The sequence below is a fragment of the Lacrimispora sphenoides genome, assembly GCF_900105215.1.
Classification (GTDB): Bacteria; Bacillota; Clostridia; order Lachnospirales; family Lachnospiraceae; genus Lacrimispora; species Lacrimispora sphenoides_A.
Genome location: NZ_FOIP01000001.1, coordinates 2,410,697 through 2,468,367 on the forward strand (window position 1 = coordinate 2,410,697; position 57,671 = coordinate 2,468,367).

Here is a 57,671-nt window from a genome sequence, read left to right on the forward strand (position 1 = left end):
CCCAAGTGTAACTGTAATCGAAGTGGCTGGAAGCGAACTGTATTTTACAGATGAAAATTATGAGTACGGTAAATTGCCTTCACATTTAAATGATCTGACAAATAGGGAAATTGCTGCTAAAATAGAAGCAAAAATCATAGGAGGAATTAGTTAATGGAACTTTCAGGCTTACAACAGGTATACAGTAAATTAGGAGATGATGTGTCTAGAGAAATCTATATGCACCGAATTATGCTTTCAATTTCCGGGGGAGGGGAGCAAGGGGATACAAAGCTTGCCCGAACAAATGAAGCATTAATGCAATTTAGTTGTCTGTTAAAGAAGCATTCTGGTAAAATTGTGGTTATGGGATTGGGGTACAGAGGGAAGCAGTTGGTTCATTTTTACCGGGGTATTCAATGGAAATGTATTATTGATAATAATCCTAAAGAGGATATCTATGAAGGTATTCCAGTGCTGAAGACAACGGAATTCCTGAAAGATTATGCTGGAGAGATAATAGTTATTGCTTCTAGAGTTTACGAATTAGAGATGTATGAGCAACTTAGAGAGCATGGAATAAAAGAGGATAATATTATCAATTATGGGAACATTTTAGAGAAATTAATGCACGATCAGTATTTTGATTTACCAGAGCTGCCAATATCTGATGAGGAAGTGTTTGTGGATTTGGGATGTTTTGATGCAATGACGTCTATTGAGCTGAAAAAAAGAATTGGAAATAAATTGAAATCTGTTATAGCTTTCGAACCAGATGAAATGAGAATAAAGGAATGTAAGGAAAACCTCGAAGCGGCACATATTGATTACAAGTTAATAGAAAAAGGTGGTTGGAGTAAAGAAACGTCACTTCACTTTATGAACGTTAATGGGCTTTTGACAATAGGTGACATTGGAGAAGAAGTGAAAGTAACCTCTGTAGATCATGTTCTTGATGGTGAAAAAGCCTCCTTTATCAAAATGGACATTGAAGGAGCTGAATACGAGGCATTAAGGGGGTGCCGAAACACAATACAAAAATACAAACCTAAGTTGGCCATTTGTATTTATCATAAACTCACTGATATATTTGAAATTCCCGCTTTAATTCTAGAGTATTGTCCTGAATACAAATTTTATTTAAGGCATTATTCACCGTTTCATGTGGAAACTGTTTTGTACGGAATTCCGAAGATGTAAGGGGAATAAAATGTTTGAAAGACAAAATTTTTGATAAGAATTTCCCAACAAAGATTTTCAATAAATATGGAGGCATGAAAATAAAGCAATAGTTATTGTAGAAGTCAGTCAGAGGGAATAAAACAGATTTGTATTATTACATAATATAAAAATATATCGGTTTAGCCTTGACTTTGAATAATAAAAAGGACCAACTAAAATGGTTCTTAAAATTTAACTTGGCTTTATAAAAAATGAATGAGTGTAGAGCGTATAATACAGTAAAAGGGAGATTAATATGAAATTAAAGAATATACTTGATTCACTTTTTTGTAATAAGCAGCATTCAGATTTAGAAATAAAGTGGATAATATTTGGAGCAGGAAGTCGAGGGCAACGTTTACTTTATATGCTTAAAAAAAATGGTATAGCAGTTGAGTATTTCTGTGATAATGATATTAGAAAGCAAGGAAGTATTATATGCGGTATTTCAGTTGTGGGTATTGAGCAACTTATTAGGAATAAAGAAAACTATCATATATTAGTCTCTCCTTATAACGGTTGGGAGATTGTAACAATGTTAAAGGAAAAAGGATTCCGCTACGTTATGACACCTGATGTATTTGAATTGGTTGTATGTTGGGAAAACATGAGATATTCTGCAAATAAAGTAAGTTTCCCTCCCCTTGGACATTTTTATTCGCTATATCCAGACTTTGAAGAGATAAGGAGTAAAGAAGAGTTATTATTCTCCCTAGAAAGGGATATAAAGGACATAGATTTTAATGAAGAGGCCCAAATAGAAACATTACATAAAATGAGTCTTCTATATGATACTATACCTCAATGGGAAGATATCACTGTATCTGCAGGTACAAGTATGTTGCGATATAGATATAATAACCCGAGTCTAAGTCCGGGAGATACTATTGGTTTGCACTGTATGCTACGCATCTTAACCCCCAAAAGAGTCCTTGAGGTTGGATCAGGATATTCTTCTGCTGTTATGCTTGATACGAACGAATATTATTTAAATAATCAAGTTAAATTAAAATTTATTGAACCCTATCCGAGTTTGTTAAAATCTTTATTAAAGACAAACGATAAGATTGAATTGCTACCTATGAGATTACAGGATGTTCCACTTAATGTATTTGAAGAATTGGAAGAGGGAGATATTTTATTTATTGATTCAACTCATGTGTCTAAAGTTGGGTCAGACGTTAATTATTTATTTTTTGATATATTGCCTAAGCTCAAAAAGGGTGTTTATATACACTTACATGATATTTTTTATCCGTTTGAATATCCTAAGGAATGGATTTTTAGTGGAAGGATATGGAATGAACTATATGTTTTGAGAGCATTTTTACAAAATAACAATGATTATAAAATTTTGTTCTTTCAGAATATGATGGAAAAAAGACATATGGATAAGTTTTTGGAAAGGTGGCCGCTAGATACCCCTGTTTATGGAGGAAGTATTTGGTTACAAAAGAAAGTATAAGTGAAAAACTTAGCACTAAAAACAAAAGTGGCTTTCTATAATATTAAAGGTTATAGCCGATTACTTATGAACGATTAAAAACGAATAAAAGAAATTTCATACAGTGATAAAAAATAGTAAGAAAGTGCTTGTAAGAGGTAAGAAAATAATGGTTACAAATGTAATTATCTTTGGGACAGGCTTATTTTATTCAAGGCGGAAGGACACATTGCCAGAACAAACGAATATAATTGCCTTTATAGATAACAATATTGCGATACAAGGAAAGTATGTGGATGAAGTATTAGTCCATGATCCACAAGTAGTATCGCAGTTAAATTATGATGTAATTATACTGGCAAGTATTACTCCTGTAGAAATGAAAGACCAATTATTATTATTGGGTGTACAAAAAGAAAAAATTATGTTCTGGGAACAGTATGTGAGTAGTAAATCACATGGTTTTATTAAAAAATATGAAATTGACATAGAACGAAAAGAAAAAAAAGTTTTATTGATAGTTCCAATTATTAATTATGCAGGTGGTTTTTTGACGGCTTTATATGCGGCTTTAGCTTTGCGGAGTAAAGGATATTATGTTGTTATAGTTTCTCCGACGGCTAATCATCAGACTATTTCAGAAGTTAATAGTTATGGAATAAATGTATGGTTGTGTCCATCTTTGCCGTATATTGAAGGAATAGAACTGGAGTGGATTCAAGAGTTTGATTATGTGTTAGCAAATTCACTTCAGAATATGCTGTGTGTAAATAGAATTAATAAGATAAAAAAAACGGTAACTTGGTGGTTACATGAGCATAGCAGGCAATATAAAGATATCATTGAACAATATGGAAACGAAATTGATATTTCTTCATTTAAAAATGTAAATATTTTTGCAGTTAGTAACTTGGCAAGGAATAATTTTTTGAGATATTATCCAAATCAAAAGGTTAGAACTCTTACTTTTGGCCTGCCAGATTTTTATAATGGAGTTAATTCATTTCATGAGAAAATCATAATTGCAATTATAGGTAATATTTCGCAATTAAAAAATCAAAAAGAATTGATAAATGCAGTAAAAAAACTTTCTCCATATGAAAAAGATAAAATTGAGTGCTGGATAATTGGAAGAGATGGTGGAAAAAGATATAGAGAAGAAATAAACGAAATGATTAAAGATATTCAACAAGTTAAGTTATGTGGAGAGTTATCTAGGAAAGAAATAGAAAGGGTGTTTCAACAAATTGATATAGTAGTATGCTCATCTTTGGAAGAAACCATGTCAATTACTATAGTAGAAGGAATGATGAACAATAAAATATGCATTACAAATACCAATACTGGAATTGCGGAATTTATTCAGAATTATGAAAATGGATTTATTTATGAAGCGGAAAATGTTGATGATTTATTATTAAAATTGAAATATGTTATACAGAATTTTGATTCACTTGATTTTATGAGAAAGAAAGCAAGAAAAACGTATGAGGAATATTTTTCAATGGAGTCATTTGCGGATAACTTACAAGAAATATTTGAAAAAAGATTATATGGCTAATATGTATCAATAGTTAAAAATGTCACTCAAAAATCTCAAATTCTAAATGCCTTTTTATTGCTCTAATCATTGTATTTATCTTAATTTAAGGGAGTAATAGCAAACATGCCGATGTTTAGTATTATAATGCCAGTTTATAATAATGAAAGGTATTTTCCATTAGCTGCGCGAAGTGTTTTATCACAGGAATATAAAGATTTAGAATTAATAATTATAGATGATGGCTCCACAGATAAAACACCTATAATTGCAGACTTAATTGCAAAAGAGGATAGGCGTGTACGTGTAGTTCACCAAAAAAACCAATGGATTTATGCAAGCCTTAATAATGGAATTCAAATTGCAAAGGGGGATTATGTTTATATAGTTAATTCGGATGACAGATTAAGGCCTGGTAGTTTAAAAAATATGGCGGAAAAAGTAGAATACTTTCATCCGGATGTGATATGGACAAAGGTATTGACTCATATGTGCGATGATACTCAAAGGATCATCGCGTATGATTGTAATAATGTTGATAAGAAAATTGAGAAGGATATGCTTTTTGAGAATGCCGATGAATTTAGAGATAATTGGATTTTTTTAAATAAAAGTGGTTTAACAAATAACCAAGTTAATCTATATAAAAGGAACATAGTTAAAAAGTATAAGTTTAAAAATGATATTTATGGGGCAGATAAGCTATTTAATATAAGTATTGCTTCAGAGATAAGATCATCTTTTGTATTGAAAGAAGCGGTATATGATCATTTTAATTATAAATGTGATGAAATGAATGCTTCTATTGGAAAGTATTATGGATATGAGCATGAAATGTTTAATCTTTTTTATAATGAAAATAGAAAGCTTTTAAGCGATTGGAATCGTCTGGATAATGAGGCGTTGTATTATTTAGCGTCTACCAGGCTCCGTGAATTAAGTATCGAGTTCCGTTCATTTAATAATAAAAGCTGTACATTGAGTTTAGAAGAAAAAATAGAAAAAATTTTTAATTCATATTTGGAAAAGAATATCTATGAAATTGCAGTAGAATCAGAGAAATTAGAAGAATTAGAAGCAAGAGTTTTGTCTGGAATGAGAGAGTTATTTATAAGGGAAGAGTTAAGTCCTCAAAGCGATTTTTACTTTACATACGAGTTAATTGAATCATTACTAATATATGAAAAAGACAAAGATGATTATGCTAAGATAAAAAATGCAATTTATCATCCTTTTAATAAATATCATATTGGACAATGTTTTTATAAAAAGTTAATAGGAGATATGGAAGATGTTTGAGGATAAAATATTATTGATAACTGGTGGCACTGGCTCTTTTGGAAATGCTGTTTTAAAGCGTTTTTTACAGACTGATATCAAGGAAGTTAGAATTTTTTCAAGGGATGAGAAAAAGCAGGACGATATGAGGCACACTTATCAATCCGAGAAGATAAAATACTACATTGGAGATGTCAGGGATAAAGAGAGCCTGAAAAATGCAATGTATGGAGCAGACTATATATTTCATGCTGCCGCATTAAAACAGGTACCTTCGTGCGAGTTTTTCCCCTTAGAAGCAGTCAAAACGAATATATTGGGTACGGACAATATGCTGACTGCCGCAATAGAATCAGGAGTAAATAAAGTCGTCTGTTTGTCCACGGATAAGGCAGCTTACCCAATTAATGCCATGGGAATTTCGAAAGCAATGATGGAAAAGGTAATTGTATCAAAGGCGAGGACGATATCGGAAGATAAATCAACCATGTGCTGTACCCGGTACGGAAATGTGATGTGTTCCAGAGGAAGTGTTATTCCATTGTTCATTGAGCAAATCAAGCAAATGAAGCCCCTGACGGTTACAAATCCTGATATGACAAGATTTCTGATGAGTCTTGATGAGGCTGTTGACTTAGTTCTTTTTGCTTTTGAACATGGGCATACAGGGGATTTATTTATTAAGAAGGCCGATGCATCTACAATAGGGGATTTGGCTCAGGCCATAAAAGAATTGTTTGTTTCAAAGTCAGAGATAAAGGTCATTGGAACACGCCATGGAGAGAAAATCTATGAAACGCTAATGACCGAAGAAGAGCATATGAAGGCAATTGATTTAGGAGAGTATTTTAGGATTCCTATGGATGGAAGAGATTTGAATTATGAAAAATACTTTACAGAGGGAGATCATCGGATAAGTTTATCTCAGGCATATACATCGCATAATACAAAGATTTTGAATATTGAACAAATCAAGGAAAAATTATTAATGATGGATTATGTCCGGAATGAGCTGGCGGAATGGAGATCGTTATGAAAGGCTCTGATATGCAGATACTCGTAACAGGTTCAGATGGTTTTATTGGGAAGAATTTAATTGTTGAATTACAAAACCAGGGATTCAAAAAGCTGCTTTTGTGCAACAGGGAAACTACGCTAGAGAGGCTAAAGAACTATACGAATAAGTGCGATGTGGTGATTCACCTTGCGGGCATTAACCGGCCAAAAGAGGAAGCAGAATATCAAAATGGGAATGTGGAATTCACGAAATTATTGGTGGATTTTTTGAAGGATAATCCAAAGTCTCCAATGGTTATATTTTCTTCTTCTGTGCAGGCTGGGGAGGAAAATGCATATGGGAAAAGCAAGAGGCAGGCTGAGCAGATTTTAAAACAATATGCTCATGAAAGAAATACTTCCGTATTTATATACAGATTGCCTAATGTTTTCGGAAAATGGTGCAAGCCTGACTATAACAGTGTAGTTTCTACATTTTGTCATCATATCGCTCACAATGAACATATAAAAATCGACCGAGAAGAGGCCAGTATTACCTTGGTTTATATAGATGATATTCTTCGTTCAATCATTGAACAGTTGGTATCCCCCAGGGCCTCCGGCATTGTTTATCAAGAGTTACCGGAACTGTACCATCTGACGGTGGGAGAATTGGCAGATATTATAAAAAAGTTTAAGGATTTTAGAAACAATCTTGAGATACCTGACCTATCAAATTTATTAGAAAAAAAATTATATGCTACTTATTTAAGCTATCTGCCCGAAAATGAGTTTAAATATCCCTTAAAAATGAACAAGGATCAAAGAGGTTCATTTACAGAGTTTCTTCGGAGCAAAGAAAAAGGGCAAATATCTATTAATGTAACAAAACCAGGAATTACAAAGGGAAATCACTGGCATCATACAAAAGTGGAAAAGTTTCTTGTGGTAAAAGGAAAGGCGTTAATACGATTGCGACATATGGTAACGGGTAAAATGATTGAATGTTCTGTATCAGATGCTGATTTTGAAGTTGTGGATATTCCTGTCGGCTATACCCATAATATTACTAATGTAGGACAAGAGGATTTAGTAACAGTCATGTGGACTAATGAAATGTTTGATAGTGAGAATCCCGATACTTATTATGAGGAAGTGTAACATGAAGCGACTAAAAGTAATGACAATTTTAGGAACAAGGCCTGAAATAATAAGGCTTTCCGAAGTTATAAAAAAATGCGATTTATATTTTGAACATATATTGGTTCACACTGGACAAAATTATGATTATACGTTAAACCAAGTATTTTTTGAAGAATTAGGATTACGTAAACCTGATTACTATTTAAATGCCGCTGGAAAGAATCTAGGTGAAACAATTGGAAACATCATATCGAAAAGTTATGATTTAATGATTGAGCATAGTCCGGATGCACTTCTTATATTAGGTGATACTAATTCTGCTCTGTCTTCAATCTCCGCTAAGAGGTTAAAAATTCCCATTTTTCATATGGAGGCAGGCAACCGCTGTTTTGATGAAAATCTACCTGAAGAAACAAACCGTAGGATTGTTGATCATATTTCAGATGTAAATATGTGTTATTCGGAGCACGCAAGAAGGTATCTAAATTCGGAAGGAACAGCAAAAGAACGAACCTTTGTGATCGGTTCACCTATGACCGAAGTGCTTGTAAAAAATTGGGATAATATTCTGAACAATAATATTTTGCAGAAATTGGGATTAAAAGAGGACGGGTATATATTATTATCGGCACACAGGGAGGAAAACATAGATTCAACAGAACATTTTTACTCCTTAATGAATGCAATAAATGAGATGGCTGAATACTATGCTCTCCCTGTTATATATAGTATGCATCCTAGAAGCAGGAAATTTATCCAGGAACGATCTTTCCAGTTTAGCAAATTCGTGACCCCCATGGAGCCATTTGGTTTCTTTTCTTATAATTGCCTTCAGATGAACGCAAAATGCGTTGTATCTGATAGTGGTACGCTTCCAGAGGAAAGTTCTTTTTTTAGTGCGAAAGGATATCCGTTTGCTTCAGTATGTATCCGCACTTCAACGGAGCGGCCGGAGGCTATAGAGACAGGAAATTTTATCTTGGGTAGTATTACTGCCGAATCCATTATACAATCTGTGGATATGGCAATTCAAATGAAGCAGCATAATCAAAAGCCTTCACTTGTTTGTGATTATGCAGATGAAAATGTAAGTACAAAGGTAGTCAGGCTTATACAGAGTTATGTTTCTGTTATTAATGAGATGGTCTGGAGGAAGTAGAAGAAAGAGGAATAATGCCAGATGTTGAAAATTTTAATTTGGGGAACTGGAGTATATGCACAGAAATATGTGTTGGGATACCATAAACAGATGCAGTATTTCTCCGAAATACAATGCTTTATTGATAATGATGAGAAAAAGCAAGAAAGCTCTTTTTATGGTTATAGGGTGATTTCGTATAACCAGTCAATTCAATATGAATATGACTATATTGTTATCATGAACTCTTATGAAAAAGAGATAAGGCAACAAATATTAAAGAATACTGGAAGTGATGAGAAGGTTCTTTCACATAATGATTACTTTCGATTATTTATTGAAACAGGATATTGGAATAATACAAGGGTACTATTTATGGGCGACAGAATGAATTATGATTTGGTTAAATATAGAGCCCTGCATACCTTTTTAGAAATCAACTATTCAGAGGATATTGATGGCATTGAGAAATACAATTTTGATGTGATTTTTATTTGCCCACCTAGGCTATTAAGCAAAGAAGCTACTGAAAGCTATGAGCGTAGCATAAGGAAAAAGATTTACTATGCTGCTCATATAAGGCGAGAAGCAGTATTTGGAGTAGAGGAGTGGATGAATTATTTTTTATGTGACAGAAGAATAAAAGGAGAAAATATTAATAGTGATAGTGCATTTTTAATTATTGGGGCTTTAGATCCGACACTAGGATTTGGAAATATAATAAAGATTGTATTGTCATCAATTACTTATGCCAAGAAGCATGATATGATTCCAGTGGTAGATATGCAAAACACGGAAAGCCAATATTTGAAAGAAGAGCTGTTGGGTAAGCATAATGCGTGGGAGGACTTTTTTGAATCTGTAAGTGAATATAAGTTAGAAGATGCTTATTGTAGTAAAAACATAATATTAACTGGCATTTATGGACATATGGAGTGCGATATGAATTATAAGGATATAGCACTGAAGGCTCATGTGAAAAATCATATTGATAATATATATACAAGTTTATTTCCCAAATCCAGTAAGGTGCTGGGAGTTATTTATCGTGGAACGGATTATAACGTGGCTGCTGGTCACACATTGCCAATGGCAATCGATGCTTATATAAAATATATAGAGAGATATTTGAAAAAGATAGGATATGAATATATTTTTCTTGCAACGGAAGTAGAAGAGGCGGCGGTAGAATTTAAAAATTATTTTGCGGATAAAGTTTTCTTTACTAATCAGAAAAGATATTCAAAGAATGAAAGACGATGGTTATATTCAGTACAATTTGAAAGAGAAAATGATACATATTTAAGAGGAATAGAATATTTAACTGTTTTAGAACTTCTTTCAAGTTGCGATTCTCTTATAGGCAGCAATACAGGAGGATTACGTGCAGCTATTGTAATGAATGATAATAATTATGAACATGTTGAAATTATTCCTCCAACCACTTAAAATGTTTTGGTTCTATGGAAGGAATCTTGTATGGCGAGGAAAAGGAGTAAGAAATTATGGAAGACATTAAAATCGCAGTCTGCATTCCTACCTATAATCGCAGCCAAATAATGAAGGAATTTTTAGAAAGATGTTCAGTGGATTATGCGAATTTTGGCATTGATATTTACATTTATGACTCAAGCACTAATGATGAAACTGAAAATATGGTTATGTTATGGAAGGAACGATTGAATGGTTTGTTCTATATTCGTGTCCCATCATGTTTACACGCTAATATTAAAGTTTTTAAAATTTTTCAACAACAGGGTTTGAAAATTGCATATGATTTTATCTGGATTTGTGGAGATTCATTGAGATTTAGTGAAAAAGCACTTACCTCTGTTTTACATAATGTATCACTTGAATACGATATGATCGAAGTCAATGCAAACGATGTAGGGAAACTTGGAACAAGGGTGTATGACAATCATAATGATTATTTCAGAGATTGTGCATGGCATCTTACCCTTTTTGGAGCAGTTATTCTTAATGTTAAGACTATGTTAAGTGAAGTGGATTGGAACGATTATGAGTTGAATTATAGTTCAAAGGAGCTTATTAATTTTTCGCATGTGAGCTTTTACTTTAATAAATTAGCTACAAAGGAATGCTTTAAAGCACTACATTTAAGTTTGAATCCTTCTTTTTATTCAATATCACCGCTTAAAGAAAAGTCTGGCTGGCATGAAGAAATGTTTTATGTAATGTGTCATGGGTGGGTTCAGACGATAAAAGCCCTTCCGAGTTGCTATAAAGATAAAAAAGAAGCTATGGTTAACCATGGAAAATATACTATATTCAAAACTTTAAATTTATTAAAATTAAGGGAAGATGGATATTTTAATATGGGTATATATAAGCAGTATCGATGCGTTTGGAAAGAAGTTTGTGATATACCTATTATAAAGCTGAATATGATCGCCTTAATGCCTGTTTTCATGAGTAGACATGTGATAAATGCTTTGAGATATTTTAGGACTTTCAAAGAAAGAAAATATTTGAAAAGATTCTTAAGAAGGTATCCTAAAATCATTATATTTGGAGCAGGTAAGAAAGCTTTAAGGTATGGAAAACATTTTAATGAGGAAAACATACCATACATTGGTTATTGTATAACGGAGTCAAGTGGCAATGACATTAAGCTTTTGGGACATCCTGTTTATAGGCTGGCAGATATAGAAAAATCTCTAAATAATGTTGGTATTGTGTTGGCATTAAATCCTGTTAATGCGGAAGAAGTCATTGAAATACTTCAAGCAAGAGGACTGAAAGATAATGTGTTTTATAATGATAACTTATACAGTGTATGAATAAACGTATGTTTCAGTTAATGATTTAAAAGACATGTATGAGATATCACACTACGGTTATGCCTTTGTTAGATTTTTAAAATCCATGGGAAGGTATAGTAACTATTATTGGTTTAAACCAACAAAATATGGAAGAAATCCAACTTGTTGTATAAAACAGAGCTAATGGAAAAATACATTTTAAGAATATATTTTACCGATTATACTGGAAGACTGGAAAAGTTAGATAGTACAATGTGAGTATGCATAGGGTGAATATATTTTAAAATATCTAGTAAATAGGTATAGAAATGCAAAAGGGGAGTAGAGAATTATGCGTACATTTATTAAAAAGCAGCTCATGGACCTGCTGGATTCTATGGAGCAATTACAAAGTTCGATATCTAAAATGACGAACAGAGAACAAGCAATTCAGATGCTTGCAGATTGTCAAGATGCCGCTGTTGCGATAGGTGAAGCTTTGGAAAGGGATTCATCAGATCATGAGCTAATTGTCTCTCTTCTTGAAGAATACTGTGAGGAAGCCTTTTATGTATCAGAATTGCAGGAAGAAACCATTTGCAATAAGAAAACATTGATATTAGATAATCTCACAGATAAGATCAAGGTCTTTCTGGCGGAAATTCCTTCCACTTACCATGTAGTTTTTATGCCTTATAAGGCTTCTATGTGGGATAGCATGGAGAGCATCTGGCAAGTTTGTAGAGAGGATGATCGATGCGAATGTTATGTGATGCCTATACCATATTTCGAGTTTGATTCACAAACTAACAGATGGATATATCACTATGATGGGGATCAATTTTCAGAGGAAATTCCAATTGTCCATTACCAAGACTATTCCTTGGAGCAGATCTGTCCTGATGTAGCCTATGTTCATAATCCATATGATGACTGTAATTTGGTCACAAGGGTAGATTCAAAGTTTTATTCTGGGGAATTGAAACGGTATGTCAGAAAACTAGTATATGTACCTTATTATATTACTAGTGGACTTGTTCCTAAAGAGCATTTGGCATTTCCTGTCTACCGACATATGGACTACATGGTAGTGCAGTCAGAATATGGCAAACATTCTTGTTCGGGAATGTATTATTATGATAAAATCTTACCTTTTGGATCTCCTAAGCTGGACCGAGTGATTAGGCTCTGTAGGGAAGCTATACTTATTCCAGATGCGTGGAAGCCTCTGTTGAATGGAAAAAAGATATTGATGCTGAATACTAGTATTGGTTGCTTTTTGCATGAAGGACGCATTTATCTGCAAAAAATCAAGAGGATTTTTGAAGTAATAAGCGGCCAGAGTAAGGTGGCGCTTATATGGAGACCACATCCTCTACTGGCTGCAACGATCAGATCTATGAGGCCTCACTTGCTGGATGAGTATAATAGTGTAAAAGGGTATTTTATCGAAAATAAGATTGGCGTACTGGATGAAACATCGGATATCTCAAGGGCAGTCGCCGTATCCGATGCCTACATAGGCGAGGAAGGTACATCGGTAATCTATTTATTTGGAGTGGCAGGGAAACCGATTTTTATATTGAATAATCACATAACAGATGCTTCTACGGATACAGAGAAAAGAAAAGTCCATATTACGGATATGGTAAGGCAGGAAGATAAGATTTGGCTTACGACTAACTGTTATAACGCCCTTTTCTATATGGAAACCGATATAAAGCCGGTGCACTATGTAGGGCGTGTGAAAAAACAGCCTAAATGGTATGGTGCATATCCTTTTCTTGCAAAATCGGGAAATCGCCTTTTTCTTTCACCCAATGTTGCCGGGCGTCCTGCAGTATATGATATAGATTCTCAAGAGATAAAGTTAATTGGGGAAGTGGATATGGAGGAGAGTGCATTCAGAGGTCGAATTATACCCTATGGCAATCGGATATTTTATCTGCCTTACGTAGATGATCATATCGCAGAGCTTAACATAGAAACGGGTGAATGGAACTATTATACGAAATGTATACAAGAACTTTGGGAGGATGTGGGACAAGAAGAAGCTGTTAAGCAGGGAGTGATTTGGGGCTATGCAATAAGTGGCAAAGATATGTGGCTTACCGCTACCTATACTAATCGCATCTTGCGTTTTAATATGGAGGATGGAACGTATACACTTTGTTCTATAGAAAGCGGAAAAGGTGGTTACTCAGGAATTGTAGCGGAGGAACGTTACTTATGGCTAACTGAAGTGAATTGCGGCAATATTGTTAGATGGGACAGGCGTTCAGGGAAAATCAAGACGTTCCCCATGCCGGAGGGCTTCCGGTCTTGGTCACGCACTTCACCGAACAGGAATCTGGCTCACATATCACTGATAGATATGGAGAAATGGCTGGTGACTGTACCTGGGTTTTCAAACTGCATGGTGAAACTGGACAAGAAAACAGGAAAGTCAACTCTGTTGATAGAAGATTTCTGGAAGAAGGCGGAGGAAAAGGCTAATGGCTATAATCCTGAGTTTTTCTTATCTTGCGAATTTGGTACAAAGGTAGATCGTGATGTAATCATAGTCCAGAGAAATTATGATGATGCCACAGCATTGATTCATGTGGAGGATGAAACATATGAGATGCACTATCCTACCCTTGATGAAAAGGACTTCGCAAATCTGATAGAAGGTGAGGATGGTTTTGAAAAGATGGATAAAAAGTATGGATTTTTCCGAAGAGAAAGCAAGGTATTCTCATTTGATGGATTTGTTGAGGATTTAATTAATAATAGATTAGAGGAAATCAGAGGAAGGCAGATGGAGGAGTTATCCACTTTGGCCGCCAATCTTGATGGAACCTGTGGAGCCAAAGTACATGAATATATGATGAATGTCCTGGAAAATAAAGAATAATCAGTAAATTTTATGGAGGCAGCTATGGAGGTAGATAAAATAATTTGGGATATGCCCAAAGGATTGCTAAACTGGTATGATTTTCGTATGGAAGGAGAGGTTCTTTGTATTGAGGATAGGGAGAGTAGTATCAAAGAGCTTTTGCTAGAAAAATGTAAGAAGGTCATCTGCGTAGATAGGACTGCCGCTTTAAATAAAGAATTTTTAACCCAATATAGGGAAGCTTTTGATTATATTGTCGCAATTGGTATGGCAGAGCGTCTTACCAATCCGGTTCAGGCTTTTTCCGCATGGAGAGGTTTGCTGAAAAGTAAAGGAAGGCTGTTACTTGGCATGGATAACCGTTTGGGATTACGCTATTTTTGTGGTGATAGAGACCCCTTTACTAATAGGAGCTTTGATGGAATTGAGAATTACCGAACCCTGTTTAAAGGTGATAGTAATAATCTTACAGGACGAAATTATTCCAAGGAAGAAATATGCAGTATATTGGATTCATCTGGGTGGTCGAATAGGAAATTTTATTCGGTCTTGCCAAACTTAGATCTGCCTCAGCTGGTTTATTCAGAAGACTATCTTCCTGTGGAAGAATTAGATATCAGGCTTTTTCCCATGTATCGTTACCCTGATTCTGTATTCCTTGAAGAGGAGTATCTATATAAGAGTATCACTAAGAATGGAATGTTTCATATGATGGCTAATTCTTTTTTAATTGAATGCTCGAAAGACAATACATTTGAAAATGTGGATCATGTGACTGTTTCCATGGATCGGGGCAGGGAGAATGCCATGGCAACGATTATCAGGGATAATCATACGGTAGAAAAGCGGGCATTGTATGAGGAAGGAAAACATAAGCTACGAGAAATCAAAGAGAATGAAATGGATTTGAGGAATCATGGGCTGAATGTCTTGGTAGGAGAATGCCATCATAATTCCTATCATATGCCTTATGTAGAAAGTGAAACAGCAGTATCCTACCTACGCAGGTTGGCGAGAGAAAATTTGGAGTTGTTTAAAGAAGAAATAGAAAAGTTTCGAGAGTTCATCTTGCAGTCTTCAGAGCATGTAGAGACAGAAGATTCTAAGAAAGAGCTGGGGATTCTATTACGAAGAGGATATATGGATCTGCTTCCCCTTAATTGTTTTTATAATAACGGGAAATATGTTTTTTATGATCAAGAATTCTATGAAGAAAATTATCCGGCCAATGTCATTATTCTCAGAATGATTGAAACAATTTATACTGGTGATTTGGAGATAGAGTCAATAATTCCGAGAAAATATTTTTTAAAGAAGTATGGCCTAGAAGAGAAAATGGCATTATGGTATCGTATGTCCTGGGAGTTCATGACAAAACTGAGAAATCAAAGAGAATTAAGAAGCTTTAATGAAAAATTCCAAAGAAATAAGGATGTTGTACATACCAACAGACAGAGAATTAATTATTCTGCCCCAGAGTATCAAAAGGTTTTTGTAGATATATTCCGAAATGCAGAAAAGAAGAAGCTGATTCTATTTGGTTCAGGAAATTTTACAAAGAGCTTTCTTGCACAATTTAAAAACCAGTATGAAATTTATGCTATCGTTGATAATGACCAATCCAAGTGGGGAAGCAGACTGGAAGGTATTGAGATACAGTCGCCTCATATTATTGAGGAAATACCAAAAGAGGAAAGCAGAATTATTATATGCATTAAGAATTATGTTGCCATTGTGCATCAGCTGCAGCAAATGGGGGTGTCGGATTATTGTATCTATGATACGAATTCAGAAATTCCTAGAAAACAGGAAGTGATGCCGGTTACTGTAAAAGATATGGATTCATTGCCCAAAAAGTATCATACCGGATATATTGCTGGAGTATTCGATTTATTTCATATAGGGCATCTGAATATGTTCAAAAGGGCAAAAGAGCAGTGTGAATATTTGATTGTAGGAGTAGTGACGGATGAAGGTGTCAGGAATTATAAAAAAGCGGATCCGTATATCCCATTTCATGAAAGAATAGAGTTAGTCCGCTCCTGTAAATATGTTGATAAAGCAGTTGAGATACCGATTCACTATAGCGGAACCAGAAATGCGTATAAAATGTATCACTTCGACTGCCAGTTCTCCGGAAGCGATTATATAGATAATCCGGACTGGTTAGGAGAGAAAACCTTTTTGGAAAAGCAGGGAGCTGACCTGGTATTTTTTCCATATACGGAAGAAACAAGCTCTACAAAAATAAAAAAATTGATAGAAAAATCATTGTTGTAAATTTAATTTCCTGATTTCGGATGAGCGTCCTGTCTGACATTTTTGAGACAAGATTCTCATTTCCGAAATCAGGATTTATTTTTTTTGTCATTATCTTAAGATTTAAAGAAAATTTCCTGACAACTTTCTTGACAAAATCTGTAAATAAATGTAGAATATAGTAAGAAAAATTACAGAAAAATTAAAAAAAAAGGAAAATCCTGTTGAATTTAACTGGAGAAGGTAATTTTCTTGTGGTGAAATACAATTCCCATGTTTCTTCAAGGGGAATGAAAGTGAGGAGCAATAGGATGGTTGGGATATTTGGAAATAACATTTCCATGGCGGAAAAAACTTTGGATTACCTGTGGTCCAAGCAATCGGTAACATTGGATAATATTGCCAATGGTGAAACCCCAGGTTATAAGGCCCGTTATGTTACTTTTGAGGATGAATTCCGTAAACGCTTAATGGCCAGCAGAGAGGGCACATCAAAGGATATAGGAAGAATCATAGGCAACTCCAGACATTTTATCCATGAAACAAAAGATGAATCAGCGAGAATGGACGGAAACAATGTCAACATGGATGTAGAGAATGTGGAACTGGCTAGGACAACTCTTCAGTATCAGTATCAGCTGAACGCGTTGAATAGTGAAGTAAGCAGGCTTCGCACGGTTATTAAAGGCTAAAACGGGAGGTAAATGAGATGGAGCAGATGTTTATAAGGCCTATGATCCCCATGGAGTCCATTGGGAATATAGGAAGCGAAAAGAAAGTGACAACCGGACAGGATGGAAGTTCGGTATTTCGGGATATATTTAAAGAAGCCATTCAGAACGTAAAAACCACGGATGCGGATTTAACGGTACAAGAATATTTACTGTCAACAGGTCAGATTGACGATGCGCATACCGTGCCGGCAGCGGCAGCAAAAGCCCAGTTATCTGTAGAACTCTTAACATCTCTTCGGAATAAGGCACTGGAAGCCTACAATGAGATAATAAGAATCGGCGTTTAAGTAGATAACAGGGCGGACAGGTACAATGGAGAAGATAAAGGAACTTTTAGAAAAGCTAAATGATAAAGTAAAAAAAGCCATAATCATCGGCGCTGTGGGCGTGACGGTTGTGGTGGGAGCGATTGTGATCGCGTTGTCCATGCGGGAAAAGCCTTACGAGGTGATGTTTCCAAGTGTTAGCAGCGATGAAGCCAAGCAGATCATTGGAAAATTACAGGAAGACGGAATCGATTATCAGTATCAAAACGGTGACATTCTGGTGCCTACACCCCAGTTAGACACAACCAGGGCAAAGTTAGTTTCAGAAGGGTATCCAAAAAGTGGTTTTACATATGATGTATTCAGAAGTAATGTAAACTTGATGACGACTGATTCAGACCGGCGTAGGTTTGAACTATATGATTTGGAAACCAGAATTGGTTCTACGATTAAGGTCTTTGATGGCGTGCAGGAGGCATATGTAACCATAGCTCTGGGAGAACCTTCCAGATATGCACTGTCTGATGATAAGACGCAGGAGTCCAGTGCCCAGGCTGTTGTGGTTATGAAAGATGGTGGATCGCCTACGCAAGAGCAGGCAAAGTCCATCCAGCTTCTTATATCCAGAAGTATCCCAGGAATGGTCATTGACAATGTCTCTGTATTTGATGGAAACGGACGAGAAGTTTCCACTAGTTCAGATGACGAGGATATCAACAACGGCAAGGCCGCAGAAGAGATTACCAGGGTAATCGAAGATCAGATTTCAGCAAAGGTCTTAAATGTCCTTGGCCCTGTATACGGAAACGGCAATGTCCGTGTATCCGTAAAAGGCACGGTCAATATGGAAAAGCTGATTCGGGAGAGCATTGTTTACAATACGCCCGAAAAGATAGATGAAAAAGATAAGACAGGTCTTACTTCCGAGGAATCCATATTCAAAGAATATTCTGGAAGTGGGCAGAATGCTTCCGGTGTGGCCGGTTCAGAGGCCAATGCGGACATCCCACAGTATAATGCGGGAGGTACGGCTGAAGAGAATGCATATGGCTCCAGCAGCCTGACCAGAAAATATCTTTTAAACCAGATAAAAGAACAGGGTCAAGTCAATCCAGGAGCTTTGGAGAACCTGACTGTTTCCGTAGTGGTAAATGGGACAGGATTTGGAAGTATGACGATTGACGACATACGGGATCTGGCTGGAAATGCGGCTGGAATCCCTCAGGCAGATCGTGCGGAAAAGATAACCGCCGTGGCGGCGCCCTTCTATACTGTGGAGGTACCCAAAGCGCCTGAAACTCCTGTGGAAGCAAGCACCGGGGGCATTTTGGTTAATCAGTGGATTCTGATTGCAGCACTGGCGGGAGTACTTCTTATCGCTCTGATTATCATTTTGGCGGTAAGACATAGACGGAAGAGAAACACTCTTATGGAATCCATGGAAATCAGCCAGGAAGATGTTCCGGAACTGCCGGATATGGTACAACTGCCAGAGGAGGAAGAAGAACAGGAGATTCTGGAGCCTGAAGAAGACAGGGGAGCAGAACTGCGCCAGTGTGTCCGCGATTTTGCTGAGCAGAACCCTGAGATATCAGCTCAGCTGCTGAAAACATGGTTGAATGGAGGCGGTAACAATGGTTAATCTAACCCCCGAACAAAAAGCGGCGACAGTGGTTGTTTCACTGGGAGTGGATAAGGCTTCTAAAGTATACAAGTACTTAAGTGAAGACGAGATTGAGAAATTAACCCTTGAAGTGGCAAAGCTAGGACATGTGGAAGCAGAGCAGACGGAAGCCATTTTAGATGAGTTTTACAAGACCTGTCTGACTCAAAAGGTAGTGACTGACGGTGGCCTGGAGTATGCAAGAACTGTTCTGGAAAAAGCCTTCGGTGAAAGTACGGCTAACAGCTTGCTTCAAAAGGTTACACAGTCTCTGAAATCCAGATCCTTTGGATTTATTCGGAAGAGCGATGTAAAGAACTTGCTTTCCGTCCTGCAGCATGAAAGAGCCCAGATCATTGCACTGGTACTTTCTTATACAAATGAGGAGATGGCGGCCCAGATTATTTCAGAGCTTGCCCCTGAAAAGCGCATGCAGGTCGTGGAGTCCATTGCCAGAATGGAGAGTGCATCTCCTGAAGGAATTAAAATTGTGGAAGAGGAGATCAAGAAACGGTTCTCCGGCATCCTTACTACCGACTACACCAGTGTGGGTGGTGTTGATTACATAGCAAACGTCATGAACCACATAGACCGGAGCAACGAAAAGCTCATCTTCGACGAACTGGGAAGAAAAGATGCAGAACTGGCGGATACCATCCGCAAGAAGATGTTCGTATTCGAGGATATCATTACCATGGACAACCGCTCGATCCAGCGCTTTATCAGAGAGTGCGATATGCGTGACATGGTTTATGCCCTTAAGAATGCAAACGAGCAGATTACAACAGTTATTTTCTCCAATATGTCAACTCGTATGAAGGAAAGCATCCAGTCCGATATGGAAGTTACAGTTAATGTACGCTTAAAAGATGTAGAAGAGGCTCAGCAGAGGATTGTCGGTATCATTAGGCGTCTGGAAGAAGAAGGCGAGCTGATCATCAATAAGGGCGGAAAGGATGATGTCATTGTCTAATATTATAAAGTCTGTGCAGATGGCCGAACGTGTTCTGGAATACGGATTTACCAGGGAATTTGAAGATATCAGGGTAAAAGAAAACGGTAATCAGGAAACGGAATGTGGGCAGGAGGAGTCTGCGGACCAAGAATATGACAGGTATCTTCAAACTAGTGAATTATACGAAGATGCTATAAGGAAGTCACAGGTGATTTTGGACCAGGCCAGGACGGATGCAGAAGATCTCTTAAACCAGGCCATGACGGACGGGGAAAAACTCCGCGCTCAGGCAATGGAAGAAGGCCGTCAGGCCGGATATGACGCGGGATATGAGGAAGGTTTCCGCAAAGCCTATGAAGCCCATAAAGAGGTTCTTGATGCGCGCGAGGAAGAATTTCTGGAAGCCATGAAAAACGCGATTGAAAGCGTTACGAAAGAAAAAGAAAAATTACTGGACAAATACATTGACGATTTAAAAAAGGTCACTCTGACGATTGCAGAAAAGGTGATTCAGACCAGTCTGCGCTCCAGCGGAGAGATTATTAAACGCATGATCGTGGCTGCCGCGGGAAAGCTTAAGAAAACCCAGTGGATGAAAATTTATGTATCCCAAAGGGATGCAGGAATGATGATACAGGGAGATGTGGGACTGTTAAGTGAATTGTCCCACATTTCCGGGAATATCAAGATCATTGCTATGGATCATGAGGAGGACGGAGCCTGTATCATTGAGCTTCCGGAGGAGATTATTGATGTCAGCGTGAATACGCAGCTGGAAAATATAAAGGGAATACTTAATAACGCCAGACTGTAACAGGAGGAGCCTGCATGTTTAAGGAATTGACGGATCTCATTACGAAGACTGAGACAATCGACCATATCGGGAAGATTGAAAACATTGTGGGGATGTCCATGGAAGCCTCCGGAGGAAGGGCCAGTATCGGAGACATAGCCTATATTTACAATGAAGACCGGCAGGAGCAGATACCGGTGGAAGTGGTGGGCTTTAAGGATGACAAAATACAGCTTATGGCCTATGAAAATATGAATGGAATTGCAGCGGGCAGCTTTGTTCGGAATACAAAACGCAGGTTGAAGGTACCGGTAGGAGATTTTTTAAGAGGTCGAATCATCGATGCAAAGGGAGAACCAATGGATGGAAAAGGACCTTTTGAATCTCCCCGGTACTATTACGTAGAAAATCCTTATATCAATCCCATGACCCGTCCGCCCATAACGGAAAAGCTGGAATTTGGTGTCAAAGCCATTGATGGCTTAAATACGATTGGAAAAGGCCAGCGTATCGGAATTTTTGCAGGTAGTGGAGTTGGAAAGAGTACTTTGCTGGGTATGATTGCCAGGAATGTAAAGGCTGATATTAACGTAGTGGCCCTGGTAGGGGAGCGTGGAAGAGAGGTCCGTGAATTTATAGAAAAAGACTTAGGGCCGGAAGGTATGAAACGTTCTGTGCTGGTGGTAGCTACATCAGACCAGCCAGCCATGCTTCGCATGAAGTGTCCATTGGTTGCCACTACCATAGCTGAATACTTTAAGAATCAAGGCAAGGATGTATTGCTTATGATGGACTCCTTAACCCGTTTTGCTATGGCACAGAGAGAGATAGGGCTTGCAATCGGAGAGCCTCCGGTGGCAAGAGGCTATACTCCCTCTATTTATGCGGAGTTTCCAAAGCTGTTGGAACGGAGCGGTAACTTTGGACAAGGTTCCATTACAGGAATCTACACGGTTTTGGTGGAGGGTGATGATACCAATGAGCCAATTGCCGATACAGTAAGGGGTATTGTGGATGGCCATATTGTGCTGAGCCGAAAGCTGGCCAATGCCAACCATTTCCCGGCTATTGACGTCAGTGCCAGTATTTCTCGTCTGATGACAAACATCGTTTCAGAGGAACACCGGAAATTAGCTTCCCAAATCCGGGATATGTTAAGCCTTTATGAGAAAAATGAGGATCTTATCTCCATTGGAGCTTATAAGAGCGGCAGCAACCCAAAGCTTGATATGGCTATATCTAAAATTGATAAGATTAATCAGTTCCTGTGCCAGGGAATACAGGAACAAGCTAGTTATGAAGAGGTCTTAAAGAAAATCAAGATGATCATATCATAAATGCTGAAAGGGGAAGGGGAGCATGAAGAAGTTTAATTTTCCACTTAATACAGTGTTAAATTATAAGGACCAGGTACTTGATAATTTAAAAAGCGAACACGCCCAGATCGTGGATAAGGTGGTCAGGCAGGAAAAAAAGGTTGAGGATTTGTCAGACCTAAGAAGAGATGCCTGTGACCGGCTTCAGGAAGAGATTGGCCAGGGTATCGCTGTTAATATGATGAAGGAATATGGAACCTACATAACCTTTATGCAGCAGAAAATTCTTACCGAACAAGGAGTTCTTCAGAAATTACAAAGAAGAGAGGAACAAAAACGGGAGGAAGTGGTGGAGGCCAGAAAAGAAGTGGTTTCCATTGAAAAGCTGAAGGAAAAGAAGCTTTTGCAGTATAACAAAGAGGTTTTACGTAGTGAGGAACTGTTCATTGAGGAGTTCGTTTCCAACACAACCTCAGTACATGGAAGCAGGTAATCCTGCCGTAAAACGTTCGGCAGTTACCATACAATCAAATGCTTAACAGCATGAAAAGAAAGGAGTGAGAAGATGACAGAGGTAAAGAACAGCAGTGTTGATTTGTTATCCAGACAGATGACTGGCAGTAAGAAAAAGGAAGAAAAGGCTGTTAACGGTCAATCCGAGTTTAAGGCCATGCTGAAAAACGGCAATCAGAAGAAGGATGGAAAAAGCCCGGAATCAGGGGAGTCCTCTGAAGATAAGATGTCTGCGTCAGAAGTTGCGTCAGAAGCTGCGGCTCTAGTTGTTGCGGCCGGTATGGCGGGAATTAAAGAGCCGGAGGAAAAGTTCCAAATGGCTGGACAGGAACCGACGGATCAGATTATGGAAACCATCGGAGAGGCTGAAGCAACGGTTTTGTCACCGGAAGAAAGTGGAAAAATCCAGACAATGGATTCGTTCCGTACTTTAGACCAGTTCCGTTTTAACCAGCTGGCAGAAAGCAGTATGGGAACAGATAGCCTTGCAGATGTAAAATTGGGAACCTTAACGGATAATTCAAAAGAAATTGCGGAACCCCTTTTCTCGAAGACAATGATGCAAAAAACAGGTGAGAAAAACCCTGTAATTGAGGATATTGCCGGACAGAATCCGGAAACAGCTGTAAACGCAAAAGGGAAGAATGATACTTTATCGTTGCAGCAGCTTATGAAGGCAGCAGAGACCGTTTCAGATTCAGTGGAAGAGGAACCTATGGTAAATCTTCAAAGGAGTGGTTCCCAGGAAAAATCAAACCCTTGGGAAGAAGATCAGGATAAAATCCAGAAAAGCCTTCCGGAAAAACCTTATGAGCCTGTACGTTTCTGGAATACTTCTTCTGCAAAACCTGAGGAAGTCCATATGTCTGTAAGAGTAGATAATTCGGAAGAATTGGAAGCGAAGCTGTCGGAACAGATTTTAAAACAGATTCACGAAGGAAATGGGGAACTGGATATCCAATTAGAACCCCATAACCTGGGAAAAATCAGGATCAGAATTTCCTATGAGGATAATCAGATCAGCGTTTCCCTTCTGTGTACGGAAAGCAGAACTTTGAAGCTTTTATCCCAGTCAGCAGGCGATTTAGGTTCCATTCTGGAATCTAATCTAGAACGGCCATTCCAAGTTCTGGTAGACAAGCAGGAACCAGATTACTTAAACCAGCAGCAGGAACAGGGCAGCAGACAGGAACAGCGTGGACAGCATCAGGAAAGCCAGAGGGAAGAAAACAGCGGGGACTTTTTACAAAAGCTGAGGCTTGGGATTTTTGAATCGGAAAGCACTGAAGAAAGCGGCGTTGGTTACAGATAAGGAGAGAAACGATGGCAAATGTAATTGGAGTTGATTCGAATACATATCTGGAGGCTTTTAAGGAAAGGGCGAAATCCACCAGTAACAGTGAATTAACAACAGAGGGATTTTTTAAGCTTTTGGCAGCACAGCTTCAAAATCAGGACATGTCAAACCCAATGGATAACTCAGAGATGATGACTCAGATGACTCAGATCGCTATGATGCAGGCTATGAACAACTTCTCCACTGCAATGGGAGATTTTGCCCAGGTCAATACAATCAATTATGGAACCTCCATGATGGGAAAAGAAGTTATGGTTGGAGTCCAAGAGAAGAATGGGTCAATTAAAAAAATCACAGGAACTGTGACGAGAGTCGATATTTTTGGAGGTGTGCCAACTCTTTACATCGACGACGATGATAAGACAGGCTATCCGGTTTCCAGTATCATGTCTGTGTATGAAAAAGGGCATAAACCTTCAGATGGGACAGAAAAGGATGACGGAGTTAAGGATCCAGATACAGATAATAATACTGATGGAGCCAAGGAGCCTGATAAAGGTAATAATGTCGATGGAGCCGAGGATCCGGATGCAGATAACAAAACCAGTACCGATTAGAATGCGGAAGGTGATGATTAATGCTAGGCAAAATAAATCAGCATGAGGAATTAAGGCAGCTAAAGCTGCGGAATGCTGCCGCAATATCAAAACCGGCAGGCAGCTTTAATGAAATCCTTCAAAGCAGGATTGATAAAACGGAAGAACTCCAGTTTTCCCGCCATGCTGCAGAGAGGGTCAATCAGCGCGGAATTGAAATGTCGGATTCATTTATACAAGATCTGCAGTCCGCAGTGGAAAAGGCCCGTTCCAAAGGTGCAAAGGACGTGGTGATCATAAGTGACAGGGGAGCATTTATTGTCAATGTACCCAATAATACTGTGGTAACAACGATGTCCGGCAGTGAAATGAAAGAAAATATTTTTACAAATATTGACAGCGCCGTCCTATTATAGCTGGACCATTTATGGAGGCTTTTCCTGTGAGTCCGATTGACAGCAGGAGGAAGGCGCAAAAAACAAAGGAGAATAAAGCTATGGTCAAATCAATGTTTGCCGGTGTGGCAGGTCTCAGAACTCACCAGGCCAAAATGGATGTTATCGGTAATAATATAGCTAACGTAAATACATGGGGATTTAAGGCGGGTAGCATGTCATTTAAAGACACTATGTACCAGAATACTTCATCTGGTTCAAAAGGCAGCACAGCTGCCGGCGGCTATGGCGGCACCAATGCCAATCAGGTAGGATATGGCGTGACTACTGGAGTCATTTCCTATGATTTTTCTATGGGAAGCCCTTCACCTTCTCCCAGAGGCCTTGACTGCTATATTGACGGTACAGGGTTTTATATTGTAGGTCCTATGGTTGGGGACGGAGGGGGATTTACCCTGGAGGAATCAGATGTCATTGCCTCCAAAGGCCTGTTTCTTTCTAGAGTAGGACAATTTACAGTGGATAATCAGGGATATCTGGTTGATGATTCTGGAAATTATGTATATGGATTTTCAAATACTAGCAGCGATTATTCAGGCAGCGATAGTTTTGATACCACATCATTAAAACCGCTGAGGGTTCCTATGGAATCAGATATGGCTGCGATAGGTAATAAGACTGCAGCGGAAAGGGTAAATGATGCCAGAAAGGCACTGGAGGAAGCAAGGGCAAATTTAAGCAATCTGAATTTGGATCTGGGAAAAGCAAGAGAAGAGTATATTGCAGCAGATAAGGCGTATACGTCTGAGGCTGCAGATAATAAGCAGAATATAAAAGGTTTAACGACTGCTCGTGACGATGCAAAGAAAGCAATGGAAAAGGCATACGCCGATTGGATTGATGGTAAAAATGATACGACCAAGGAACCAGGCCTAAAATTGGATTATGATACGGCAAGAAAGACTTATGAGAAGGCGGTATTTGATCTGACTATAGCCCAGGCGAACCTTCGCGCGCCAAAAGCGCTGGATACTGCAAAGGGTGCTATTAAGAAACCAGAGGACATCTGGACTGATTATGCAAATGCTCTTGATGATTATAATGCCCCTGCCCCTGCTGGCGGAACACAAGCACTGAAGGATAAATTGGATGAGACCAGGAAAGCTCTGGATGATCTTCAAGCGGCTTTAAGCAAAATCGAACCTGATTCTCTGGAAGGCAAACGGGACTCCGCTAACCAGGCCGCAAAAAAGGCTGAAGCCATGGTGACAGCAGCCGAAAATGCGGTGACAAAAGCAGAAAATAATCTGGTAGCAGCTCAGAAAGATTCTACGAGCACAGAAGTGGGCAATGCCGGTGCAGGCGAAGGGCTTGCCAAACTGACAAACTATACAGTTCAGCAAGATGGTACCTTAACCGCTAGTACCGAGTTCGGCGCTACAGTCATCATCGGTAAAATTGCATTAGCTGGTGTTCAGAATGTCAACGGTCTGGAAAAGACCACGGGCTATTATTATGTCCCAGGCGGTAATGCTGGTAACATAAGCATTTATGAAGCCGGAGGCACTCAAGGCCGAATCATGTCAAATTATCTGGAAATGGCAAAGGTGGATCTTGCGACAGAGATGACAGATATGATCACTACGCAGAGAGGATTCCAAGCTAACTCAAAGATCATTACAGTTACAGATCAGATGCTGGAAGAACTGGTTAACATTAAGCGGTAATAAGCTTATGTAGATTCAGGGAGGCGGTAACTGCCGCTTCCCTTAATGAGAGGAGTTGAGCCATGATTCGTCTTACAAGACTGAATGATGAGGAATTTATAATCAATTGCAGTCAGATTGAGCGGGTTGAAACGATACCGGAGTCCAATATAATAATGGTTAATGGGAAGCATTATGTAGTAAAAGAAAGTGTTGATGAGATCCTTGACCGGGTGATTGAATACCATGCTCAAATATATGCGCGTGCGCAGAAAAAGAACGTTTAATCCAGGTACTGCCTGGAATATAGGAGGTTACTTATGGATGTATCATTGATCGTTGGCTGGGTGCTGGGAATCGTATTGATTATCTACGGAATCGGCGCAGATAAGCTGGTGAATTTCTTGGATATGCCCAGTGTTATCATTGTTGTGGGAGGTACTGTGGCAGCATTGATAGCCAGCTTTCCATTTAAAACCCTGGCACAGATTCCAAAACACATCGGAATTATGATCAGCTCCAACCGGTACAATTCGGAAGCCGTTATTCATACACTGGTGGATATGGCGAAAACGGCTAGAAAAAAAGGACTTTTGGTTCTGGAAGAGCAGGCTGCTACCATCAAGGATCCTTTTCTGAAACAAAGCGTGATGCTAATTGTAGATGCCATGGATGCAGAGAAGATCAGGGAGATGCTGGAAAGTGAAGTAGCAGCTATGATAGATCGTCACGAACAGGATGTCAGCATCTATGACAGGGGATCAGGAGTGGCCCCGGCCTTCGGAATGATTGGTACGCTGGTAGGATTGGTTAATATGTTAAAAAGCATGGATATGTCTGGGAACGGATCAAACAGCCTTGGGGCTGATATGTCTGTGGCTTTGATCACCACTTTTTACGGCTGTATTCTGGCTCATCTGCTGTTCAATCCTATGGGCAAGAAACTCCGTATCCGGAATGAAGAAGAAGTCTTATATAAGCAGATTATTATTGAAGGTGTTTTGTCCATTCAGGCGGGAGATAATCCCAAGTACCTGGAGGAAAAGCTGTTATCTTACCTGTCTCAGAAGCAGCAGGGAAAAATCACAATGAAAAAGCCCGTTAATGAAGGAAGCGTAAATACTGACTAATTAGATTGCGAAAGAGGAACGCCCAGGGGGGCATACCTTAATGCCAAAAGAACATGGGTAGGAAAGTGAAAAACAGGTGGTTGTATGATTAAGAGAAATAAGCAGCCGGAGGAAACTGGAAGCTGGATGGATACATATGGAGACATGGTTACATTACTGCTGTGTTTTTTCGTTCTTCTGTATTCCATGTCCTCCATGGATCAGACCAAGTGGAAGAAACTGGTGCAGAGCTTTAATCCTAGTGCTCTGGAAAGCATAGAGTCCAATGTCAATGAAAGCGAAGGAGAATTCCGCGGAGACCAGACAAAAGAAGTGGTCTCGGATTTTGACGCATTATATACGGCTCTGAAAGAGATGGTTGAAGAGAGAGGAATGCAGGATTCTGTGGAAATTACCCGAGGAGACGGTTTCACTTTTATTTCATTCCGCGATAAAGTGTTTTTTGACGGAGACAGTTCTGTGCTTCGGCAGGAGGGCAAGGACATCCTTGAGCAGTTTGCTGTCGCAATGACGCAGGTGGATTCTTCCATAAAGGAAGTACAGGTTTTGGGACACACTTCCCAGGGAGACCCAAACAGGCCCAACAATGTCCGCAATGACAGGATGCTTGCTGCTCAGCGTTCCGCAGAGGTTGTAATCTTTCTTCAAAGCAGACATGCTGTTTCACCGGAAAAACTGGTGAGCGCCAGCTATGGTCAGTTCCGTCCCATTGCGCCTTTTGATACGGAAGATGGGAGGGCGCAGAACCGCCGCGTGGAAATATTGATAACCAAGAATGATACGGTAGAAAAATCCCTGGAAGAGTATTACAACCAGATATATCAGGATTATCAGAACGTGCCGGTTAATTAAAAAATGAAGCGGGAGTGAAACAAATGGCTGAAGTATTATCCCAAAATCAAATTGATGCACTGCTCAATTCCCTGCAGGGAACAAATGAGCTGAGCCAGGAGATTGAAAGAAACGAAGATGAAATAAAATATAGGAAATATGATTTTTACAGTCCTAAAAAATTTACAAAGGATAGGCTTAAAGTTTTAGGAAGCATATTCGACAATTTTTCCAGAATTGCGGGATCCCAGATAAACAGTCTGTTTAGGACTTCCAGTGAACTATCAGTCGTTACGGTAGAGGAGCAGCGTTATTATGAATTCAGTAACGCCCTCAGCGATAATGATGTCCTTACCCTTGTCAATGTGTCTTTGCCGGATCATTCCAAGAATCCACCGCTTTTAATCAATGCAAGCATGCCATTAATGCTTAGCTTAATCGACCGCATGCTGGGGGGCTTGGGGAAGGAAACCAGTGTTGGCTTGTCTTATTCCTATACGGAAATAGAGATGGCTTTATACCGCAGAGTGATCCAATATGTGATAGCGCCATTAAAGGATTCCTGGTCAAGTTATATTAATCTTAATTTTGAACTGGAGAGGTTGGAAGAAAACCCCAGCATGTTCCAGGAAATCGGTGTGGATGAAACTATAGTAATCGTCGTCATTGATGTGGAAATGGAAGGATGCTCTGGGAGACTAAGTCTCTGTATCCCAGGAAATCTCCTGATAAACATATTCAGTATTATAGACAAGCGAAGAGCCAGTGCTATGGGAGATGAAGAAAATAGTCAGGATACAAAACTTGAAATCCTAAACAACATCAGGGCCACTGACTTAATGGTTCGTGCTAAGGTAGGAGAGTCTGTCATTACTCTGGATGATGTTTATAATCTTCATATAGGAGATGTTATCAACTTAGGTACACCTAAGGAATCCGACATTAAGCTGTATGTGGAAGACCAGCCATGGTTTAAGGGACAGCTAGGTGTTCACAAAAGGAATACAGCGGTTCGGATTGATGGTCTTGTAGAAGAAGGAAATTACCAGGCTGGTGAAAACTGAGTCAGGGATTATATAAAGAATTAAGGATAATAAAGGAGATGCAAAAAAATGGCTAAAATATTATTGGTAGATGATGCGGCATTTATGAGAATGATGATTAAGGATACGTTATCTAAAAACGGATATACCGATTTATACGAGGCGTCTGACGGAGCTCAGGCTGTGCAGATGTTTTCTGAAATTACTCCGGATCTTGTAATTATGGACATAACAATGCCTAATATGGATGGATTGGAAGCTTTAAAATTGATAAAGTCAAAATCTCCAGATGCAGCGGTTGTAATGTGCTCTGCCATGGGACAGGAGAGCATGGTAATCGAAGCGATCAAATCAGGTGCTAAAGATTTTATTGTAAAGCCCTTTAAACCGGACAGAATTCTTAAAACTGTCACAGGCATTATTGGTTAGTTTTACCGTAGAGGAGGGGTCAAATGTCATTTTTAAGTTCCATGAACATTAGTGCGTCAGCAATGACCGCCCAGCGACTTCGACTGGATATTGCATCGGAGAACATTGCTAATATTGATACGACAAGGACGGAAGCAGGCGGGCCATACCAGAGAAAAATGGTGGTACTTGAATCCAGGAATGAAAATAACTTCCGAAGAATTATGATGAATGCAGCCGGCATAAGCAGGCAGCAGAGCACAGGTGGCGTCAAAGTTTCACAGATAGTGCAAGACACCAGTCCCTTTAAGTCCGTTTACAATCCGGAACATCCAGATGCGGATGAAAATGGCTATGTGCAGATGCCTAATGTGGATTTGCTAAAAGAAACAGTAGACAGTATGTCTGCATACCGGTCCTATGAGGCCAACATAACAGCATTTAATGCCATAAAGATGATGGCCTCCAAGGCATTGGAAATTGGAAAGTAAAGCGTGACTTGGCATAGAGGGCTAATGAGTATAAAGGGAGAAAAGTTGTATGGATTCAAAGAATTTTAGCGCATTTGAAATTGATGCCATAGGTGAAATACTGAATATAAGCCTTGGTGCCTCGGCCACTGCAGTATCTACCATGCTCAATGCCAGAGTTGATATTACCACGCCCGTGGTAAAGGTATTGTCAAAGGAAGAATTTGAAATTTCTAACTTAGAGCCGGCAGTAGGGGTGGAGATTACATATATTGCAGGACTTAGCGGAAGCAACATTATGCTTTTAAAGAGGCATGATGTAAAAGTGATTGTTGACATGCTCATGGGCATGGAAACGCCGGAGGAAGAATTTGAATTAAATGATCTGAACATCAGCGCCATTTGTGAAGTTATGAATCAGATGATGGGGGCTTCTGCGACGGCACTGTCTGAGTTTTTAGGCAAGGTTGTTAATATTTCGACCCCCAGTTCTTTTGAGATCGGTGATGTAAATGATTTCAAAGAAAAATATTATGACAATGATGATTACATGGTTGTGGTCGGATTTACTTTAAAAATTGCGGACCAGTTGGAAAGTGAATTTATTAATGTAATGACTCCCGATCTTGCAAAAGAACTGGTTAGAGGATTTTTACCCCAGGAAATGCTGGAACCGATTCCGGAGCCTGAACCAATTCCGGAACCTGTGCAAATTCCGGAACCAGTGCAAATTCCGGAACCAGTCATAGAGACAAGAACGGAACTAAGTGAACCGGCTTCAGGCGGAATCTTATCTCAAGAAGAGATTGAAAAAATGTTGTCAGGCAGCTTTTTAGGTGAGGAACCTATGAATGCTGAACAGCCTGCCGATAGAGAGATGGCTGGGGGAAGTCAGGAAATACCGCAGATGACAGGAGATAATCAGATGGCAGTACAGCAGATGATGGATCAAATACAGACGCAGCAGCAGATGATGAGTCAAATGCAGCAGATGATATCACAGCTCCAAAGCGAACAGCAAAACATGAAAAAAACAGGGTCTCCGGAGCCTAAGACCATAAATGTGAAACCTATTCCTCAAAATAGCTTAAAAGACGGAGACATTCGCTATGAGGAGCAGGAGGAAAACCGGGAACTGATTATGGGAGTGCCCCTTGAGGTTTCTGTTGAAATTGGCAGAACCAGAAAGTTGGTAAAGGAGATTCTTGAATTTACCAAAGGGTCCCTTGTTATCCTTGACAAGCTGGCGGGAGAGCAGGTTGATTTATATGTAAATGGCCGCTGCATTGCAAAAGGCGATGTGGTAGTTGTAGATGACAATTTTGGCATCCGTATTACAGAGATTACTAAAAAAAGCGGAGAATAGAGAGGAAGTGGCTGTATTTGAATAGCGTGATTAGTTTGTTTTCTGCGCTGCTCCTTACCGTTGTAATTCTGTATTTGAGTTATGTATTTACCAGAAGCCTTGGAAAAGGAGTCGGGCTGAGACGGGGAGGGACCTGTATGCAGATGTTGGACAGGCTTCCCCTGGGGCAGGATAAAGCAGTGGCGATCGTACGTGTAGGAAATCACTATTATCTTATCGGCATTGCTTCTTCTCAGATAACCCTTCTTTCTGAACTTTCGGAGGAGGACATTCCAGAGGGTGTTTCTACCCAGACCCAATTGACAGGTGCAGAAGGGTATGAAAGCTTTAAGAAATTATTGAAAAAATATACAGATAGACACAGGGATGATGTGTAAGGAGGAACCATGAATACAGATGCCTTGATTAATATTAATGGCGGCCGGGTGCCGACTCTGGAGCTTTTCCTCATACTGACCATCATTTCCCTGCTGCCCTCCATTTTGGTGATGATGACTTCTTTTACAAGGATCATCATTGTCTTATCTTTTACCAGAAATGCATTGGGAGTTCAGCAGAGCCCTCCCAATATGGTGTTGGTTGGAATTGCATTATTTCTAACACTGTTCATTATGGATCCGGTGATAATGGATGTGAATACCAATGCATACCAACCTTACGTCAGGGAGGAGATAAACCAGCAGGAGGCACTTAACAGGGCGACGGTTCCCATGAAACGTTTTATGCTCAAACAGACGAAGACGGACACATTGAATCTGTTTATAGATATGTCCAAAACTGAAAAGCCGGAGAACATTGAGGAACTTCCTATGACAGTAGTGATTCCGTCTTTTATGACCTCAGAATTAGAGCGGGCCTTTACGGCGGGATTTATGATTTATCTTCCGTTTTTACTGGTTGATATCATTGTGTCCAGTACCTTGATGTCCATGGGTATGGTCATGCTGCCGCCGGCTATGATTTCCCTTCCATTTAAATTACTGCTGTTTGTAACAGTTAATGGCTGGGAGTTGCTGTTTTCTAATTTGGTTAACAGCTTCCATTACTGACAGGATTTAGGAGGCAAAATATGACGGATGTAGCAGTGAACAGCTTAATGTATGAGTTGTTCGGATTGGTGGTTAAGATGGCTGGTCCCGTGCTGATCGTCAGCATGGTCATCGGCATCATTATTTCCATTATACAGGCGGCAACCCAGATCCATGAACAAACCATTACCTTTGTTCCAAAGCTGATTGTTATTGGCCTGATGCTTTTGATGATGGGGGATCATATGATGACCACTATCAGTGATTTTACTATCAATATTTTTAACACCATGCTCAGATGAGAGGGCAGATAAAGAAGAGGAAAGGAAGATTTAGATGCCGGAAATAGGACAGATGATGCTGTTTTCCCTTATTCTTATGAGAATGTCAGGCTTTATTCTTTTGAACCCTATTTGGGGCAGAAAAAATATTCCGGCACAGGTCAAGGGCGGCATGATCATGGTATTTGCGCTGCTTATTTATTCTTTTTCCTCGGCCCAGGTGCCCGAGCCTGTGAATTCCATTGAATTTGCAGTGCTTCTGTTAAAAGAATTTGCCGTTGGGTTTGCCATTGGCTTTGTAATAGAATTATTTCTTATGGTCATTACTTTTGCGGGGACAATTATGGATTTTCAGATGGGATTGTCCATGGCAATGATCTATGACCCCCAGACCAACGCTCAGATCGCTCTAACGGGAACGCTTTATCAGGCGTATTTTATTCTATTGTTCTTTGCGGTGGATGGCCATCTGGCACTGTTTCGGCTTCTTATAAAGTCAGCAGAAATAGTTCCTTACGGTCAGGTCGCATTGGGAAGCCGTGCTGCGTGGGCAATGGCAGAAATTTTTATTCAATGTATCACGATGGCTGTTAAGTTTGCATTTCCTTTAATTGCCATTGAATTTTTAACGGAAATTGCAGTCGGGGTTTTAATGAAAGTAATTCCTCAGATTAATGTGTTTATTGTGAACATACAGGCTAAGATCGCAATTGGTTTCATCATGCTGATTTTTCTGTTTTCTCCTATGACGGATTATGTAAGCGGTGTGATAAGCCAAATGCTTTTAACGGTTCAAGATATAATCAGACTCTTATAAATGCAAAGGATGTGATGAACGGCAATGCAGGATCCTTCAAAAACCGAAAAAGCCACACCGAAAAAACGGCGGGATGAACGAAAAAAGGGTCATGTTGCCATTAGTAAGGATGTGGTTATGATAGCTTCCCTTCTTGGGACCTTCGTGCTGCTGAAAATTTTATTTCCTTTCATGTACCGGACCATACGGGATTTTATGATAAAATATCTGAGCCTGGCCCCCGGGGTAGAGAATCTGTCTGATTATTCCGCCAGAATTTCAGTAGATACAGCGTGGGCGATTTTAAAAGCTGCTCTCCCCATTCTTTTGGCAGGAATCGCACTGTCTATACTTGGAACTGGGGTACAAACAAGATTTTTGTTTTCAAAAAGCAATTTAGCCCCAAAGTTTAGCAGACTTAATCCCATTCAGGGAATTAAAAATATGCTATCTCTAAAAAGCTTGATAGAGCTTTTGAAAAATTTGCTTAAGATTACCATACTGGGAATCATCTTATATCAAATCATAAAAGGAGATTTAACGCCTATAGCAAGAACCATTGATATGGACTTAAAAGATTCTTCTGTGTATGTGTTGAATGCCATTATGGATATGGTTCTCAGGGTTTGTCTTGTGTTCCTGGCTGTTGCCGGTTTTGACTTCTTTTATCAGCGGTGGGATTATGATCGTCAAATCAGAATGTCAAAACAGGAATTAAAAGAGGAATTCAAGCAGACGGAAGGTAATCCTGAGATTAAGGGGCGTATCCGCAGCCTTCAAAGAGAAAGGTCCCGTTCGAGAATGATGCAGTCGATACCGGAAGCGGACGTAATCATACGTAACCCCACCCATTATGCGGTGGCACTTCGTTATGACATAGAGAAGGATAATGCTCCCGTTTTGTTGGCAAAGGGCCAGGATGAACTTGCCTTGAGGATTGTGGCCAAGGGCGAGGAACATGGGGTGTATGTAATTGAAAATAAGCCTTTGGCAAGAGGTATTTATGCCGCTACCCAGGTGGGGGCTGAGATTCCTTCGGAATACTACGGTATGGTGGCTGAAATTCTGGTGTATGTATACCGCATGAATAATAAGATCATAGAATAAAGAAAAACAGCAGAGAAACTGAAAGAAATGGTGTAAAAGAATGAAGACTTTACTGAAAAATTCTGTAGTAGTATTTGTAATTATGATCGTACTTCTATTGATTATTCCATTACCTCCGTTTTTTGTGGATGTAATGATTATAATAAATATTTCCCTTTCCATGATTATCTTACTGATAACCATGAACATAAAAGAACCTTTGGAATTTTCTATTTTCCCAGCCCTGCTATTGGTGACCACTTTGTTGCGTCTTGGGCTGAATGTGTCTTCAACGAGAAATATTTTGTCAAATCAGGGGTCTTCGGGTCAGGTGATCAAAGCCTTCGGTGATTTCGTATTACAGGGAAATGTTGTTGTCGGATTTATCATATTCCTTATTATCGTTCTGGTAAACTTCCTGGTTATTACAAAAGGAACGGAACGTGTATCGGAAGTTGCGGCCAGATTTACCTTAGACGCTATGCCTGGTAAGCAGATGGCCATTGACGCGGATTTAAGTTCTGGTTTAATCAATGAGCAGGAAGCAAAACTGAGACGGTATAAGGTTCAGAAAGAAGCAGATTTCTACGGAGCCATGGATGGTGCGACTAAGTTTGTTAAGGGAGATGCCATCATGTCCCTGATCACCACTGCCATTAACTTTATTGGCGGTGCCATTATCGGAATGGTGCAGTCAAATCTGGATTTTGGCCAGGTAATGTCTATTTATACCATTGCTACGGTCGGTGATGGACTTGTTTCCCAGGTTCCTGCCCTTTTGATTGCTACGGCCACCGGTATGGTAGTAACCAGAGCAGTATCAGAAGGCAGTTTAAATGACGACGTATCAAGCCAGTTTATGGCCCAGCCAAGGGCTATTATGCTCACTGGTTTTGTCATGATCGTATTAATGCTGGTGCCTGGAATGCCTAAGATCCAGTTGGCAATCATGGCAGCGGTGCTTATTATAGCCGGTTATCGGTTAGGACATAAGGTTCGTCAGTCGGCCTCTAGTCTTCAGGAAATGGCGGCAGCCGCATCTATGCCTGAACAGGCGGCGCAGACGGCAGCCGATGAAGAGTCTTACTACCGGGATGTGAACAATGTTTATGCCCTTATTAACGTAGAACCTATTGAAATGGAATTTGGCTATAGTCTGATTCCGCTGATCGACGAGAGCAGCGGCGGGAAGATGATCAACCGAATTGTTATTTTCAGAAGACAGTATGCTCAGGATATGGGACTTGTTATCCCTTCTGTCAGGCTCAGAGATAGTTCCAGTTTAAATACCAATCAGTATGTCATAAAGATCAGGGGCGAAGAAGTATCCAGGGGAGAGATTCTGGTAGATTATTATCTGGCATTGGAACCACCTGCTGTTTCCGGTGAAGTAGATGGAATAGAAACGGTGGAGCCGGCTTATGGAATTCCCAGTAAATGGATCAGACCTGAAAATAAGGAAATGGCTGAAATTTATGGCTATACCGTAATTGATCCACTTTCTGTTATGCTGACTCATTTGTCTGAAACCATCAGACAGCACGCTTATGAGCTTTTAGGACGGCAGGAAGTAATGCAGTTACTGGATAATGTGAAGAAGCACTCTCCGGAGCTTGTGGACGAGCTGTTCCCAAGTCAGTTTACATATGGCGGTATTCAGAAAATCCTCATTAACCTTTTGAAGGAAGGGGTTCCAGTCAAAGACATGGAAACGATACTGGCAACGATAGCAGATTCTCTTCCGACCACCAGGGATATGGATGTGATTACAGAGAACATCAGAATTGCTCTAAAGAGGACCATAACCAGAATGTTCTGCGAAGGAGGACAGATGAAGGTAGTAACCCTGGATGCAGAGCTGGAGAAAAATATTATAGGCAGTATGGCAAAAGGAGAACAGGGCATCTATCTGGCCCTCAGCCCGGATGTGATGCAGTCTGTGATTGGACAAATGGGAGAACAGATGAAGAAGTTCACGGATCTGGAGCAGAAGCCGGTGATTCTTACAAGCCAGGTTGTAAGGCTCTATTTCTACCGATTGATCGAGCAGTTTTATCCCAATGCATATGTCCTTTCCTTTAATGAGATTGCAAATAATATTCAGATTCAGGCAATCGGGAATATTACCCTTTGACCGGATTTTGTTACAGAAAGGCAGTGTTAGTCGGAATGGAACAGGATTTTAGCCAATATACCAATGAAGATTTATTAATTAAATACAAGCGAACAAAAGACATCAAGGTCAAGCATGAACTTGTGATGCGGTATATAAATATGGTCAGGAACATATCACTCCAAATGCGAGACGTATATTTAAGCTTTGCACAGGTGGAGGATATTGTCAATGAAGGCGTATTAACGATAATGAACGGAATCGAAAAGTTTGATCCGGAATTAAATGTAAAGTTTGAAACTTATATTTCCAAGCGGATTCGCGGAATGGTTATTGATATGGCCAGAAAGCAGGACTGGATTCCCAGAAGCGTAAGAAAAAATGCTAAGGTCATGGACAATGCGGTCGTAGAATTGTGTAACCGTCTGGGACGTTTTCCAACTTCAAAGGAAACAGCGGATTATATGGACGTCACCATGGAAAAATACCAGGAGACTCTAGGCAAGACAAATGTTTACAGCATCATTTCCCTGGACATGGTTCTGGAGGCAGGAAGTGAAGATAAAAAGTCAATGCAGCTTCCGTCTATGAACGAACATGATCAGCCAGAGAATCATTATCTCCAGAAGGAATTTAAAGAAACTTTGGTTTCCGCTATAAATGATTTAAAAGAAAATGAACAAAAGGTTATCTCATTGTACTATATGGACGAATTAAATATGAGGGAGATTGCACAGATCATGAAAGTCAGTGAACCAAGGATCTCCCAGATTCATTCCAATGCGCTTCAAAAGCTCAGAGTGAATCTGACTAATTTTATAAATGAGTAGTAGGAAGGGAGAAAATAAATGTTTCAAGGATTCTACAATCTGGCATCAGGAATGCTGTATCAGACCAGGAACTTAAATGTAATCGGAAATAATATGGTCAATAGTGCAACACCGGGGTTTAAGCCTGACCGCATGGTCAGCACCACGTTTCGGGATGAAATGCTTTACCGGAGCGGAAATCGTGACAAAAGCAATCCTGTTCAGATTGGGTCCGTATCAATGATACGTGCTTCCAGGAGTACAGTGACCAGCCATAATCAGGGGGCTGTGGAGGAAACTGGAGGAAACCTGGATTTTGCTTTGACAAAACCAGGATTCTTTGCCATTCAGGATTCCGCAGGAAATCAGGTTTATACCAGAAACGGATCTTTTACGATTGATGAAGAAGGATACCTTACCTCACCTTCCCGGGGCAGGGTGCTTGGGGAAGATGGAACCCCCATTGAGCTTCCTTCAGACCATATTACAGTGGATCCGTTAGGTAATATTTACGAAATGCCCATAAAAGGACTGAAAAACGGAGAGGACGACGGGAATACAGAGGAACAGGAACCAGTTCTCTTAGGAAAAATCCGTGTTGTGGACTTTGATGATTACTCCCAGCTTGTAAAGGGAGATAACGGCGTCTTTACCACGGCAGCTGCCGGGAATGGGGTGGATGGAGGAGTCCAGTGGAAGTCACTGGAACGGTCCAATATTGACCCTATTGATGAGATGACTCAGATGATCACCAGCCAAAGGGCAACTCAAAGTGCTGCCCAGGTACTTCGGATATATGACCAGCTCATGGGCAAGGTATCCACTGAGATAGGCAGAGTATAAGGGGGGAATAGCAGATGAACCAGTCTTTTTATATTGGAGCTTTGGGAGCTTTAAATCAGCAGACAAAGCTTAATGTGGTATCCAATAATATTGCTAATGTAAATACAACAGGCTTTAAACCTCAATATAGTGTGTTTTCAGATCTGATTTATGCCCAGACAAGGAGTTCTCAGGGCGGCAGTGCGGCGCAGACGGGCAGCGGAACCAGGGTAGACCTTTTAAAGTCCGATATGACTGCTATGCCTTATAAGGAAACAGGACTTGAGAACGACCACGCCATAGAGGGAGAAGGCTTTTTCATGCTAAAGGACCCGGTTACAGGGACCATTACCTATTCCAGGGATGGACACTTTCAGCTTTCCATGATGGGAGACAATTATTATCTGGTGAATTCTTCAGGAAAGAGAGTCTTAAACATGGACCAGCAAGAAATTACCTATCCTGTCAAGCCGGCTGTTTATCCCGGATCAGAAGAGGAAATTGAGGAAGAGGAAGAAGAGCTGGAAGAAGATGAGCATGATCCAAAAGCCATAGGTGTGTATACCTTCGCAAGAAGAGACGGAATTTCCGATATAGGAAATAATGAATACACTGTAACAGATAAAAACGGAGCTCCCATTCTGCTTGAAAATGCAAAAGTGATAAAAGGTGCTGAGGAGGTGTCAGGCACGGACTTTGCCCAGGAAATGACAAGAATGATGGAGGCCCAGAGAGCTTATTCTTACTCTCTAAAAATGGTGCAGACTTCCGATGAGATTGAAACTACCATAAATACACTTCGGCAAAGTTGAGAATAGCCGGTAAGGAAGGAGGGTGATATCATGAAGATAACACGTTACGATGAAATGAGCGGATTAGGGCTGGACTTAATCCGGGAGATAGGCAGCATAGGCACAGGAAATTCAGCTACTGCACTGTCCTCCATGCTGGGAAAGACCGTGCGCATGACTCTTCCGGATGTACAGATTCTCGATTATAACGATGCCATTAAATTTTTGGGAGACCCGGAAGAAATTGTGGCGGCTATATTGGTTAAGATGTCTGGAGAGATCAACGGACTAATGCTGTTTGTCCTGAAACTGGATTTTATCAACCAGGTCTTATCCAGTCTTATGCAGGAGGAAATTGAAGACTATTACCAGTTAAATGTTTTGGAAACCTCAGCACTTGAAGAGGTGGGAAATATTATCATATCTTCTTACGTCAATGCCATTTCCTCCCTCAGTGACGTCTCCATTAGTTTGTCTGTTCCTGATACAGCGATAAATATGCTGGGCGGAATATTAAGCGTGCCAATGGTGGAGTTTGGCTATCAGACGGATAAAATGATGATGATCAGCGGTCAGTTTATCATAGGGGGCAAGGTGCTCCATAGTGATCTTCTTATGATGCCGGAGATTCAATCATTGAACTTTTTAATGGAAAAGCTGGGGATAATCAATGGATAAAAATCTGACGGTTGGAATCGCAGACATGAAGTTTGCCAGGCAGGAGGGAATTTTAATTACTTATGCCCTTGGTTCCTGTATTGGGATTAGTTTGTATGACCCAATGATTAAGCTGGGAGCTTTGGTACATATAATGCTTCCGGAGGTATTCGGTTCAGGTGATGGGAATATATTTAAGTACGCAGATACCGGACTGGCTGAAACGCTGCGCAAGATAGAGATCATGGGAGCGAGAAAGCCCAGATTGATTGCTAAGATTGCCGGAGGAGCAAAGATGTTTGAATTACAGGGAAACAGTACTCTTGGTAATATCGGCGCCCGTAATATTATCAGCGTGAAACAGATTCTTCGCTCAGAGGGGATCCGTCTTGTGGCTGAGGATGTGGGAGAAAACTACGCACGGACCATGACCTTTGATGTCAGTACGGGAGGAGTCAGAATAAGGACTTACGGTAGAGCGGAAATTGATTTGTAAACATTATGAACCGGAGGAATTATGCCGATATTTTATTAGGCAGATGTTTTTGCCGGATTATATTGAGATAAAGGAGAAGAAGTATGGCAGAAACAGAGATTTTGTTAGAGTCAGGTACCAATGAGATCGAAATAATGGAATTTACCATTTATGGTGAATTGTATGGCATCAACGTGGCAAAAGTACGTGAAATCATGATGTCAGATAAAGTAAAGCCCATTCCTCATGCTCACGCTTCTGTGGAGGGAATATTCAAGCCCAGAGATATCCTTCTCACTGTAATTGACCTTCCCCACTATCTGACAGGAAGCAAAACAGAGCAGCAGCCGAAAGATTTATTCATTATTACTAACTTTAACAAGCTGCATATTGCGTTCCGAGTTCACAGCGTAGTGGGAATAAGCCGCATTTCATGGAAGGATATACAGAAGCCGGACAATACCATCAGCCGGGGGGAGGAAGGAGTGGCAACAGGCATTGCCCAGTGCGGGAAGGATTTGGTTACAATCCTGGATTTCGAAAAAATCGTAGCGGAAATTGCCCCGGAAACAGGGATTCAGTTGAATGAGATTAACAAATTTGAAGACAGGGAAAAAAATGGAAGCCCCATTCTGATTGCAGAAGATTCCATATTGTTAACCAGGATGATAGAAGCTTCGCTTAGGAAGGCAGGCTACCATAACCTGACTTTTAAAAACAACGGACAGGAAGCATGGGACTACTTAAATCAGATTCGGAATGATTCGGACTTTGCTAATAAAATAAGCCTGATTATTACAGATATCGAAATGCCGGAAATGGATGGTCACCATCTGACAAAGCTGGTGAAGGATGATAAAGCGTTACAGCACATTCCGATTGTTATTTTTTCATCAATGATCAATCAGGAATTAATGATCAAAGGAAAGAAGCTGGGCGCAGATGAGCAGTTGTCCAAACCGGAAATCGGACATCTGGTTGAAGTGATTGACCATTTGCTTCAAAGGAGGTAAAACAATGGATAGATATGTCACCCGGCAGCCTATTAAGGCACTTAAGGAGGACAGGATCATTGGCTACGAGGTGCTGTTTCAAAAGGATTATGACGCCCTCTATAATAGTACCGATGTGGCGGCGGCAGATACCATAGCAGGTTTTCTTATGCAGAACACGGAAAGGATTTTCCAGGATAAACTTACGTTTGTAACATTTACTCCTTCTTTATTGTTCCGGAATATGCCGAAAATTTTTGATAAGGATAAATTAATTATTCAAATTGAAGATCATGTGATGATCCATCCCTTATCGCCCGCTATCATCAAAAGATACCGCACGGAAGGTTATATATTTGCAATCAATGATTTCCAGTTTTCTCCCAAGTACTTTACCATGCTGGATTATGTTACCTACATTAAAGTGGATATCAGCAATAAGCACGAAGGAAGAGAACGGGTTTCCTTAAATAATCTTATCAACACCATGAAAGGCTTTGATAAGAAATGTATCGCAACCGGTGTTAATACCAAAGAGGATTATGAGCTTGCCATGGAAGTCGGCGCCGACTATGCGGAAGGCAGTTATGTCGCGGAAGCTATGGCAAAGAAAGTAAAACGGATGGAATTCCTGGAAGGGAACTTCTTCCAGCTTGTTGTGGAAGTATCGAAAGATGAACCGGATATTGAACAGATCGAAAAGGTTATAAGCCATGACGCGGCATTAAGTTACGCTCTACTTAAAATTGTAAATTCTGCTTATTTTGCTCTGCGCAGACGAGTGTCTTCCATTCGCCAGGCTCTGGTTACCATGGGGATCAGTCAGTTAAAGCAATGGGTATACCTTTTAAGCTTTAACAATGATTTTGAAAGTGATGAGTCCCGTGAGGCCATGCTGAAGCTGTCCTTTCTTCGGGCTAATTACGCTATGGTCCTTTCTGACCATATCAAGGACCTGCCCATTATCCGATCAGAGGTTTATATGATGGGAATGTTCTCGACCTTGCAGTACATGATTGATGCGCCATTGGAAGAAATTCTTGAAGAAGTACCTGTGGCCCAGGAGATCAAGGATGCGCTGCTTAAGCAGGAAGGAATATGCGGATCGCTTTATAAACTCATTCTTAGCTATGAAAATGCAGACTGGAAAGCTGTAAAATCTCTATCAAATGAATTAGGTATCCCTTCTTCTCTTCTGGCACAAACCTACATGGATTGTGTAGAAACGGTAAATGAGATATGGGAAGGGGTTGTAAGCAACGCAGACCGGGAAACAGAGAACATAATAAAAGAAGCCCACACCTAATGGTGTGGGTTTTCTTTTACAGCAGAACAGGCTTTGGTCAATTCTACGACTACTTGCTGTGAAAATCGGGTGGAATAAAAGTTTAAAAGAGGAGAAGCGGTGGAATTATCTGCGACTATGTATTTGGGAGGCAGATGGGACAGTGCCAGGGCTGTGACATCTGCGGTGCATCGGTCACAGTTGCAAACATCGAATTTATCCATGTATTCTGATACCGCATTCTTTACGATGTGTTCCATAACATTCAGATATTGAAATGATGGAATCGATATTTCCGGTGCATCGGGTTCTGTTTCCTGGACAAGGGAAGGAGTCTCCGGTTCAGGAGCATCTTCCATCCCTTCTGCTTCCTCTAACTGCTCCCTGATCAATTCTGCCACCGGGTCGGGGGCTGAAGAAGACATGTCTATAATGGAAATAGGAGTTGGAGGAGAAGGTGGCTGATTTGAATCCGTAAGTTCCCTGATTTTTTCCGTGGAATCAGAGGTTTGCCGGGCTGCAAGATTTTCTCTGGCAGCCTCTTCTTTAGAGGATTCAGCCTCTTCTCCTGCTAACAGATTCATTACATGAGCTGTTTTACTGCTTTTTCTGGCCATAATTAAAACTCCCTTCAGGTAATTAATTTTTACGTTGTTTAATCAATTCCAGAACCTCGGAAATCAATTCCTTGTAGTCCTGGGCCGGATTGGATCTTGGAGCATAATCCAGAAGATTTTCTCCCTGGGCAGGAGCTTCCGCTACGCAGACACTGGATCGAATATGGGTATTAAATACCGTAGAGTTGATCTGCAGTGCGATTTTCTGTGCCATTTCCTTTACTTCTTTGGAAAGGAGGGTTCTGGGATTATATTTGTTAAGCAATATTCCAAGGACCACCAGATCCGGATTGACGGAAGAGCGGACGGTGTTGATGGTATCTTTAATCTGGGAGACACCCAAAAGGCTTAGAATTTCCGGAACCATGGGGATGATCAGATAGTCAGCAGCCGCATAAGCATTTACAGTGAGAATATTTAATGCAGGGGGAGTATCGATAATTATGTAATCATAATATCCGGTTACAGTAGAGAGAATATTTTTAAGAATACATTCCCGTTGCTTTCCTGTAAACTCCAGTTCAGCTCCGCTTAACAGGATATTGGAGGCGATTACATCGCAGCGCTTTGTAGACTGGATGGCCTCCTGCAGGGAAGCGGTCCCTTTTAACACTTCGTAGATGGTTGCGCCGGATTCGATCTGCAGACCAAGGCTGAAGCCTAAGTTGCCCTGAGGGTCTAGATCCACCGCCAAAACTCTTTTATTATTCATGGCAAGACCGCAGGCAAGAGCACAGGAAGTGGTTGTTTTGCCTACGCCGCCTTTTTGATTTGTAATTGCAATGACTGTTGACAACTTCTATTCCTCCAATCGTAAATTGAAATAAAACTATTATCTTTAGTATACAATATGTCGATAAATAAGTATAGTAAAAACAATAAAAAAGCTGTATTTTAGAGAATCATGAAGATATGTGTCGTTTAGAAAGGAGCTTCAATATGGCATCAGTATACAATAATGTGGCTAGTAATAGTTTATCTTCTTCTGTTCGTGGCTATGGCGGCCTTGCAAGCGGCTTAGACCGTGACAATCTGATTAAAGGAATGACCGCCGCCACAAGAGCGAAGATTGCAAAGCAGGAAAAGAGCAAACAGACCCTGCTGTGGAAACAGGATGCTTACCGCTCCATCAGTTCCAAGCTGGTTGAGTTTTCAAGAAAATATACTTCCTATTCCTATTCAAGTACCAATCTTTCAAGTCCTGCTTTTTGGGCATCGAACAACGTTACGGCAATAGGGGCAAACAGCAAGTATGTACAGGTTTCAGGAAGTTCTTCTGTTGCAGATTCCATTTCCATTGTAGGAGTGAAACAGCTTGCCCAGAAAGCCTCTGTAATTTCCAGTGATAGGATTTCTGATGGAGCACTGGAAACTGGAATGATTGATTTAAATGAAAACAAAATGATGAGTACTCTGGAGGGGCAGTCTTTAACCTTCCAGTATGGTAACAAAACTTTTTCTGTTTCTTTAAAAAGTGGTGTGGATAAGAATGGCGATCCATACGATTATTCCACTGAAGCCAGTACGGTAGACGCTATCAATAGGTCTCTGAAAGAGGTTGCCATTGGGGACGGCAAGACTTTGGCAGATGTTTTGAAAGTAAGCGGTGAAGTAGATACTGCAACAAATTCTTTTAAACTGGATTTTAAGTCAATTGATCCTGATAAAAATGAAATCCGCCTCGCAGGAGGAAGTAAAGGAGCAATGGAAGCCCTTGGTATCAGTGACAGCAATGTGTGGTCGCAGCTGGTAAAGGATGGTAAGACAGTGATTGGTGAGGCCGGAATGTCGGCAGAATTAAAGGGGATGGATCAAACTCTTTATAAAGATAAGTCCTTTGAAGAGCTGGTAAATGGGAAAAGCATGAGCTTTACTTATAATGGGGTTACGAAATCTATAGACCTTTCCAGCCAAAGCAGTATGAAGGAGCTAGCGGAAGACATCAAGACTAAACTGGAAAAAGAATTTGGAAAGGGACGGATTAATGTGACGGTAGTTCCGGATCCGAATGACCCGACGAATGCTAAAAAGGGAACGCTTAAGTTTGAAACAGTGAAGCCTGAAGGAGGGTCTGATGACTCCTCCAGTTTAATGATCGCCTATGGCGATGCAGAGGTAAGAGCAGCCTTACAAGTGGCAAACGGGGACTCAAACCGCCTGAATTTGGATGCAGCGATCGGAAAATCCGGCTTAAGCACTATTGATCCGGTACCGGGAGATTTAAATACTCCGCTGAAAATTGTAATCAATGGAGTAGATATTAATAAAGATGGAAGCCTTAATTATAAAAGTACCTTGAATCAAATCATGGAAAAAATCAACTCCTCCGATGCTGGCGTGACAATGAGCTATATGAGAGATGCTGACAAATTTTCCATCGTAGCGAAAGAAGACGGAGCATCGGGAGGAATTGAATTTGATCTTGCGGGTACGGATAATGAAAAGCTGTTTGGAGCCATAGCAAAGCCCGTCACAAATCCTGATGCCAGCCAATCTGCTGCGAAGTATTCCGGTAAGGATGCCGTAGTATTAGTCAAATATGCCGGCTCATCGGATCCGGTCGAATTGACCAGAGGTAGTAACACCTTTGATCTGAATGGGTTAAATGTCACCGTAAGCGGAACCTTCAATGAGTCAGGAACGGGAGGGGCAGATCAGGCTGTCACCTTTAACGCTAAAACAGATTCCGATAAGATTACAAAAGCAGTTTCCGAGATGATTAAGGATTACAATGATATCATCAAGCTGGTTAACGATCAGATTTCCACAAAACCAAACCGCAAATATGAACCATTGACTGATGAGCAGAAGGCGGAGATGTCGGAAAAACAGATTGAGCAATGGGAAGAAAAGGCCAAGGAAGGCCTGTTGTTTAATGATCCTGACTTAAGAGGTCTGTCTGACAGTATGCGCTTTATCTTTGAAGGTGGCTCTGAAAAGAAAGCCCTTCTGGAGTCTTATGGAATTTCCACAAGCAATAAATACCAAGAGAACGGAGCTTTGGTATTTGACGAGGTAAAGTTCCGGGCAGCCCTTGAGAAGTCTGGAGAAGACTTACAGAAGCTGTTCACCGATGGTGCGGATACTCTTACTGGAGATAAGGGCGGCGTTATGACCCGTTTAACTGCAATTACAGATAAATACGCTTCTGAAACAGGTGCCACAAAGGGTATCCTGATTGAAAAAGCAGGTTCCTCCTATGCTCCTGTCAGCATTCTCAACAATTATATCAAGAAGTCCGTGGACAGAATTGATGATTATATCGAGCGTCTCCAGTCTCAGCTTAAGTCGGAGACAGACCGCTATATTAAGCAGTTTACCTCTCTGGAAACATTGATTTCTCAAATGAACTCCCAAAGCAGCTGGCTGCAGAGTTCATTCGGCGGTCAATAAAGAATGGCGGTGTAGAACATGAATGCCTATGGTTATCAGAATTACAAAACGCAGGCGGTAAATACCATGACTCCTGGAGAGATGCTTGGTCTCCTGTATGATGAGTTATTAAAGCGTCTGACTAGAGCGGAGCTTGCCCTGGAGAAAAAGGATTATGTGCTTTTTGACCAATCCATGCAGCGTTCCGTTGAAATTGTTAATTATTTAAAAAATACTTTGAATCATAAATATGAAATAAGCTCCGAGCTGAAACGGTTGTATGATTTCTTTCTTTATGAGTTCAGCCGGATTAGCGCGGGAAGAAATCCAAAGGTGATTGAAGAAGTCAGACCCTTGATAGTAGAATTGAGAGATGCCTTCAAAGAAGCGCAGAAGTTAAGCAGTTAAAAAGTGGTGCCGGAGGGAAGATTTTCTCTCCGGCTATTTAATATTCATTTATGAGAATGAGGGAGGATGCACATGGAAGAATCCATTCTGTTTGAAATTCTTAAAGAGATGCAGAAAAAATATACGTTTATTGTCGAAATTGAGCGCATTACCCGGGAGATGGGAGATGCCCTATCTCGAAATGACAGGGAATCGGTTCAACTACTATTGGGTATGCGCCAGGATGAAATGAACAAAGCAGATGTATGTACCAGGAACGTAGATTGCCTCGTATCCGCCCTATCACCGGAAGACGGCAGTCAGGTTAGAGAATGGCTTAACTGCGATGGAGGCAGGAATCCTGACAGTCCTATTGCAGGGATGTTGGTGGAGAAGAGAAAGAGCATTCAGCTGGCGCTGAAACGGACCATTGAGGCGGATCGCTACATAAGCATGCGGTTATCAGGAAAGGACTCTTTCTATCAATAAAGACCGTGGAAGTACGATTCGTTAATTCGGAGGGCCGATCATCCAAAGAGGCCCTCCATTTGAAGCATGATAGTTTAATTCTTTCAATATAAGTGCGGGATCCCAGTCTAATAGACAATTATTGTATTGATTGGCATCAGCAATTTTTATCTGACCCTCTACTGTAAAGCGGGTAAGAATAATAAAATGCCCATTCTGGGTAAAATGCCCTTTCTTCATAAGGGCTACAATCACATGTCCGGAATTTAATGCATTCTCCAGCCCCTGGACCGTATAATCCTTAACTGGCGTGGCATTTAGGCCATAAGCCAGGGCGCTGTCTAAAATCAGACGGTGAAAAGAACCCTGGCCTGGTGCCCAGGATTTATTTGCTGCCGCCCACGCAGCCATATCAGGAGGAAGCACCTGATTACCGGTAAGGCTTGTGACAACCATAGCCATAACGGTAGGGCCGCAGCCATAGGTGGAAAGAGGATCCTTTCCCCCATATAGAAAGCCGCCCCACCTCGCATCATTCTGGTTATAGTAGGTAAGAGGGCCGCATACGCTGTCCAGCATAAGGTCATACCTTCCCTCTTGGGGAAAATCAGCTGCAGCCGGTTCAAGGCTTTCATTTTGAGAATAGTCTGAAACAACTTCTGTTCCACTTCCTGCTGGGATTGGCTGATCGAAGGAAGGAGAGGCCATAAAAGGTATAACAGTCATAAACAGAGTTCGAAACAGGATATATTGGATGGTATTCAACACATTCACCTTTTCTTTAGTAATATTATTCATTTCTATTTTATTTATCGAACTACTGTCTGATAAAGTTAAGATTGCTTCAAAAAAACCGATATATAATATAAGAGGTATTATTTTACAGCGGTAAATGATAGGCCGTCTGCAGGAAACCGTATATTGATTAAAGGTGGAATCGTGAATGAGTAAAGGATACGAAGAACGGTATTTAATAACACTGCTGTCATCTGTGATGAACCAGAAGGAATCGCCGGCACCGCTGAGGAATTTAAATTGGGATAAGATGTTTCGGCTTGCTGATTATCATCGTGTGGCTCATGTTGTATATTACGGAATTATGGGATTAGATGAAGAGATACCTCAGTCTATCCGTCAGCGATTTTTTGGGAAATATTTAGAATCCGTTCATCGGGTTGAACGTTTGCGTTCAACAGAAAAGCAGGTACAAGCTCTTCTGGAAAGGAACGGGATTAACTGCTTTTTTTTAAACTATTCTGATTTTGTTAAATGCTATCCCATTGAAGAAATGTGCTGCAGGGAATTTATAGAGATTGGTACGGAAAAGAAGTATGCCCAGACTATCAGAACACTTCTCTGGGAAGCGGATTTTGAAGAGCGATATACAGAAATTCGAGGGGAGCTGTACTATCGAGTTCCAGGGAACAAAGTTTTGTGCTTCAACCAAACCATGTTTTTCAGCAGGTTAATGCAAAAGTTTTATATCAATCTACTTCATTCTTTGCCAAATAAAAAGAGTATGAATTATATTCGGGAGATGAATGCCAGTGAGATATATTTATTCCTCATGTGCAGGCTAACAGATTCTTATGCCAGAGGGGATATTAGCTTAAGCCAGATTATTGATTTTTGGGTATTTTATAAAAACCAAGGGGAATTCTTTTCTTGGCCATATATTTACGAACGTTTAAAGGAGCTTAAAATAGAAGAATTTGCGGAACGTCTGGAATATCTCATCCTCCGCTGGTTTGGCACTGGGGCGGGAATTGAAAATGTGGAAATATATGATGCCATGGAATCCTACATCTTCAGCAAAGGTACAGAAGGGCGTGAAATCAGTTCCCAGTTCCTGCCTTTGATCAAAACAGTTGCCGACTGTTATTCCAGAGACAGGAAAAGAGAAGAACTCCTAAGGCTGGTAGCTTGGCTTTTTCCAGACCGAGAGTATATGGAGACTATATATCCTGCATTGGAGAACTTCAGCATACTTCTTCCCTATTTTTGGCTTATCCGTCTTGTAAGATATTTCGTAAGGATGATTGGAAGCAAAATTGGAGAGAAGTTCCGGATCTCGAAAAAGACAGTTTTTCTGCATATGTGGAAAAGATATCAGAAAGTAAATACGAAAGAAAAAATAGAAGCGGAAGAAGATACAAAAGAAGAAGATACAAAAGAAGAAGATACAAAAGAAGAAGATACAAAAGAAAAAACAGCGGAAATACCTAAATAAAATCAGGTATTTCCGCTGTTTTTTGACTGACTCATCAAGTCCTTGATTTTAGAAATAGAGTCTTCGTTTAGGCTGGAGGAAGCGGCCTCCTGATTAGCTGAGGCAGCCTCCAATAGCTCTGTTCGAAGAATTGAAATTTCTTTTGGTGCATCAATAGCTAACTTAACCCAATCATTTCCAATTTCAACAATTGAAACAGTTATATTGTCACCAATTGTAAGGGACTGATTATTTTTTCTTTGAAGAATCAGCATACGACTCCCCCTTTTTTATAAAATCCTTAAGTGGATGACGGAAGCGGTAAAGAGGATTGTCCAAAATTACCTGTCTGCCTTCCCGGGTTTCCGTATTTACCGCAATAGGAGCCTTTAAGTTTACCGTACTGCTCTCCATTGGATCATGGATTACGCTGATAACATAATAAGAAATCTTATCCTCGCCGTCAGAAACTTTTAGAAGTTTTTGATCCTCTTGGGATAATTCCGGTTCGTATTTTTCATAAAACTGGAATGGATTCATAAGAATAAAGGAAACGCTTAAATCATCTATAGACTGCAGACAGATCAACGCATCGCTATTCTCCTGAAAGGCCAGAGGAACATAATTTTTCAAGTCGGCAAAACCAAACAATCCATCAGAAAAATGTATGAATTCTTTTTCTGAGCAAGAAATCTTGCCAAAATATTGTGTACTAATTTCCATAAATACCTCCAGAGTACAGGATTAAGCGATAAGATCTACCGAAGTATGCTCGAATAAATCGGCTGCGCTAGGCGGAACATAAAGAGGCTTTCCAATATATTCAATATTCACATCAGGCATTTGGGTGATAGACAGCTCAACGTTTCCGGGTATAAATTCAAATTGTCCATTTGCTATTTTTATGTCAAAACTCATTCTATCCATTTCGTATTGCATAGAAAAGTCAGGTTCGGACCATTCAATATTAGGCCCTGTATTAGGAAGGAATTGTAATCCGAATTCTCCTGTAGGCATTTGGGCACGCTGACTGAATATTAAGTCAAGGGGATTTGAGATGTTAGGGTCTAACAATATAGCACCTTCTTCTGCGTATGCAGCAGTAGCCTCCATGGCGGCTGATTTACCCATGGCAGCAGATTGCCGCACACTTTCCATTGTAGTGGGACAGACTGAATTACGTGCATCGAACGTATCCAGATACAATTTAGTAGGGCGGTTTTTTACAGTCAGGCCGCCCTTGTTTCTGTCGGTTATCAGGTCAGACTTAGAACTGGAATATTCCAATTTTGCTCTCTGAATTTTCAGTTCGTATTTAATCGGTATGGTCGTAATTCTAAGCAATGGTTCCATTATATCACACCTCCATCAACTTTACTTCATGAAATCAATAAAAGATGGAGATAAGATGCTTGTTCCTACCTTTAGGGCTGCATTGTATGCATACTGATTCCACATATAATCGGTAATAGCATCAGCAGGGTCTATTCCTTCCACCTTTAACATTTGTTCCTGTAGAGAAATATCGTTATTTTCAAGACGGTCTTTTGTAGTAGTTAAAAACTCAGATTTAACACCCAGATTCGTGACTTCATTTAATACGTTGGTTCCTAAGTCTTTGAACTTGTTTGCAAGTTTTCCATAAGCGTCTGCATCAAAGTTACCTTCCTCCAGGGCATCAGCCAACTGGCCGGCTAAAACAATGACATTATTGCTCACACCAGCTGCATCTTGTCCGTATCCAATGGCCTTTATACCGGGAAGAGAAAGATTAAATGCGCTGGAAGGCACGACACGGTCAGCTCCATCGAGAGAAAGCCCCAGCCCTAAATCAACATAAAGGGTTTCTTTGGACAAATTTGCAAGAGTTTTATAATCTTGACTTCCGGGTTCGGCATTCACATCAATGCCCCGGTAAGTAAGGGTCTTTCCATCTTCAGAGAGCGTAAAGGGAGGATTCTTACCGTCTGCTCCGGCAAATAAAAATGTATCCTCATAGGTGGAATTAAGGCTTAAGACCATGGATTTTTGAAACTGACGGATTGCAGTTGCAAAGGTTTGCCGCGTTTCCGGTGTCTGCTTGTCACCGCTCATAGCCTGTAGGCTATAATCAGAACTAATTGTTTTTATAGCATTAGATACCTGCATGAGCGCATCTTCCTGTCCATCCTGACGGGACTGAACGTCCGATAGTGTGTTCAAATTATCCAGATTCTTGTAGTATTTGCGGTGAAGCTGAGATGCACGGGCTGCAGATGCAGGGTTCTCCGAGACGCTGTTAAAGTTTCGTTGAGTCATAACATGGTTTCTGGACGTATTTAAGTTAGCTATGGAAGCCGCAAGATTGCTTTTATAATTCCGTATAATCGCATTGGTTGAAATTCTCATTAGAAACCTCCTATCTTCCTACAATGCCTGTATTGTTTATTAATGTATTCAGTGCTTCGTCAAGGGTTGTCATAAGACGGGCGGCAGCTGAAAAGGATCTTTGGTACTGCATCAGACTAATGCCTTCCTCATCTAAAGAGACACCTGATACGGCATCCTTGCTGTCTGCAGTCTGCTGAAGCACAGATATGTGGTTATTAAGAATCGCTTTATTGGCAGAGCTGTCAATACCCTGGGTGTTTTCCAGATTAGAATAGCACTGGGAAAAGTTTCCGGTATAGTGGGTAATAAATCCGGTTTGAGCGACTCCGTTGGTGTCCATGTAGGTGTATTCATATTTGAAAACCCGTTCATCAGTCAGGGATTTCAGCATTTTTATAATGTTGTCATTGGCAGTGGAACCAGCATCCTCCTTATGAGAAGCGATGATGTGAATGGTGTTGTTCATCCAGTCATCGGATATTTTAATGTTGCTGGCGGTAAAGCGGTTGCTTCCATCGGAGGTCTGGAACAAATCAAAGTTTCTAACATTGAGAGGATTTGCTTTATAGACAATGGACATATCCTTATCACCGGGGGTTTTGATGCTGTCCACATTCGTTGGTACAGAATTTGTGCTGCGCCATTCCAGCTTTCCGGAATTATAGGACCATTCACCTGCTTCACTGTTTCCATCTACAAGCATTGATGGAGTTGTGCCGTTATTCAATTTATCAGTCAGGTTTTTTAAACTTTCTTCAAGAGTTGCTCCAATGGATATATCGTTTATACCGTTTCCGTCGCCAAATGTATAAGTCTCACCATTGATCGTAATTTTTTCTCCTGTTAAGAAGTTTCCGGTCGCCTTTGAGTAATCCATTCTGAAAACTGCTTTTCCATCAGTGTCCTTTAATGCCGTACCTATAGTCGGCAGCAGAGTCACGCCGGTATAAGGTTTCGTATTGCCATTCAATTCATTAAAGGTATTAGCAAAAGTCTGTACAAAAGCTTCAAAGGATTTTTCGTAATATCCAATTCCTCTGTAGTCGGAAGAAGGATGGTCCAGTTCTCCCGATTTATTCAATACATCTACAGTTCCTTTTAAACTTCCCTCTTTCAGGTAATTGGTAATATCCGTCTTTAGGGAGCTTACATCCGCATCGCTGGAGAAATTACTGGCAGGAATCAATGATATGGAAACCTTACCGTCAGGCTCACCGTTGAATCCTTTGTTTCGTGTCATAGAAATTGATGCGACATTTTCGCCATGTTCTCCTGCTGTAAGAGGAAAGGTCATTCCATCGCTGCCTCTGAAATTTACAACCGGATACTCAAATTTAGCTCCTGAAGCGACAACCACATCCTTGTAAGTAACAGTGATGGGAAGGTAGCCGGCAAGCTCATCAAACTTTTCATTTCTCTTATCCAAAAGCTCCAGAGCTGGGTTACCTTGTACCTGGCTCTTCCAGATGGCATCGTTTAACTCTCCGATGTCAGATAGAAGACCGTTAATGGCAGGTATATCCGTATTCTCCAGGCCATTGATGGTTTCCTCCCGAACGCTTTTTAAGTCAGCGGCCTTTTGATGTATGTAATTTACAATGACCTGAACCCTGGAACGGACTATGCTGTCAAACTCGCTGTCATTTGCATTGGCGGACAGCTGATCAAGGCTGGAACTTAAATCACTGAGAGCCTTTTTTAGTGCTTCCTTATCGGTTTCATCAAAAATATCGGCTAATTGATCTAAGGTAGTCTGTCTTGCATCTGCCGTTCCCACCTTGGCAATTTGATTTCGGAACTGAACATCTAAAAATGGATCTCTTATCTGTGAAATGCCGGTAATCTCAACACCATAACCGATTTTTGAACCAGGTCCGGTGCTCATAGAATCGGCGCCTCTTGTATTAAAGCTTGCAAGATCCACCCTCTGTCTTGTATAGCCTTTTGTGTTAATATTTGCTATATTCTGTCCGGTTACATCAATGGCCCTCTGGCTGGCAGTCATGGCCAGTTGGGCAATAGTAAAGCCGGAGAAAGTAGAGCGTGTCATAATAATCCCTCCCATTTTGCATTGTCTGGAGCCATTTTCCCTTGGGAATTCTGAATGGCTTTGTTTATCATGTGAAGATTGATTTCTATCATGGTTCGTGCACCGTCACTTATTTCCTGAAACAGCCTGACCTGATTGGAAAGCCTGTCAAACAGTTCTTTCAGCTTATCACGTTCCTCGTCCTCTGAGACTTTTGAAAGTATCTGCTGGAAAGTATCACCCTTCATGCCAAGCTGTTCCTGGCAATCCTCACGCTTTTTATCAAGGCCTCTCAGCTTTAAAATGGCGGCCTGTTCTTTGTTCATGCAATCTTCCACATAAGTGACCCGATTTTTCTTAGCGGCTTCCAGTTTAACCTGTTCAACTTTAACCAGGTCTTCAAAAAGCTGGATCATATCCTCAATTACTGCGATAAAATTATTCATGGAAATCGGCTCCTTTGTATAAAAGAATTCTTTCGGCAATCTTGTTGGCATCTACTTGATAGGTTCCGTCTTCAATCTTTTGTCTTAAGAGATTCAGCTTTTCTTCTGATGTGGTCTGCTTTACTTCTTTCATAAGAGCATCTTTAAGGCTTGAGATGAACTTGGTATCCATTGCTTCCTGAGGAACGGAACGGATCGTGATTTCATCGTAATTGTTCTTGCCGGATTCAGAAGGGGTGATATCATTTTGATCCTGGTTTTGCCGTATCATGGAGGTATTATACAACGTACCGTAATAGTTCTGTGAAATACGCATTTATTTACTCCTTTCTAAGAATTTTATAAGGAAGTTCGATTTGCCTGGTGGCTCATCAAAGGCTGCTTTTTCTTTACATTTATAATATCGTCAGTTTTAAGAAAATATTAACTTCAGGAACAGAATTTCTAAATTAAAGAGAACTTAAGTGCTTCATCAGGACGCCTGCTATATTTGCGCAGGACACCTGCCTGGTAACAGCTCCTATATTATAGGCTACCATTGGCATTCCGTAAACAACGCAGCTTTCTGCATCCTGCCCAATGGTAAAGGCTCCCTTCTTTTTCATATTGAGAAGTCCTTCGGCCCCGTCACGTCCCATGCCGGTCATGATGATCCCCACGGAGGAGGCTCCGGCTGTATCGGCAATGGACTGGAATAGAACGTCCACGGAAGGACGGTGTCCGCTTACTTTTTCACCTGGATAGCAGCTTACCGTGTAACGGCTTCCCATTTTAACTACCTTCATCTGTAGGTCACCGGGAGCAATCAGCACTTGACCCCTTTCAATGGGATCCCCGCTTTGGGCTTCTTTCACATTCATGGCGCAAAGCCGGTTTAAACGGTCTGCATACATTTTGGTAAAGCCCTCCGGCATATGTTGTGTGACCACAATTCCAGGCGTGTCTGCAGGAAGGTCTTTAAGCACCTGGAGAGTAGCTTCAGTTCCGCCTGTGGAAGCGCCTATGGCAATTATGGTATTAGAGGCATTCAAGGAGAAGGCCGTTTTTCCCATGGCAGAATTCCCTGGCTCTATGAGAGCAGGGGGAGAAACCGGGACTTTAATGACTGCACGGGAAGCAATAAAAATTTTGCTGATCAAGGTATTTAAGAATGTGCTGGCAGTATTACTGCTGGACATGTCAGGTTTTCTTACAAAGTCCACGGCGCCTGCGGAAAGGGCTTCAAACACGTTTAAATTAAGAGAAGAGACTAAAATGACTGGAACAGGATGTTTAGGAAGAAGTTTTTTTACAAATTCAATACCATTGATCATGGGCATTTCTACATCAAGCGTCACTACGTCTGGTTTAAGTAAAGGAATCTTTCGTTCTGCGTCAAATGCATCGACTGCATATCCGATCACTTCTATATTGGGATTTTGAGAGAGATTATCAATTAATACCTTGCGAAACAGCAGGGAATCATCTACTATGAAAACTCGGATTTTTTTTGCCATAATTTATTCCTCCTGTTATTTCTTCTTATCTGCCCACGCTTTATTGGCAGAGCCCACACTGCAGTCGAACTGCAATCCAAAATCCGTGTAATATAAAATCCATCTACTGAAATGGAGAGACAGTAAATAGATTTTATATTACGCAGATCATTCTTTTCGGTAAGTAGCCGGCATTAAATACCGGTAAGGCGTTTTTTCTTTGTTGATTGTTTCGGAGTGCCCGATAAATAAGTATCCGCCTGGGGCTGTTGCATCATAGAATCGCTGAATCAGCCCGTCTTTTGTATTCTGATCAAAATAAATCATGACATTTCTGCAAAAAATAATATCAAATTTTAACCGGAATCGAATGGGGTCCATAAGATTAAAGGTCTGAAAAATAACATTTGATTTTATTGCCGGAGCTACGGAATATAATCCCTGCTCCGGGGATTTGACAAAGTATTTGGATCTCCATGCAGGAGATAAGTTCTTTAAGGATTCCTCATCATATACCGCTTCCTTTGCGGCCTTTAAAGCATTCTGGGAAATATCTGTGGCAAGGACCCTGGTATCCCAGAGGGCGGCCTGGGACCCCAGAGTATCCTTGATAATCATGGAGATGGTATAAGGTTCTTCGCCGGATGAACATCCGGCGCTCCAAATGCTTAAAACTTTATTCTTTTTTGTGTTTATAAGATTAGGAAGAACGGTATCACGAAAAAAATTAAAATGTGCCTCTTCCCGCATAAAGTAAGTATAGTTGGTTGTAAGCTTGTTGAGCATTATTTCCAGATCAGCCTGATTCTTTGATGAAAGAATGTGATCCACATAATCTGTGAAGGAAGTGTATCCCATGGAAATGATGGTGTTTGACAATCTTCCCATAATGAGCTGCATCTTTTTAGACAGGTCGATTCCGTAATTTTTTTTCATGAAATCCACCAGCCGTATGAAATCATGCTGCGAAATTGTTAACATAGAGTAGCCGTCCTTTATGAGTTATTGACTAAGGTCTCGCAGTCCAGAAGAAGGACAATGTG

At 40.4% G+C, this 57,671-nt stretch carries 60 protein-coding genes (2 of these 60 running past the window's edge); 47 read left to right on the top strand and 13 right to left on the bottom strand.

Annotated elements, in window-relative coordinates; translation table 11 throughout:
• The 43 genes from BMW45_RS10910 to BMW45_RS11120 form a co-directional block, all read left to right on the top strand.
• A protein-coding gene (locus tag BMW45_RS10910) for a glycosyltransferase (RefSeq protein WP_092243310.1) crosses the window boundary here: on the top strand, nt 1-154 show its 3' end. Its footprint begins 1,445 nt before the window's first position; 154 of the gene's 1,599 nt are visible here — the last part of the coding sequence; its start codon lies off the left edge, out of view; its stop codon occupies nt 152-154.
• Nucleotides 154-1,179, top strand: coding sequence for an FkbM family methyltransferase (locus tag BMW45_RS10915; RefSeq protein WP_092243312.1), 1,026 nt, complete (start codon nt 154-156; stop codon nt 1,177-1,179). The genes BMW45_RS10910 and BMW45_RS10915 overlap by 1 nt, the downstream gene beginning before the upstream one ends.
• 277 nt (nt 1,180-1,456) lie before the next feature.
• On the top strand, nt 1,457-2,665 hold the full coding sequence (locus tag BMW45_RS10920) for a class I SAM-dependent methyltransferase (protein WP_092243315.1): 1,209 nt from the start codon (nt 1,457-1,459) through the stop codon (nt 2,663-2,665).
• A gap of 148 nt (nt 2,666-2,813) precedes the next feature.
• Nucleotides 2,814-4,205 (top strand): glycosyltransferase family 4 protein, encoded by a 1,392-nt coding sequence (locus BMW45_RS10925; protein ID WP_092243317.1) that lies wholly within the window; start codon nt 2,814-2,816, stop codon nt 4,203-4,205.
• A 105-nt stretch (nt 4,206-4,310) separates the two neighbouring features.
• A complete protein-coding gene (locus BMW45_RS10930; RefSeq protein ID WP_092243320.1) occupies nt 4,311-5,483 on the top strand; it encodes a glycosyltransferase family 2 protein in 1,173 nt (390 codons plus the stop codon).
• The gene (locus BMW45_RS10935) at nt 5,476-6,498 is read left to right on the top strand and encodes a polysaccharide biosynthesis protein (RefSeq protein WP_092243323.1); all 1,023 of its coding nucleotides are present in this window, start codon (nt 5,476-5,478) and stop codon (nt 6,496-6,498) included. Before BMW45_RS10930 ends, BMW45_RS10935 begins: the two co-directional genes overlap by 8 nt.
• Before the next feature lie 11 nt (nt 6,499-6,509).
• Nucleotides 6,510-7,619, top strand: coding sequence for a polysaccharide biosynthesis C-terminal domain-containing protein (locus BMW45_RS10940; RefSeq protein WP_092246371.1), 1,110 nt, complete (start codon nt 6,510-6,512; stop codon nt 7,617-7,619).
• 1 nt (nt 7,620) lies between these two features.
• Nucleotides 7,621-8,760 carry a non-hydrolyzing UDP-N-acetylglucosamine 2-epimerase gene (gene wecB, locus BMW45_RS10945; RefSeq protein WP_092243326.1) on the top strand — a complete coding sequence of 380 codons (1,140 nt, stop codon included), beginning with the start codon at nt 7,621-7,623 and terminating at the stop codon, nt 8,758-8,760.
• A 21-nt stretch (nt 8,761-8,781) separates the two neighbouring features.
• On the top strand, nt 8,782-10,188 hold the full coding sequence (locus BMW45_RS10950; protein WP_092243329.1) for an O-fucosyltransferase family protein: 1,407 nt from the start codon (nt 8,782-8,784) through the stop codon (nt 10,186-10,188).
• 56 nt (nt 10,189-10,244) lie between these two features.
• Nucleotides 10,245-11,540 (top strand): hypothetical protein, encoded by a 1,296-nt coding sequence (locus BMW45_RS10955; protein ID WP_092243332.1) that lies wholly within the window; start codon nt 10,245-10,247, stop codon nt 11,538-11,540.
• A gap of 313 nt (nt 11,541-11,853) precedes the next feature.
• Entirely contained in the window at nt 11,854-14,397 is a 2,544-nt protein-coding gene (locus tag BMW45_RS10960) for an NHL repeat-containing protein (protein WP_092243335.1), read from the top strand.
• A 24-nt stretch (nt 14,398-14,421) separates the two neighbouring features.
• The gene (locus BMW45_RS28460; protein ID WP_242882992.1) at nt 14,422-16,659 is read left to right on the top strand and encodes an adenylyltransferase/cytidyltransferase family protein; all 2,238 of its coding nucleotides are present in this window, start codon (nt 14,422-14,424) and stop codon (nt 16,657-16,659) included.
• Nucleotides 16,660-16,949: 290 nt separating this feature from the next.
• On the top strand, nt 16,950-17,330 hold the full coding sequence (gene flgB, locus BMW45_RS10970; RefSeq protein ID WP_092243337.1) for a flagellar basal body rod protein FlgB: 381 nt from the start codon (nt 16,950-16,952) through the stop codon (nt 17,328-17,330).
• A gap of 17 nt (nt 17,331-17,347) precedes the next feature.
• Nucleotides 17,348-17,659, top strand: coding sequence for a flagellar hook-basal body complex protein FliE (locus tag BMW45_RS10975; protein WP_092243339.1), 312 nt, complete (start codon nt 17,348-17,350; stop codon nt 17,657-17,659).
• 25 nt (nt 17,660-17,684) lie between these two features.
• Nucleotides 17,685-19,280: a flagellar basal-body MS-ring/collar protein FliF gene (fliF, locus tag BMW45_RS10980; RefSeq protein WP_092243341.1), complete on the top strand. Its 1,596-nt coding sequence runs from the start codon at nt 17,685-17,687 to the stop codon at nt 19,278-19,280.
• A complete protein-coding gene (gene fliG / locus BMW45_RS10985; RefSeq protein ID WP_242882994.1) occupies nt 19,273-20,274 on the top strand; it encodes a flagellar motor switch protein FliG in 1,002 nt (333 codons plus the stop codon). The genes fliF and fliG overlap by 8 nt, the downstream gene beginning before the upstream one ends.
• Nucleotides 20,267-21,070, top strand: coding sequence for a FliH/SctL family protein (locus BMW45_RS10990; RefSeq protein WP_166433322.1), 804 nt, complete (start codon nt 20,267-20,269; stop codon nt 21,068-21,070). The genes fliG and BMW45_RS10990 overlap by 8 nt, the downstream gene beginning before the upstream one ends.
• A 14-nt stretch (nt 21,071-21,084) precedes the next feature.
• Nucleotides 21,085-22,386, top strand: coding sequence for a flagellar protein export ATPase FliI (fliI, locus tag BMW45_RS10995; protein ID WP_092243349.1), 1,302 nt, complete (start codon nt 21,085-21,087; stop codon nt 22,384-22,386).
• 22 nt (nt 22,387-22,408) lie between these two features.
• Nucleotides 22,409-22,858: a flagellar export protein FliJ gene (gene fliJ, locus BMW45_RS11000; RefSeq protein WP_092243352.1), complete on the top strand. Its 450-nt coding sequence runs from the start codon at nt 22,409-22,411 to the stop codon at nt 22,856-22,858.
• Nucleotides 22,859-22,930: 72 nt separating this feature from the next.
• Nucleotides 22,931-24,190: a flagellar hook-length control protein FliK gene (locus BMW45_RS11005; RefSeq protein WP_092243355.1), complete on the top strand. Its 1,260-nt coding sequence runs from the start codon at nt 22,931-22,933 to the stop codon at nt 24,188-24,190.
• Between the two features lie 11 nt (nt 24,191-24,201).
• Entirely contained in the window at nt 24,202-24,792 is a 591-nt protein-coding gene (locus BMW45_RS11010) for a flagellar hook assembly protein FlgD (protein WP_092243358.1), read from the top strand.
• 20 nt (nt 24,793-24,812) lie between these two features.
• On the top strand, nt 24,813-25,187 hold the full coding sequence (locus BMW45_RS11015; protein WP_092243361.1) for a TIGR02530 family flagellar biosynthesis protein: 375 nt from the start codon (nt 24,813-24,815) through the stop codon (nt 25,185-25,187).
• An 80-nt stretch (nt 25,188-25,267) separates the two neighbouring features.
• The gene (locus BMW45_RS11020) at nt 25,268-26,893 is read left to right on the top strand and encodes a flagellar hook-basal body complex protein (RefSeq protein ID WP_166433323.1); all 1,626 of its coding nucleotides are present in this window, start codon (nt 25,268-25,270) and stop codon (nt 26,891-26,893) included.
• 62 nt (nt 26,894-26,955) lie between these two features.
• A complete protein-coding gene (locus BMW45_RS11025; protein ID WP_092243367.1) occupies nt 26,956-27,159 on the top strand; it encodes a flagellar FlbD family protein in 204 nt (67 codons plus the stop codon).
• A gap of 33 nt (nt 27,160-27,192) precedes the next feature.
• A complete protein-coding gene (locus BMW45_RS11030) occupies nt 27,193-28,002 on the top strand; it encodes a motility protein A (protein WP_092243371.1) in 810 nt (269 codons plus the stop codon).
• An 84-nt stretch (nt 28,003-28,086) separates the two neighbouring features.
• Nucleotides 28,087-28,854, top strand: a complete 768-nt coding sequence (locus BMW45_RS11035) for an OmpA/MotB family protein (protein ID WP_092243374.1) — start codon at nt 28,087-28,089, stop codon at nt 28,852-28,854.
• A gap of 23 nt (nt 28,855-28,877) precedes the next feature.
• A complete protein-coding gene (locus BMW45_RS11040) occupies nt 28,878-29,897 on the top strand; it encodes a flagellar motor switch protein FliM (protein ID WP_092243377.1) in 1,020 nt (339 codons plus the stop codon).
• Nucleotides 29,898-29,945: 48 nt separating this feature from the next.
• Entirely contained in the window at nt 29,946-30,305 is a 360-nt protein-coding gene (locus BMW45_RS11045; protein ID WP_092243379.1) for a response regulator, read from the top strand.
• Between the two features lie 23 nt (nt 30,306-30,328).
• A complete protein-coding gene (gene flgC / locus BMW45_RS11050) occupies nt 30,329-30,775 on the top strand; it encodes a flagellar basal body rod protein FlgC (RefSeq protein WP_092243382.1) in 447 nt (148 codons plus the stop codon).
• A 49-nt stretch (nt 30,776-30,824) separates the two neighbouring features.
• Entirely contained in the window at nt 30,825-32,120 is a 1,296-nt protein-coding gene (fliN, locus tag BMW45_RS11055; RefSeq protein WP_092243385.1) for a flagellar motor switch protein FliN, read from the top strand.
• 26 nt (nt 32,121-32,146) lie between these two features.
• Nucleotides 32,147-32,497, top strand: coding sequence for a flagellar biosynthetic protein FliO (locus tag BMW45_RS11060; protein WP_242883115.1), 351 nt, complete (start codon nt 32,147-32,149; stop codon nt 32,495-32,497).
• Nucleotides 32,498-32,506: 9 nt separating this feature from the next.
• Nucleotides 32,507-33,169 (top strand): flagellar type III secretion system pore protein FliP, encoded by a 663-nt coding sequence (gene fliP, locus BMW45_RS11065; protein WP_092243391.1) that lies wholly within the window; start codon nt 32,507-32,509, stop codon nt 33,167-33,169.
• Nucleotides 33,170-33,189: 20 nt separating this feature from the next.
• Complete coding sequence (locus BMW45_RS11070; RefSeq protein ID WP_092243395.1) at nt 33,190-33,450, top strand: flagellar biosynthetic protein FliQ; 261 nt, start codon at nt 33,190-33,192, stop codon at nt 33,448-33,450.
• A gap of 34 nt (nt 33,451-33,484) precedes the next feature.
• Nucleotides 33,485-34,246 (top strand): flagellar biosynthetic protein FliR, encoded by a 762-nt coding sequence (gene fliR / locus BMW45_RS11075; protein ID WP_092243398.1) that lies wholly within the window; start codon nt 33,485-33,487, stop codon nt 34,244-34,246.
• Nucleotides 34,247-34,270: 24 nt separating this feature from the next.
• Nucleotides 34,271-35,332 carry a flagellar biosynthesis protein FlhB gene (flhB, locus tag BMW45_RS11080; RefSeq protein WP_092243401.1) on the top strand — a complete coding sequence of 354 codons (1,062 nt, stop codon included), beginning with the start codon at nt 34,271-34,273 and terminating at the stop codon, nt 35,330-35,332.
• A 40-nt stretch (nt 35,333-35,372) separates the two neighbouring features.
• On the top strand, nt 35,373-37,445 hold the full coding sequence (gene flhA / locus BMW45_RS11085) for a flagellar biosynthesis protein FlhA (protein WP_092243404.1): 2,073 nt from the start codon (nt 35,373-35,375) through the stop codon (nt 37,443-37,445).
• Between the two features lie 35 nt (nt 37,446-37,480).
• Nucleotides 37,481-38,254 carry a sigma-70 family RNA polymerase sigma factor gene (locus tag BMW45_RS11090; RefSeq protein WP_092246377.1) on the top strand — a complete coding sequence of 258 codons (774 nt, stop codon included), beginning with the start codon at nt 37,481-37,483 and terminating at the stop codon, nt 38,252-38,254.
• 18 nt (nt 38,255-38,272) lie between these two features.
• Nucleotides 38,273-39,076, top strand: a complete 804-nt coding sequence (locus BMW45_RS11095; RefSeq protein ID WP_092243407.1) for a flagellar hook-basal body protein — start codon at nt 38,273-38,275, stop codon at nt 39,074-39,076.
• 14 nt (nt 39,077-39,090) lie between these two features.
• Complete coding sequence (locus tag BMW45_RS11100; RefSeq protein ID WP_092243410.1) at nt 39,091-39,867, top strand: flagellar hook-basal body protein; 777 nt, start codon at nt 39,091-39,093, stop codon at nt 39,865-39,867.
• Between the two features lie 30 nt (nt 39,868-39,897).
• Nucleotides 39,898-40,524 (top strand): chemotaxis protein CheC, encoded by a 627-nt coding sequence (locus BMW45_RS11105; RefSeq protein WP_054790128.1) that lies wholly within the window; start codon nt 39,898-39,900, stop codon nt 40,522-40,524.
• Nucleotides 40,517-40,999, top strand: coding sequence for a chemotaxis protein CheD (locus BMW45_RS11110; RefSeq protein WP_038283827.1), 483 nt, complete (start codon nt 40,517-40,519; stop codon nt 40,997-40,999). Before BMW45_RS11105 ends, BMW45_RS11110 begins: the two co-directional genes overlap by 8 nt.
• 83 nt (nt 41,000-41,082) lie before the next feature.
• Nucleotides 41,083-41,991 (top strand): chemotaxis protein, encoded by a 909-nt coding sequence (locus BMW45_RS11115; RefSeq protein WP_092243411.1) that lies wholly within the window; start codon nt 41,083-41,085, stop codon nt 41,989-41,991.
• A 4-nt stretch (nt 41,992-41,995) separates the two neighbouring features.
• Nucleotides 41,996-43,276: an EAL and HDOD domain-containing protein gene (locus tag BMW45_RS11120; RefSeq protein ID WP_092243412.1), complete on the top strand. Its 1,281-nt coding sequence runs from the start codon at nt 41,996-41,998 to the stop codon at nt 43,274-43,276.
• Here BMW45_RS11120 and BMW45_RS27465 read toward each other — a convergent pair.
• Complete coding sequence (locus BMW45_RS27465; RefSeq protein ID WP_143057029.1) at nt 43,273-43,872, bottom strand: late competence development ComFB family protein; 600 nt, start codon at nt 43,870-43,872, stop codon at nt 43,273-43,275. The genes BMW45_RS11120 and BMW45_RS27465 overlap by 4 nt on opposite strands.
• A 22-nt stretch (nt 43,873-43,894) precedes the next feature.
• Entirely contained in the window at nt 43,895-44,668 is a 774-nt protein-coding gene (locus BMW45_RS11130; protein ID WP_092243418.1) for a ParA family protein, read from the bottom strand.
• A gap of 143 nt (nt 44,669-44,811) precedes the next feature.
• On the opposite strand from BMW45_RS11130, the gene fliD reads away from it, so the two are divergent.
• The 3 genes from fliD (at nt 44,812) to BMW45_RS11145 (ending at nt 48,120) form a co-directional block, all read left to right on the top strand.
• Nucleotides 44,812-47,265 (top strand): flagellar filament capping protein FliD, encoded by a 2,454-nt coding sequence (gene fliD, locus BMW45_RS11135; RefSeq protein WP_166433325.1) that lies wholly within the window; start codon nt 44,812-44,814, stop codon nt 47,263-47,265.
• Between the two features lie 18 nt (nt 47,266-47,283).
• Nucleotides 47,284-47,652 (top strand): flagellar export chaperone FliS, encoded by a 369-nt coding sequence (gene fliS, locus BMW45_RS11140; protein ID WP_092243424.1) that lies wholly within the window; start codon nt 47,284-47,286, stop codon nt 47,650-47,652.
• Between the two features lie 72 nt (nt 47,653-47,724).
• Complete coding sequence (locus BMW45_RS11145; RefSeq protein ID WP_092243426.1) at nt 47,725-48,120, top strand: hypothetical protein; 396 nt, start codon at nt 47,725-47,727, stop codon at nt 48,118-48,120.
• A gap of 21 nt (nt 48,121-48,141) precedes the next feature.
• On the opposite strand, the gene BMW45_RS11150 is transcribed toward BMW45_RS11145, so the two are convergent.
• Entirely contained in the window at nt 48,142-48,864 is a 723-nt protein-coding gene (locus tag BMW45_RS11150; protein WP_166433326.1) for a C39 family peptidase, read from the bottom strand.
• Between the two features lie 178 nt (nt 48,865-49,042).
• Here BMW45_RS11150 and BMW45_RS11155 point away from each other — a divergent pair, with 178 nt between their 5' ends.
• The gene (locus BMW45_RS11155) at nt 49,043-50,329 is read left to right on the top strand and encodes a nucleotidyltransferase domain-containing protein (protein WP_092243432.1); all 1,287 of its coding nucleotides are present in this window, start codon (nt 49,043-49,045) and stop codon (nt 50,327-50,329) included.
• 2 nt (nt 50,330-50,331) lie between these two features.
• Here the strand turns inward: BMW45_RS11155 and BMW45_RS11160 are convergent, their stop codons facing one another.
• The 10 genes from BMW45_RS11160 to BMW45_RS11205 all read right to left on the bottom strand — a co-directional run.
• Nucleotides 50,332-50,583, bottom strand: coding sequence for a carbon storage regulator (locus tag BMW45_RS11160; protein ID WP_092243433.1), 252 nt, complete (start codon nt 50,581-50,583; stop codon nt 50,332-50,334).
• The gene (gene fliW / locus BMW45_RS11165) at nt 50,558-51,031 is read right to left on the bottom strand and encodes a flagellar assembly protein FliW (protein WP_092243434.1); all 474 of its coding nucleotides are present in this window, start codon (nt 51,029-51,031) and stop codon (nt 50,558-50,560) included. Before fliW ends, BMW45_RS11160 begins: the two co-directional genes overlap by 26 nt.
• A gap of 21 nt (nt 51,032-51,052) precedes the next feature.
• Nucleotides 51,053-51,661, bottom strand: coding sequence for a DUF6470 family protein (locus tag BMW45_RS11170; RefSeq protein WP_092243435.1), 609 nt, complete (start codon nt 51,659-51,661; stop codon nt 51,053-51,055).
• A gap of 21 nt (nt 51,662-51,682) precedes the next feature.
• Nucleotides 51,683-52,696 (bottom strand): hypothetical protein, encoded by a 1,014-nt coding sequence (locus BMW45_RS11175; RefSeq protein ID WP_092243436.1) that lies wholly within the window; start codon nt 52,694-52,696, stop codon nt 51,683-51,685.
• A 10-nt stretch (nt 52,697-52,706) separates the two neighbouring features.
• Nucleotides 52,707-54,728 carry a flagellar hook-associated protein FlgK gene (locus BMW45_RS11180; protein WP_166433327.1) on the bottom strand — a complete coding sequence of 674 codons (2,022 nt, stop codon included), beginning with the start codon at nt 54,726-54,728 and terminating at the stop codon, nt 52,707-52,709.
• Nucleotides 54,725-55,153 carry a flagellar export chaperone FlgN gene (gene flgN / locus BMW45_RS11185; RefSeq protein WP_166433328.1) on the bottom strand — a complete coding sequence of 143 codons (429 nt, stop codon included), beginning with the start codon at nt 55,151-55,153 and terminating at the stop codon, nt 54,725-54,727. The genes BMW45_RS11180 and flgN overlap by 4 nt, the downstream gene beginning before the upstream one ends.
• On the bottom strand, nt 55,146-55,469 hold the full coding sequence (locus BMW45_RS11190) for a flagellar biosynthesis anti-sigma factor FlgM (RefSeq protein WP_092243445.1): 324 nt from the start codon (nt 55,467-55,469) through the stop codon (nt 55,146-55,148). Before BMW45_RS11190 ends, flgN begins: the two co-directional genes overlap by 8 nt.
• 133 nt (nt 55,470-55,602) lie before the next feature.
• The gene (locus tag BMW45_RS11195) at nt 55,603-56,649 is read right to left on the bottom strand and encodes a protein-glutamate methylesterase/protein-glutamine glutaminase (RefSeq protein WP_092243448.1); all 1,047 of its coding nucleotides are present in this window, start codon (nt 56,647-56,649) and stop codon (nt 55,603-55,605) included.
• A 147-nt stretch (nt 56,650-56,796) separates the two neighbouring features.
• Nucleotides 56,797-57,609, bottom strand: coding sequence for a CheR family methyltransferase (locus tag BMW45_RS11200; RefSeq protein ID WP_092243451.1), 813 nt, complete (start codon nt 57,607-57,609; stop codon nt 56,797-56,799).
• Nucleotides 57,610-57,623: 14 nt separating this feature from the next.
• A protein-coding gene (locus tag BMW45_RS11205) for a chemotaxis protein CheW (RefSeq protein WP_054790151.1) crosses the window boundary here: on the bottom strand, nt 57,624-57,671 show its 3' end. It continues 423 nt past the right edge of the window; 48 of the gene's 471 nt are visible here — the last part of the coding sequence; the start codon falls outside the window, past its right edge; its stop codon occupies nt 57,624-57,626.

Bases quoted from the DNA above. Each gene is read 5' to 3' on its own strand.
- fliD (WP_166433325.1), top strand. From the start codon at position 44,812: ATGGCATCAGTATACAATAATGTGGCTAGTAATAGTTTATCTTCTTCT.
- BMW45_RS27465 (WP_143057029.1), bottom strand. From the start codon at position 43,872: ATGGCCAGAAAAAGCAGTAAAACAGCTCATGTAATGAATCTGTTAGCA.
- BMW45_RS10940 (WP_092246371.1), top strand. From the start codon at position 6,510: ATGCAGATACTCGTAACAGGTTCAGATGGTTTTATTGGGAAGAATTTA.
- BMW45_RS11045 (WP_092243379.1), top strand. From the start codon at position 29,946: ATGGCTAAAATATTATTGGTAGATGATGCGGCATTTATGAGAATGATG.
- BMW45_RS10920 (WP_092243315.1), top strand. From the start codon at position 1,457: ATGAAATTAAAGAATATACTTGATTCACTTTTTTGTAATAAGCAGCAT.
- BMW45_RS11120 (WP_092243412.1), top strand. From the start codon at position 41,996: ATGGATAGATATGTCACCCGGCAGCCTATTAAGGCACTTAAGGAGGAC.
- fliS (WP_092243424.1), top strand. From the start codon at position 47,284: ATGAATGCCTATGGTTATCAGAATTACAAAACGCAGGCGGTAAATACC.
- BMW45_RS11200 (WP_092243451.1), bottom strand. From the start codon at position 57,609: ATGTTAACAATTTCGCAGCATGATTTCATACGGCTGGTGGATTTCATG.
- fliG (WP_242882994.1), top strand. From the start codon at position 19,273: ATGGTTAATCTAACCCCCGAACAAAAAGCGGCGACAGTGGTTGTTTCA.
- BMW45_RS11090 (WP_092246377.1), top strand. From the start codon at position 37,481: ATGGAACAGGATTTTAGCCAATATACCAATGAAGATTTATTAATTAAA.
- fliI (WP_092243349.1), top strand. From the start codon at position 21,085: ATGTTTAAGGAATTGACGGATCTCATTACGAAGACTGAGACAATCGAC.
- BMW45_RS11190 (WP_092243445.1), bottom strand. From the start codon at position 55,469: ATGCGTATTTCACAGAACTATTACGGTACGTTGTATAATACCTCCATG.
- BMW45_RS11105 (WP_054790128.1), top strand. From the start codon at position 39,898: ATGAAGATAACACGTTACGATGAAATGAGCGGATTAGGGCTGGACTTA.
- BMW45_RS10960 (WP_092243335.1), top strand. From the start codon at position 11,854: ATGCGTACATTTATTAAAAAGCAGCTCATGGACCTGCTGGATTCTATG.
- BMW45_RS10975 (WP_092243339.1), top strand. From the start codon at position 17,348: ATGGAGCAGATGTTTATAAGGCCTATGATCCCCATGGAGTCCATTGGG.
- flgB (WP_092243337.1), top strand. From the start codon at position 16,950: ATGGTTGGGATATTTGGAAATAACATTTCCATGGCGGAAAAAACTTTG.
- BMW45_RS11010 (WP_092243358.1), top strand. From the start codon at position 24,202: ATGGCAAATGTAATTGGAGTTGATTCGAATACATATCTGGAGGCTTTT.
- BMW45_RS28460 (WP_242882992.1), top strand. From the start codon at position 14,422: ATGGAGGTAGATAAAATAATTTGGGATATGCCCAAAGGATTGCTAAAC.
- BMW45_RS11180 (WP_166433327.1), bottom strand. From the start codon at position 54,728: ATGACACGCTCTACTTTCTCCGGCTTTACTATTGCCCAACTGGCCATG.
- fliJ (WP_092243352.1), top strand. From the start codon at position 22,409: ATGAAGAAGTTTAATTTTCCACTTAATACAGTGTTAAATTATAAGGAC.
- BMW45_RS10955 (WP_092243332.1), top strand. From the start codon at position 10,245: ATGGAAGACATTAAAATCGCAGTCTGCATTCCTACCTATAATCGCAGC.
- BMW45_RS11020 (WP_166433323.1), top strand. From the start codon at position 25,268: ATGGTCAAATCAATGTTTGCCGGTGTGGCAGGTCTCAGAACTCACCAG.
- BMW45_RS11005 (WP_092243355.1), top strand. From the start codon at position 22,931: ATGACAGAGGTAAAGAACAGCAGTGTTGATTTGTTATCCAGACAGATG.
- BMW45_RS10925 (WP_092243317.1), top strand. From the start codon at position 2,814: ATGGTTACAAATGTAATTATCTTTGGGACAGGCTTATTTTATTCAAGG.
- fliP (WP_092243391.1), top strand. From the start codon at position 32,507: ATGAATACAGATGCCTTGATTAATATTAATGGCGGCCGGGTGCCGACT.
- flhA (WP_092243404.1), top strand. From the start codon at position 35,373: ATGAAGACTTTACTGAAAAATTCTGTAGTAGTATTTGTAATTATGATC.
- BMW45_RS11175 (WP_092243436.1), bottom strand. From the start codon at position 52,696: ATGAGAATTTCAACCAATGCGATTATACGGAATTATAAAAGCAATCTT.
- fliF (WP_092243341.1), top strand. From the start codon at position 17,685: ATGGAGAAGATAAAGGAACTTTTAGAAAAGCTAAATGATAAAGTAAAA.
- wecB (WP_092243326.1), top strand. From the start codon at position 7,621: ATGAAGCGACTAAAAGTAATGACAATTTTAGGAACAAGGCCTGAAATA.
- fliR (WP_092243398.1), top strand. From the start codon at position 33,485: ATGCCGGAAATAGGACAGATGATGCTGTTTTCCCTTATTCTTATGAGA.
- BMW45_RS11145 (WP_092243426.1), top strand. From the start codon at position 47,725: ATGGAAGAATCCATTCTGTTTGAAATTCTTAAAGAGATGCAGAAAAAA.
- flhB (WP_092243401.1), top strand. From the start codon at position 34,271: ATGCAGGATCCTTCAAAAACCGAAAAAGCCACACCGAAAAAACGGCGG.
- fliN (WP_092243385.1), top strand. From the start codon at position 30,825: ATGGATTCAAAGAATTTTAGCGCATTTGAAATTGATGCCATAGGTGAA.
- BMW45_RS11070 (WP_092243395.1), top strand. From the start codon at position 33,190: ATGACGGATGTAGCAGTGAACAGCTTAATGTATGAGTTGTTCGGATTG.
- BMW45_RS11100 (WP_092243410.1), top strand. From the start codon at position 39,091: ATGAACCAGTCTTTTTATATTGGAGCTTTGGGAGCTTTAAATCAGCAG.
- BMW45_RS11155 (WP_092243432.1), top strand. From the start codon at position 49,043: ATGAGTAAAGGATACGAAGAACGGTATTTAATAACACTGCTGTCATCT.
- BMW45_RS11015 (WP_092243361.1), top strand. From the start codon at position 24,813: ATGCTAGGCAAAATAAATCAGCATGAGGAATTAAGGCAGCTAAAGCTG.
- BMW45_RS11170 (WP_092243435.1), bottom strand. From the start codon at position 51,661: ATGGAACCATTGCTTAGAATTACGACCATACCGATTAAATACGAACTG.
- BMW45_RS11195 (WP_092243448.1), bottom strand. From the start codon at position 56,649: ATGGCAAAAAAAATCCGAGTTTTCATAGTAGATGATTCCCTGCTGTTT.
- BMW45_RS11025 (WP_092243367.1), top strand. From the start codon at position 26,956: ATGATTCGTCTTACAAGACTGAATGATGAGGAATTTATAATCAATTGC.
- BMW45_RS11030 (WP_092243371.1), top strand. From the start codon at position 27,193: ATGGATGTATCATTGATCGTTGGCTGGGTGCTGGGAATCGTATTGATT.
- BMW45_RS11115 (WP_092243411.1), top strand. From the start codon at position 41,083: ATGGCAGAAACAGAGATTTTGTTAGAGTCAGGTACCAATGAGATCGAA.
- BMW45_RS10950 (WP_092243329.1), top strand. From the start codon at position 8,782: ATGTTGAAAATTTTAATTTGGGGAACTGGAGTATATGCACAGAAATAT.
- BMW45_RS10915 (WP_092243312.1), top strand. From the start codon at position 154: ATGGAACTTTCAGGCTTACAACAGGTATACAGTAAATTAGGAGATGAT.
- BMW45_RS10930 (WP_092243320.1), top strand. From the start codon at position 4,311: ATGCCGATGTTTAGTATTATAATGCCAGTTTATAATAATGAAAGGTAT.
- BMW45_RS11095 (WP_092243407.1), top strand. From the start codon at position 38,273: ATGTTTCAAGGATTCTACAATCTGGCATCAGGAATGCTGTATCAGACC.
- BMW45_RS11160 (WP_092243433.1), bottom strand. From the start codon at position 50,583: ATGCTGATTCTTCAAAGAAAAAATAATCAGTCCCTTACAATTGGTGAC.
- BMW45_RS11110 (WP_038283827.1), top strand. From the start codon at position 40,517: ATGGATAAAAATCTGACGGTTGGAATCGCAGACATGAAGTTTGCCAGG.
- BMW45_RS10935 (WP_092243323.1), top strand. From the start codon at position 5,476: ATGTTTGAGGATAAAATATTATTGATAACTGGTGGCACTGGCTCTTTT.
- fliW (WP_092243434.1), bottom strand. From the start codon at position 51,031: ATGGAAATTAGTACACAATATTTTGGCAAGATTTCTTGCTCAGAAAAA.
- flgN (WP_166433328.1), bottom strand. From the start codon at position 55,153: ATGAATAATTTTATCGCAGTAATTGAGGATATGATCCAGCTTTTTGAA.
- BMW45_RS11035 (WP_092243374.1), top strand. From the start codon at position 28,087: ATGATTAAGAGAAATAAGCAGCCGGAGGAAACTGGAAGCTGGATGGAT.
- flgC (WP_092243382.1), top strand. From the start codon at position 30,329: ATGTCATTTTTAAGTTCCATGAACATTAGTGCGTCAGCAATGACCGCC.
- BMW45_RS11040 (WP_092243377.1), top strand. From the start codon at position 28,878: ATGGCTGAAGTATTATCCCAAAATCAAATTGATGCACTGCTCAATTCC.